The sequence below is a fragment of the Streptomyces sp. NPDC048258 genome (genome assembly GCF_043201995.1).
Classification (GTDB): Bacteria; Actinomycetota; Actinomycetes; order Streptomycetales; family Streptomycetaceae; genus Streptomyces.
In genome coordinates, this window is the sequence record NZ_JBICZH010000032.1 from 1 (window position 1) to 55,372 (window position 55,372).

A 55,372-nucleotide genomic window follows, 5' to 3' on the forward strand; every position below is an offset into this window, starting at 1 on the left:
GACTACATCTTCCGTCGCCTGGCGCTCGACTTCCTGCCCTTCGAGACCCGCTCCGCCCTCGGCATCCACACCGCCGAGGAGCGCCAGCGCCACCTGGAGACCGGCTCCTACGAGCCCCTCGAGGAGGAGCTGGACACCGAGTCCCTGGCGCAGTCGGCCCCGCTGGCCGCGGTGCCGTCGGAGCCGAAGCCGGCCGCGGCCGTCTCGCTCCCCGCCCCGAAGACGGCGCACAGCAGCGCCGAACTGGTCGAGATGCAGCTGGGCGTCTCGGCCGACGCCCCGCTCTGCTTCTCCTGCGGTACGAAGATGCAGCGCGCCGGCTCCTGCTACATCTGCGAGGGCTGCGGCTCCACCAGCGGCTGCAGCTGACATCCGGCTGATGTCGTGATCCGCCGAGGCGGGCAGGTCTCCCAGGGGACCTGCCCGCCTCCGGCGTTTTCAGGCCCGCGATCATTGTGTGGACCACGCGGACGACGCGGCGGACACGGGGATACGGGGAGGGGCGGGAGCCATGTGGAGCGGTGACGAGCTGGACCTGGACGCCTATCTGGCGCGGATCGGATTTCGGGGAGGTTCGGGGGCGACAGGGGAACTCCGGCCGGACCTCGACACGTTGTACGACGTGCACCGGGCACATACCGCCGCCATCACCTTCGAGAGTCTGGACGTCCTCCTCGGCCGCCCCGTCGCGCTGGACGTCAAGGCGATCGAGGACAAGCTCGTACACGCCCGCCGCGGCGGCTACTGCTACGAGCAGAACTCGCTGCTGGCCGCCGCCCTGGAGCGGATCGGCTTCGAGGTCTCGGGGCGCGGTGCCCGCAACCGCACCCGCGGGGACTCCCTGACACCGGTGACGCACGCCGTCCTCGTCGTCACCGTCGAGGGACAACCGTGGCTCTGCGACGCCGGGTTCGGCTACCAGGGGCCGTGCGAGCCCGTCCCGCTGGGGCGGCCCGGTGCCGAGGTGCGGCAGGGGGAGTGGACGTACCGCGTCCGCGAGGAAGAGGACGGCATCCTCGTGCTGGGGCTCCTGCGCGGGGGAACCTGGCGCGACCTGTACGCGTTCTCCCCACAGCGGTACCACCCCGTCGACTACCTCCTGCTCAACCACTACAGCTCCACCCACCCCCGCTCCGCCTTCATCGGGCGGGTGATCGTCCAGCACCCGGGCGGCGACGTCCGCCGGGCACTGGTCGGGCGGGAGCTCACCCTCCTGCACCCCGACGGGCGGGACGAGCGGCGGGCCATCGGCCCGGACGAGCTGCTGGCCCTGCTCGACCGGGAGTTCGGGCTTCGGCTGCCCGAGCGGGATGCGGCGGAACTGGTGCGGATCCACCGAGCCGGGGACTGACCCGGGCCGCGCCGGGACCGTACGATGGCGCCGTGCTGGTCAAGTGGATTCGCTGCACGGTGACGGACCGACGCGGGTTCGAGCGCGGGCAGCGAAAATGGGCGGGGCTGCCGGGCGAGCCGGGATTCCGGGGACAGGGCGGCGGTTGGAGTCGAGGCCGGCAGGGGGTCGCGCATGTCTTCGCGTTCTGGGAGAGCCGTTCCTTCTACGACTCCTTCATGGCCCGCAGCCACGACCGGCTGGCCGCCGCGCAGCACGGCACCTATACCGATTCGCGGGTCACGCTCTTCGACCACCGCTTCGACGTGAAGACCGGTTTCGAGCCGCGCTTCACTGACGCCGACGTCGTCCGGGTGGCGCACACCCGCGTCCGGGAAGGCCGGGTCGACCACTTCGCCCTCATGCAGGAGAAGGTGTGGAATCCGGCCATGGCGGGCTCGCCCGGCATGATCCGCGGGCTCTTCGGGGAGGCCCCGGGCCGGGAGTTCCTGGTGCTGTCGATGTGGCACGCGGCCGCCGAGCACGGCAAGTACCGGCAGGAACGGGTCGAGCGGCTCTCCCTGCGCGCCCAGATCCAGGCCGATGTCGAGGCCCTCACCGGTGACGTCGTCGACCTCGAGCCCTCCTGGACGGTATGACCGTACGACGACCGTCCGGCCGACCGGCGTGCCCGGTCGGTCGGCCCGCCGGTGGCCGAATAGGGTCGTGGGATGGCTCGACCACGGCGCATCGTCCTTGTCCGCCACGGGGAATCCGAGGGGAACGCCGACGACTCGGTGTACGAACGGGAACCCGACCACGCCCTACGGCTGACCAAGAACGGCCGCGAGCAGGCCGCCGAGGTCGGCGAACGGCTGCGCGAACTCTTCGGCGACGAGACGATCAGCGCGTACGTCTCCCCGTACCGCCGGACCCTGCAGACCTTCCGGGAACTGCGGCTGGACCCCGCGCGGGTCCGGATGCGCGAGGAGCCGAGGTTGCGCGAGCAGGACTGGGGAAACTGGCAGGACCGGGACGACGTACGGCTCCAGAAGGCGTACCGGGACGCGTACGGCCACTTCTTCTACCGCTTCGCGCAGGGGGAGTCGGGAGCCGACGTGTACGACCGGGTCGGGTCGTTCCTGGAGAGTCTCTACCGGAGCTTCGAAGCCCCGGACCACCCCGAGAACGTGCTGCTGGTGACGCACGGGCTGACCATGCGGCTGTTCTGCATGCGGTGGTTCCACTGGTCCGTGGCCGAGTTCGAGGCCCTGTCCAATCCCGGGAACGGCGAATTCCGGACACTCGTGCTCGGACCGGACGGCCGGTACCGGATGGACCGCCCGTTTGAGCGGTGGACCACACCCGAGCCCTACGACCTGGACGGCTAGAGTGACCCGCGATGACCCCTGACTCCACTCCCGAACGGCGCTACGCACGCGCCATGGCCAGCCTCCGCGGTCTGGCGCTGGGCGATGCCCTGGGCTCCCAGTACTTCGTCCCCGTGAACTACCCGCGCCTCAAGCGGCGCGAACTCCCCGCCGGCACCGACACGTGGCAGTGGACCGACGACACCGAGATGGCCTGCTCGGTGGTGGCCGTGCTCGCCGAGCACGGACGCGTCGACCAGGACGCGCTGGCGAGCTCCTTCGCCCACCACCACGACTTCGACCGGGGCTACGGGCCCGCCGTGAACCGGATGCTCCGCCTGATCCGGGAGGGCGAGGACTGGCGCACGCTGGCCGCCGAACTGTTCAACGGGCAGGGCTCGTGGGGCAACGGCGCCGCCATGCGGATCGCGCCGCTGGGCGCCTGGTACGCCGACGACCCCGAGCAGGCCACGCACCAGGCGGAGATCTCCGCCTACACCACCCACCAGCACCGCGAGGCCGTCTGCGGTGCCATGGCCGTCGCCGCCGCGGCCGCGCTCGCGGCGAACCCGGCCGGGCCGCCGAAGGCCGCCGACCTGCTCGACGGGGTGATCGCGCTGGTGCCGCGCAGCGCGGTCGGCGCCGGGGTGCGCCGGGCGCGCGACATGCTGGACTACGGCGACGCGACCACGGTCGCGGCCGTACTGGGCTGCGGGCGGCGGACGAGCGCCCATGACACCGTGCCGTTCGCGCTGTGGTCGGCGGCGCGGTCGCTGGACGACTACGAGCGGGCGTTCTGGACCACCGCGCAGGTGGGCGGGGACGTCGACACGACCTGCGCGATCGTCGGCGGGGTGCTGGGCGCACGCGGGGACCAGGTGCTGCCGGCCGCTTGGCTGGCGCGCACGGAGGCCCTGCCTGCCTGGCTGCCGGAGGCCGCGAGGGGTTAGCGGTTGTCGGCCGTGGCGTCCTGGCGGCGGGGTGAAAGCTCCCGTTCCGATTGTCACGGTCCTGCCACAGGACTCTTTTGATCCTGTTCAAAACTGCAGGGCATCGGCCTACTCTGTCCGCTTCGCCGCCCCACCGGAACTCCGGGGCGGCCGACGTGGGAGGGGAACCCGATGTCAGAGAACACCGACGGGGTGGGCGAGACCGCAGCCGAAGGCACGTTCAACGGGGCGGCCAAGGATGCGTCCACCGGAGTGCCCAGCGGGGTGTCCGCGGCCGGGGATCCGCCCGCGGACACGGCTCCGGCCGCGGACAGACCCGCCGGAGCGGCCGGAGCGGCCGGGCCCGCCGGACCTGCGGGGCCGGGCTCCGGGGTCCCGGCAGACGCCGCCGCCTGGCAGGCCTGGCAGGAGCAGCAGTGGCGCGAACGGGCCGCCACGGCCCGCGCCAAGGCCGCCGCGCCACCCGCGTGGGCCGTACTGGTGCGGCCCGCCCAGGCCGCCCCCATCGGGACCGCCACCCTCGCCGCGGCCGGCCTCGCGGGACTCGCCGCCGCCCTGCTCCTCGGCGACGGCATGGGCCCGGGCCTGCTGCTCGCCGTCGTGCCCGCCGTCGTCGCCGCGTACACCGCCGCCCGCACGGCCCGTCGTACGGCCCGCCCCTGGACCGTGGTCTGGGCGGTCGGCTGCCTCGCCCTCCTGGCCGTACCCGCCCTGCGCGACTCGGCGTGGCCGTCCACCCTCGCGATCCTCTCCGCCGTGCTGCTGGGCGCACTGGCCCTGCACGGCAGCCGCACCTGGCCCGGAGTCCTGCTCAGCCCGCTCGGCTTCTTCGACGCCGCCGTGTCCGGGGTCGGCTGGGCCTGGTCCGGCCTGCGTTCGCGCAGCGGTGTCAGCAAGGACCGCTGGCTGCCCGTCGTCAAGGCCGCCGCGGTGGCGGTGGCCCTCCTGCTGCTCTTCGGCGCGCTGTTCGCCTCCGCCGACGCGGCCTTCGCCGATCTGCTGGGCGGGCTGACGCCGGACATCTCCGTCGGGGACGGGCCCGTCCGGACCCTGCTCTTCCTCGTCGGCGCCCTTCTCGCTCTGGCCGCCGCCCGCGCGGCCGCGGCCCCGCTGCGCTGGGACCGGATCAAGGTCACCCCCGGCAGGCCGAGGTCGCGCGTCGAGTGGGCCCTGCCGCTCGTCGTGCTCAACCTGCTCTTCGCCGGCTTCAACGCCGTGCAGCTGGCCGTCCTGTTCGGCGGCTACGACAAGGTCCTGGCGAGCACCGGCCTCACCTACGCCGAGTACGCCCGGCAAGGTTTCTGGCAGCTGCTCTGGGCCACCCTGCTCACCCTCGCCGTGATCGCCCTCGCTCTGCGCTGGGCCCCGCGTGACGGAGCGGGCGACCGCCGCTTCGTCCGCGTCGTCCTCGGGGTGCTGTGTGCGCTGACCCTGGTCGTCGTCGCCTCCGCGCTGCGCCGGATGGACCTCTACGTGGACGCGTACGGTCTGACCAGGCTGCGTGTGTCGGTGGCCGCGATGGAGCTGTGGCTCGGGCTGGTCATCGTGCTGATCATGGCGGCAGGGGTGTTCGGCGCGCGCTGGCTGCCGCGCGCGGTCGCGGGGAGCGTGGCGGCCGGTGTCCTGGCCTTCGGGCTGCTGTCCCCGGACGGGATGGTCGCCGAGAGCAATGTGGCCCGCTTCGAGGCGGACGCCAAGATAGACCTGGCCTACTTCCAGAGCCTGTCGGCGGACGCCGTGCCGGCTCTGGACCGGCTGCCCGAGCCCCAGCGGTCCTGCGCCCTGCGCGGGATCAACGAGGAGATGTCCAGGGCGGGCGACGTCCCCTGGTACGCCATGAGCCTCGGCGAGTACCGGGCCCGCCAGATCCTGCGAGAGCGGCCGGTGACCGCCCCGTACGAGGTCTGCTCGCGCCTCGGTACGTTCGGCAGCCGCAACGAGTACTAGGGCGAGCCTGACGCGTACGAGGGCCCGGGAGCGGGAAAGGTACGCTTCCGGGCCGCCGTACGTCCGGCCCGGCCGGCTCAGGCCGCCGGACCGCTCTTCGCGGCGGCTCCGTTGAGGGCTTCCAGGTCGCTCTTGCGCACCCGGATCACCAGCAGCGCGGTGGCCAGGGCGAGGCCCGCCATCGCCACGGCGGCGCCGAACGCGGTGGAGATGCCCTGGGTGAGCACGAGGTCGCCCCAGGGGTCGGGCAGCTGCCCGGTCTCCTGGAAGGCGGCCAGTCGGTCCGGCTGCAACTGCGCCTGCGCCATGAAGGCGGCGATCTGCTGGTCGGCCTCGGTGCGGGCGGCCGTGCCGAAGACGGTGACCAGGATGGACAGGCCCAGGGAACCACCCACCTGCTGGCTGGCGTTGAGCAGCCCGGAGGCAGCACCCGCCTCCTTCGGCGCGACTCCGGAGACGGCGGTGAGGGTGAGGGTCACGAAGTTGAGGCCCATGCCGAAGCCGAACAGCAGCATCGGCCCGAGTACCCCGGCGAGGTACGAGGAGTCGGTCCGGATGAAGGTCAGCCAGGTGAGCCCGGCGCCGACGAGGGCGGTTCCGGTGACCATGAACGGCTTGGGGCCGAAGCGGGGCAGGAAGCGCTGCGAGAGCCCGGCGGCCGTGACGATGGCGACGGTCACGGGCAGGAACCCGAGTCCGGACTGGATCGGGGAGAAGCCCAGGACGTTCTGCACGAACTGGACGATGAAGAAGAACATCCCGAACATCGCCGCGGCCAGGCCGAGCATGATCACGTACGTGCCGGCGCGGTTGCGGTCGGCGAACATCCGCAGCGGGATGATCGGTTCGGGGGCCCGGGACTCGATGGCGACGAAGAGCGCGAGCAGGACGACGGCCGCGGCGAACGAGCCGAGGGTGAGCGGGTCGCGCCAGCCGTCCTCCGAGGCGCGGATGAATCCGTAGACCAGCGAGGCCATGCCGCCTGTGGACGTGAGGGCGCCGGCGACGTCGAAGCGGCCGGGGTGGCGTTCGGACTCGCTGATGTAGAGCGGGGCGAGGATCGCGATCAGCACGCCGATCGGCACGTTGACGAAGAGCACCCAGCGCCAGTCGAGCCACTCGGTCAGCATGCCGCCGGCCAGCAGGCCGATGGCGCCACCGCCGGCGGAGACGGCGGCGAACACCCCGAAGGCCCGGTTCCGTTCGGGGCCTTCGGGGAAGGTCGTGGTGATCAGGGCGAGCGAGGTCGGGGAGGCGATCGCGCCGCCGACCCCCTGGAGGGCGCGGGCAGCGAGTAGCTGCCAGGGTTCCTGGGCGAAGCCGCCGAGGAGGGAGGCCAGCGTGAAGAGCAGGATTCCGGTCATGAACACGCGCCGCCGGCCGAGGATGTCGCCGGCCCGGCCGCCCAGCAGGAGCAGGCCGCCGAAGGTGAGCGTGTAGGCGCTCAGCACCCAGGAGAGGTCGGTGGTGCTGAAGTCGAGGGCGGTCTGGATGTGCGGGAGCGCGATGTTCACGATCGTCGCGTCGAGGACGACCATGAGCTGGCATGCGGCGATGACGGCGAGCGCCAGGCCGGGGCGCCCCTCCCGGCGTGCCGCGCCCGGTATCCGGGGTTCGGCGAGTTGAGAGCTTGTCACTGAGGATCCCCCCCCAAAGTGAAAGGGTGAACGCGACCGTTCACTGCGGGACCACGGTAGGAGCGAATCCTTGGTGAACGAAAGGATTCACCCGGGCCGAAAATTCACGCGAGGCGGGCGCGAGCCGGCCGGCGGCGGCCGGGTCCGGTGATCGTTCCTTCGCGAGTGCGACCACGGGTGTGCCCACCGGTTTCGCGGAGGTGTCCGGTCCGGATGAGGGGAGGTGACGTAGCGGCTGATCAGGGGCTTGTGTGGCGCGGAACCCGGGCGGGGTGACGTGTGGTCGGACGCGCCTGGTCCGTTTGTCGCGGATGTCATTGTGGTGACGCTGGCGTACCGCGCGGAGGTGTGCGGGAGCGAATGAGAGGATCCGGCTACGGACCGGATGCGGGTCGGAACCGGGACGGAGCCGTGTCGGACCCGGGCCGGGGTGTGCAGGCGGCGCGGGGCGGCGTAACCTTGCTGGCGCCATGCCGTACGAAGCACCCACCCACACCGTCGAACGCTCCCTCCGTGCAACCACCGGCGCCAAGGTCATCGCCGGGGTCGACGAAGTCGGACGAGGGGCCTGGGCCGGTCCCGTCACCGTGTGCGCGGCGATCACCGGTCTGCGCCGGCCGCCCGCGGGGCTCACCGACTCCAAACTGCTCACCGCCAAGCGGCGCGACGCCCTCGTCGACGTCCTGGAAGCCTGGGTCACCGCGTACGCCCTCGGGCATTCCTCCCCGGAGGAGATCGACGAGCTGGGGATGACCGCCGCCCTGCGCCTCGCGGCGGAGCGCGCTCTGGAGGCGCTGCCGGTGCGGCCCGACGCGGTGATCCTCGACGGCAAGCACGACTATCTCGGCTCGCCCTGGCAGGTCCGTACAGTGATCAAGGGCGACCAGTCCTGCGTCGCCGTCGCGGCGGCCTCGGTCATCGCCAAGGTCCGTCGCGACCGCATGATGGCCGAAATAGGCGAACAGGGCGGCGGAATCGAGGACTTCGCCTTCGCCGCCAACGCCGGATACCCCTCACCTGTGCACCGGGCGGCGCTGGAGGAACTGGGGCCCACCCCCTACCACCGGCTCTCGTGGTCGTACCTCGACGCGCTTCCCCGGTGGCGCCACCTCAAGAAGGTGCGCCGCAGCGAGGAGTCGATGGAGCTGGAAAACGGAGGCCAACTCGGCTTCGATTTCTGATCGCACCCACGTGCCACTGACCGGTACGTTTCGTACCGGCGTTTGATAGACACAACGTCACGCCTCTCACCCCGCCATCGAGGAGCCTCAGATTCACGAGAGTGCCCAGGGTCCCCGCGTCACGCCGGCCGCGAGCCGCACCGCGCAGACCCCCCGCCCCGTACCTGGTCCGCGTCCCGCCGCCGTGCCCCGGCCCGGACGCCCCGGTCCCGTCCGGCCCGCACCGCCCGCGCAGCAGGCCACCGCCGGACCCGTTCCCGCAGCCACCGCAGCTCCCGCCGCGCCGTCCGTCTCGGCGGCGGTGCCGCAGATCCAGCTGATCCCGGCCTCCGCCGAGGGTGCGCTGGACGCGGCCGAAGAGGCCGTGGACCTGCTGCTCGACACCGGGCGCGCGCCCGGTGACATCCTGGTGCTCACCACCGGCGACCCGCACCCGTGGGCCGCGCACGAGCTGTCCTTCGGCGAGGCCGCGTACTGGGCCCTGCACGACGCCGGGGACGACGTCTTCTACGCGGACGCTGCGCAGGTCAAGCGTGCTTCCGGCCGTCCGGTCGTGGTCTTCGCCGTCAATGGCGGAGAGGTCGACGCGGTCGCGGGCGCTCTGCCGGTCGCGCTCGCGCGGGCCGGTGCGCTGCTGATCGTCTGCGGCGACCCGAAGCAGATCAACTCCGTGCTGGGTGCGGGCGTCTGACGCCCCGTATCCCGGCGCGGGCGAGGGGCGGGGCGGGCCATGGGCCGGCCCCGCTTGAAGCCCGGAGGCTGGTCCGCCGTACCCCCGTACCCGGGTGTACGGCCGTGGGGCGTGCCCGCCGGAGTCCGCCCGCAGGTGGTCCGCGTGTTGGTTCACGTGCCGGCGGTGCGCCGTTTCGGTGGTCCGTGAGCCGGTGATCCGCCCGTCCGGGTGCGCAGTCGTGCGGTCGGGCGGCGGTACGAGGGTCAGCGCGCGGCGGTCCGGCGCAGGGCCTCGGCCGCGCCGCCACCGCTGTGCAGGGCGAGCGGGGAGAACTCGGCCACGGTGTCACCGAGCCGCTGGGGCCGCGAGTCCGAGCTGGGCCGCCGGCCGCCCCGGCCCTCGCCGAGAACCTGCCAGCCGCCCCGGGTCAGCGTGATGTACGCGCCGCAGCGCAGCCCGTGCAGGGTGCACGCGTCCCGCAGCCCCCACATCCACGCCCCGTCCTCCTCGGTCCACCGCTCGTCGCCCTCGCGGCAGTAGAGCAGCACCGCCGTCCGCACCGGGGTCCGTCTCCGCAGGTCGTGCGGGAGGACCCGGCGCAGTGCGGAGAGCAGGGCGTTGCGGTACTCCCAGCCGTCGGCCGAGGTCGACCGCTGCATGAAGGAGGCGCTCGCCACGAGCTGCTCCTCCGGGCCGAGGACGGCTATGACCGCGGTCGACGGCACCGGTCCGTGCCGCGAGTGCAGGCCGCTGACGACCTCGCGCGGATTGCGCAGCAGCGGAATTCCCGCCGCCGTCCATTCGGCGGGTTCCAGCAGCCGGCCGTGCCGGCTGGCGCCGCCGGTGGCCGTTGTCAGGGACGTGGTCGAGGGCGGGGCGAATCCGAAGGTCACGGTCCTCCCTTCGGGTACACGCCCGCGGACGGGCACGGCTGGAGTGTGGGCGCGCCGCGGCGCGGCCCAGGAGAGTGCCGCGGAGCCGAGCGGGAGCACTCCAATTCTCGCGTGGCTCCCGAGCATGCGGCAACGAGCAATTGAGGCCGTCGACCGGAATTCGCCGGTATGCCGTTCATATCCTTGCCCCGCCACGCCGAAGATGACGCATTCGGCTACGGCTGGACCGCCAACACCAGCGGGAACACCCCCTTCGCGCCCGCCCGCCGCAGCAGCCGGGCGGCCACGGCGAGGGTCCAGCCGCTCTCCGCGCGGTCGTCCACGAGGAGCACCGGCCCCGCCGCCTCGGCCAATGTCGCCGCCAGGGCCGGGGGCACGGTCAAGGCCTGGTGGAGCCCCCGCACCCGCTGGGCGCTGTTGGAGGAGGGCAGACCGTACTCCGGGACCTGATCCGTGTAGGCGACCGTCCCGAGCAGCGGCATCCGCCCCACCTCGGCGATGCGCGCGGCCAGTGAACCGACCAGCTGCGGATGGCTTCGTGAGGGCAGCGCGACCACGCCCACCGGCCGGGTCGGGGCGTCCGGCGCCCCCGAGGCCCAGCCGCCGGGGCCGCGGGCCCAGTCGGCGAGGACGGCCACCACGGCCTGTGCGACGTCGTCGGGGATGGGCTGGTCCGGACTCTGCGGGGCGAGCATGGGGCGCAGCCGGTTGCCCCAGCCGATGTCGGACAGCCGGCCCAGCGCCCGGCCGGTGGCGGCCTGTTCCCCGGCCGGGATGCGGCCCTTGAGGTCCACGCCGACCGCGGCGAGCCCGGTCGGCCACATCTTGCGCGGCTCCAGCTCCACGCCGGGGCGGCCGAGTTCGCCGCGGGCGGTGTCCAGCGCGGTGGTGGAGACGTCGGCGGTGAACCGGGCCCCGGCGCAGTTGTCGCAGCGGCCGCAGGGGGCGGCCTCCTCGTCGTCGAGCTGGCGGCGCAGGAACTCCATCCGGCACTCGGTGGCCGCCGCGTAGTCGCGCATGGCCTGCTGCTCCGCGGCCCGCTGGCGGGCCACCCACGCGTAGCGCTCGGCGTCGTACGCCCACGGCTCGCCGGTCGAGGTCCAGCCGCCCTTGACCCGGTGCACGGCGCCGTCCACGTCCAGGACCTTGAGCATGGTCTCCAGCCGGGTGCGGCGCAGGTCGACCAGCGGCTCCAGGGCGGGCAGCGACAGCGGCCGGCCCGCCTGGGCCAGTACGTCGAGGGTGCGGCGCACCTGCTCCTCGGGCGGGAAGGCCACCGAGGCGAAGTACTGCCAGATCGCCTCGTCCTCCCGGCCGGGCAGGAGCAGGACCTCGGCGTGCTCCACGCCACGGCCCGCGCGGCCGACCTGCTGGTAGTAGGCGATGGGTGAGGAGGGGGAGCCCAGGTGCACCACGAAGCCGAGGTCGGGCTTGTCGAAGCCCATGCCCAGGGCCGAGGTGGCCACCAGTGCCTTGACGCGGTTGGCCTGGAGGTCGTCCTCGGCCTGCTGGCGGTCGGCGTTCTCCGTCTTCCCGGTGTACGAGGAGACCGTGTGCCCGCGGTGGCGCAGGTACGTGGTGACCTCCTCGGCCGCCGCGACGGTCAGCGTGTAGATGATCCCGGAGCCGGGGAGCTCGCCCAGGTGGTCGGCGAGCCAGGCCAGCCGGTGCGCCGCGTCCGGCAGGGTCAGTACGGCCAGGCTCAGGCTTTCGCGGTCCAGCGGGCCGCGCAGGACCAGCGCGTCCGTGCCGGCGCCGGTGCCGAGCTGTTCCGCGACGTCGGCCGTCACACGGGCGTTCGCCGTGGCGGTCGTGGCCAGCACCGGGACGCCCGGCGGGAGGTCGGCCAGCATGGTGCGCAGCCGCCGGTAGTCGGGACGGAAGTCGTGGCCCCAGTCGGAGATGCAGTGGGCCTCGTCCACGACGAGCAGGCCGGTGGCGGCGGAGAGTTTGGGGAGCACCTGGTCGCGGAAGTCCGGGTTGTTGAGCCGCTCGGGGCTCACCAGCAGGACGTCGACCTCACCCGCGGCGACCTCGGCCTGGATGCCTTCCCATTCCTCGGGGTTGGCGGAGTTGATGGTGCGGGCGCGGATCCCGGCGCGGGCGGCGGCTTCGACCTGGTTGCGCATCAGGGCGAGGAGCGGGGAGACGATCACGGTCGGACCGGCGCCGCTCGCCCGCAGCAGCGAGGTGGCGACGAAGTACACCGCGGACTTGCCCCAGCCCGTGCGCTGTACCACCAGCGCCCGCCGCTTGTGCGCGACGAGGGCCTCGATCGCCCGCCACTGGTCCTCGCGCAGCCGAGCAGTGCCCGTGGTGTCGCCCACGAGGCGGGCGAGTACGGAGTCGGCCGAGGACCTCAGGTCTGCGTTCATGCCCCCATGCAACCCGATGCCTCTGACATAGCGCCAATGGCGCTCCCGGCCTGTGGATGTTGAACGGTCAATTGGTTATCCACAGGGCTTTCGGGATCGGATCACGCACGGGATCTTCGGGACATGACGAACAACCACGAATCACGCACCCCGTCCGACCGGCCGTCGATCACGGCCGGATCCGCCACCGATCCCCGGATCACCCTGCGCAGCCCGGCCGAGCTGGCCGACGCGCTGCCCTACATGCTCGGCTTCCACCCCACCGACTCCCTTGTCATGGTCGCCGTGCACGGCGAGGGCGGGCGCTTCGGCGGTCGGCTGCGCGTCGGCATCCCGGCCACCCCCGCGGAATGGGAGGACACCGCGCGGCAGGTCGCCGACTGCCTGATCCGCGGCAGCGAGCGACGCGGCGCCAAGCCCGACGGCATCGTCGTCTTCCTCTGCCAGGAACCGCTCGGCGAGGAGAGCGGCCAGCGGGTGATGACCCGGCTGCGGCCGCTCGCCCAGCGGATCCGGCTGGCATGCGGCGCGCTGGACGTGCCCGTGCTGGAGGCGCTGTGCCTCTCCGCCGGCCGCTTCTGGTCCTACGTATGCCCCGACGAGCGCTGCTGCCCGGCCGAGGGCAGTCCGCTGGCCGCGGTCGGCACCTCCGTGATGGCCGCCGCGGCCACCTTCGCGGGGCTCCAGGTCCGAGGCTCCCTCAAGGACATCGAGGGGCGGCTGATGCCGCTCCGCGGGGCCGTCGCCGCGGAGATGGAGCTGGCCCTGGACCGGGCGGCCGCCGCCCTCGTACCGAAGATCCTCGACGGGGCCACCCGGGAGGAGGTCGGCGCCGAGACCCTCACGCTGGCCCAGTCACTGATGCGGCGGATGACCCTCGCGCCACCCGTCGAGGGAGGTCCCCACGCCGACGACTGGGACGACGCGCTGCTCGGCCACGACGAGGCGGCCTCACTGATCCTCGGCCTCCAGGACCGTGAGATCCGGGACATCGCGGCCGAGTGGATGGAGGACGAGGAGGCGGCCCCCGCCCTACGGCTGTGGCGGGCCCTCGCCCGGCGCTGTGTCGGAGCCTACGGAGAGCACGCGGCGGCCCCGCTCACCCTCGCGGGCTGGGTCTCCTGGTCCACCGGGGACGAGCCGACCGCCCGGATCGCCCTCGGCCTGGCCCTGCGGGCGGACGGCGAATACCGCTTCGCCCAACTCCTCCACCACGCCTGCAACGAGGGCATCGACCCCGAGGGGCTGAGGGAGTGCCTCCGGGAGGAACGGCGGCGCCGCGAGCCCCGGCCGGGGCGCCGGACGGCGAGTACCCGTCCCCCCGGCCGCCGCAGCAAGTCCGCTCCCCGCCGCGAGCCCCGCCGCACCGCGGGGAGCGGGCAGTGAGCGCCCGTCGGTCCGGGTCCGGGACTCCGGCGCGGTGGCTCCGAAGCGCCCTGGGCTCGGTCCTTGGGCGGCGGCGTCGTCCCGGGCGCGGGCGGCCGGCGCCGCGGCCCGTGACCCGGGCGGGGGTGGGGGCGTTCAGCTGGGGGGCGGTGGGGGCCCGGCCGCGCCGCCGCCCAGCCGAACCGACCGGAGCGCAGACAAGGCGACGCATGTCTCACCCCGCACCTTCCCGACCACCCGGCGTGCCTGCCGCCCGCAGGTCCGAGCCGCCGCCCGTGCACGGCGCCGTCATCTGCGTCGCCGCGCCCTGTCTGGTCATCTCGCCGGAGCACGGCCAGCTGACGGGGCGGGGGATCGACGGCATCTACCGCTCCGGTCGGCGACTGCTCTCCCGGTGCGTGCTGCGCGTCGGCGGGCGGGACCCGGTGACCGTCCAGGGGCGCAGCCTCGGCGCGGACCGGGCCGCCTTCACCGCCACGGTGCGCACCGGTGCCGAGCCCGGCCCCGACCCGGACGTCGGCGTGGAACGGGTCCGCCACGCGGACGGAACCGAACGGATCACCCTGCGCAGCTTCACGGCCCGGCCGCTGCGTCTCTCCGTGGAGGTTCTGCTCGGCACAGACCTGGCGGAGCTGGCCGCCGTGGCCGCCGGCCGGGCCGGGCCGGAGCTGCCCGCCGCGGTGCATGCCGCCGGGCTGCGCTGGACTACCGGCGACGCCGAGGCGGTCACCGTCGCCGACCCGCCGCCGGACGACGCGCTGGCCTCGTCCGGGCTGCTGCGCTGGCAGCTCGAACTCGGACCCGGTGAGTCCCGCACCATCGAGCTGCGGACCACGCAGGACCGCGCCGCCCGGGCACCCGCCGGGCAGGTGGCCAACCCGCTCGCCGACGCCCGGGCCGAAGGGGACGACCCGAGAGCCGAGGCGTGGTTCCTGGCCAGCGTCGAGGACCTCAGGGCGCTGCTCCTCAGGGATCCCGCCGAGCCGGGCGACGCCTTCGCGGCGGCGGGGGTGCCGTGGCGGCTGGGGCTGGCACCCGCGGAGTCCCTCTGGGCCGCCCGGATGGCCTTGCCGCTCGGGACCGGACTGGCCGCGTCGACCCTGCGGATCCTGGCCCGCAACCAGAGCGACGGACGCGGGCCCGACGCGGGGAAGATCCCGGGACCCCTGCGGGGGGCGGGCCCGCAGCTCCCCCCGGGGTGCACGGGCACGGAGGCGACCCTGGCCTTCCCGGCGGTGCTCGCCGAAGCCCGGCTCTGGGGGATGCCGGAGGAGGAGGTGGACCGGCTGCTCCCCGCCGCCGAGCGGTGCCTCGACTGGCTGCGGGGCGCTCTGGGCGAGGACGGCTTCCTGGCCGATCCGGAGCCGGGGCCCCGGCGTTGCGAGACCCAGGCCCACGCCCACCGGGCCGCTCTGCTCGGCGCCGATCTCCTTTCCGCATGCGGGCGGCCCGGCGCCGAGGAGTGGCGGCAGTGGGCGGCCGCGCTGCGGGAGCGGTTCCGGGCCGAGTTCTGGATCGACGGCCCGGACGGTGGCCGGCCCGCGGCGGCCCTGCATCCCGACGGTCGGCCGCTGCCCCGGCTGACGGGGGCCGCAGCCCACTTGCTCGACACAGGCCTCCTCGGCGGCGGCCGGCTCGCCCCGGGGCTCCTGGACCGGGCCCGCACCGAGCAGTTGGCCCGGCTGCTCGGAGCACCCGTCATGGACTCCGGATGGGGACTGCGGAGCATGGCGGCCAGGGAGCCGGGACACAATCCGTTCGGCCACCGCTCCGGTGCGGTGCGGGCGTACGAGAGCGCCGTGGCGGTGGCCGGACTGGCCCAGGCGGGCTTCGAGAAGGAGGCCACCGGCCTGCTCCGGGGCCTGCTGGACGCGGCGGAGAGCTTCGGGTACCGGCTGCCGGAGATGTACGCGGCCGAGCAGCGCACCTCCGGCAGCGCCCCACTCCCGCACCCGGCGGCCTGCCGCCCGGCCGCTGTGGCCGCGGCGGCCGGGGTGCACGTCCTGACCGCCCTCGCCGGGATCCGCCCCGACGCCCCTGCGGGTACGGTCGCCCTCGCCCCACTCCCCGGCGCACCTCTCGGCGCACTGCGCCTCTCAGGCCTGCGCGTGTCGGGGGAGCCCTTCGCCGTCCGGATCAGCCGGCTCGGCCTCGGCATGGTGGAGGAGGCCGCCGATGCGCTCGTACTGGGAGGCTAGCGTCCACTCCAGCCTCTTCGAGGCCACCAAAGCGCTGTTTATCGTCAGGCAGACGACTATGATCGCGGCATGTCGCCCTACGACCCGTCGGCCTTTCCGCCCTTCGCCGTCACCGTCGACCTGGTCGTGCTCACCGTGCGGCGCCACGCGCTCTGCGCGCTGGTCGTCCGCCGGGGTGAGCAGCCGTTCCAGGGGCGCTGGGCGCTGCCCGGCGGATTCGTGCGCGGAGACGAGGACCTGGCGGCGGCCGCCGCCAGGGAACTCTCCGAGGAGACCGGCCTGTGCGCGCACGACCCCGCCATGCCGGGCGTGGGCAACGGGGCCCATCTCGAACAGCTGGCCACTTACGGTGATCCGAAGCGGGATCCGCGGATGCGCGTCGTCAGCGTGGCGCATCTGGTGCTGGCTCCCGACCTGCCTGCGCCCCGGGCCGGCGGAGACGCCAACAGCGCCCGCTGGGCCCCTGTCGACGAGCTGCTGGAATCCGAGGACCAGGAGTCCGCGGGGCTCGCCTTCGACCACGCCCGGATCCTCGACGACGGTGTGGAGCGGGCTCGTTCGAAGATCGAGTACTCCTCCCTGGCCACCGCCTTCTGTCCGCCCGAATTCACCGTCGGTGAGCTGCGCCGGGTCTACGAAGCCGTCTGGGGCGTGGCCCTCGATCCGCGGAACTTCCACCGCAAGGTCACCGGGACCCCCGGGTTCCTGGTGCCGGCCGGAGGGACGACGACCCGTCAGGGCGGGCGCCCGGCCCAGCTGTTCCGCGCGGGCGGGGCCACCCTGCTCAATCCGCCGATGCTGCGTCCGGAAGTCTGACGCCGAGACGCCGGTACCGGTACCGGCACGGGTCCCGGCTCCCGCTCCGACGGCAATATCGGCATCCCATCGGACCGGTTGCGCTGTAAATCGGACATATCGCGTTATCTTGCTTGGGGTACGCACCGTGCCGCAGAGCGGTCTCACCCCCCGCGAGAGAAGCGATGCTCCAGGCCATCGGACTCACCAGCAACCCCCGCCCCGACGCCCCGCCCCGCGTGGACGACCTCACGTTCGAGGCCCGCCCGGGGAGCGTGACCGCCCTGCTCGGCGAGCCGGGATCGGGCAAGACCACCGCGCTGCGGCTCATGCTCGAACTCGAACCGGGCCGCGGCGTCACCTACTTCCGCGGCCGTCCGCTGCACCGGATCCCGCACCCGAGCCGCGAGGTCGGCGTGCTGCTCGGCGATGTCCCCGGCAACCCCGCGCGCACCGTACGCAACCAGCTGCGGATGCTCTGCGCCGCCGCAGGGGTGCCGGCCTCCCGAGCCGACACCATGCTGGACGTCGTCGGTATCGCGGGCTTGCGCGACCAGAGGCTCGGATCGCTCTCCCTGGGCATGGAGCGAAGGGTCGCGCTGGCCGCGGCGCTGCTCGCCGACCCGTGCACCCTGCTCCTGGACGAGCCCGCATCCGGACTCTCGCCCCGCGAACGCGGCTGGTTGCACGGGCTGCTGCGCGGCCACGCCTCCCTCGGCGGAGTGGTGCTGTTCACCACGGACGACGCCAAAGAAGCGGCCCGCAGCGCCGACCGGGTCGTCAGCATCGAGGCGGGCCGCCTCGTCGCCGACCAGGACGCCGCCGAGTTCGCCCGGACCAGGCTGCGGCCGCGGGTCGCCGTGCGCACCCCGCACGCGGCCCGGCTGGCCGACGTACTGGGCCGGGAGGCCCGGGCCGCCCAGCGCGCCGTGGAGATCGTGGCGGAGAGCGGCAGCCGCCTGTCGGTGTACGGCAGCAACTGCGCCGAGGTCGGCGAGGCGGCGTTCCGGCACGGGGTGCTCGTCCACCAGCTCGCCGACGAGACCGGAGACGCCGGCGCTCCCGCGCCACCGGTTCCGCACGCGCGCGCCGAGGCAGCCGGACCCCTGCCCGCTCCCGGCGATGCCCCGAGCGAGGCGTCGGGCGAGGTCTCCGGCGGGCGGCCCCGGCGCGCTCGCTCCGGGCGACCCGCGTCTGCCGTGCGCCGCGTCGGCGGACCACTGCGGCCGCTGCGCTACGAACTGCTCCGGGCCTTCGGGACCGCCACCCCCGTCCTCACCACCGCGCTCGTCGTCGCCGTCTCCGTCCTGACCGCCCTGGTGCTGGCCCGCGCCGGGCACACTCCGCAGAACCGGCTGCTCGCCGCCTGGCCCGAGCTGTTGCCCCTGCCGCCCGCGGCCCTCGGCGCCGGTCTGCTCGGCGCCCTGGCCTTCGGTGAGGAGTACCGCTATCCCGCCCTCGCCGCCGATCGCGGCACCGTGCCCCGCCGGATGGGACTGCTCGCGGCCAAGCTCGGCGTCTGCGCCCTGCTCGCCCTGCTGCTGGGCGCCCTGGTGGTGGTGGCCGATGCCGGCGCCCTGGCGCTCGTCTTCGACAGCGGCCCGCTGCGCACCCCCGCGCGGTGGCTCTCCCCTGCCGCGAGCTGGGCCGGGCTGCTCGTCGGCTGCGCGTGGGCCGGCGTCCTGGCCTCGGGTGTCTTCCGGTCCGCCACCGCGGGCCTGGCCGCGGTGCTCGCGGTGCCGGTGATGGTGGTGCCCCTGGTGCGCAAGGTGCTGGAAGGCCCCTCCGCGTACCCGGTCACCGGCCTCGGGCCCCGGCTGCGCGGCCTGACCTGGGTGCAGTGGCCCCCCGAAGCGGACCGCCTGGTGATGGGGGCCTTGCGGGTGATGGCCCAACCCGTCGGCACCGCACTGGTGTTGTCGCTGATGGTCCTGTTGTGCGCCTATGGGTTCACCGGACTGCGCAGCAGGGTCCGTTGGTGATCGTTTCGGTACGCAGTGGGTCCGGACGGGACCGTTGGAGTCCGCGTCGCGTGACGCGGACCGCAACTCCCTGCAAAAGGCCCGGTTCTTTACGATAAGTCGTCAATTGCGTAGGTGGCACCGATCACCCTTTCGTGTGCTTTTCACCAAAGACCTCAAGGGTGATGGAGGCACGGCCGACAAAGGATTCGTGAGTACCCTTGCGCACACCATGATGACCGCCGCCCGCCATGCCGACTCCGGCCTCGCCGGCCCGGGCGAACTCGACCGCTACCCCTACGCGGAGGCCCCCGGGCCCGACCGCGTCGGAGCGCCCCACTGGGACGGCGCCGACGTCGAGTTGAGCCGGGTCGGCCGCCGCGCGGCCGGCAGCCGCGGCCGCGGACTGCACGGCCAACTCGTCCAGCAGCTCGGCCAGATGATCGTCTCCGGCGACCTCGGAGCGGACCGCCCGCTGGTCCCCGAGGAGATCGGCCAGCGCTTCGAGGTCTCCCGCACCGTCGTTCGCGAATCGCTGCGGGTCCTCGAGGCCAAGGGCCTCGTCAGCGCCCGCCCGAACGTCGGCACCCGGGTCCGTCCGGTCGCCGACTGGAACCTGCTCGACCCCGACATCATCGAATGGCGGGCCTTCGGCCCCCAGCGCGACGACCAGCGCCGCGAGCTCGGCGAGCTCCGCTGGACCATCGAGCCGCTCGCCGCCCGCCTCGCCGCCGGCCACGGCCGCCCGGACATCCAGCAGCGCCTCGCCGACATGGTCGAGATCATGGGCCACGCCCTCGGTCAGGGAGACTCGATCACCTTCGCGCGCGCCGACAACGAGTTCCACGCGCTCCTCATCCAGGTCGCCGGCAACCGGATGCTGGAACACCTCTCCGGCATCGTCTCCGCCGCGCTCCAGGTCTCCGGCAGCCCGGTCACCGCCTGTGACCGGCCCAGCGAGGCCTCCGTCGCGCACCACGCGCGGATGGTCGAGGCCCTCGCCGCCGGTGACGCGACGGGCGCCGAGAACGCCATGCGCCAGCTGCTGACGGTGCATCCGGAGGTCGAGCGCGTGGTCCCCGCCCCGCGCGAGCACTGACGGGCGGACGCGCGGGGGCGCGGGGGTGCACGACGTGTCGCCGGGCCCGGTCGGGTCCGGCGACACCGGCGTGCGGCGCTCTGTTCCGGCCCCGCCGGAACCACGCGTATGACCCTATGACCGGCATTGGCGCATACGGGGTGTGACTCGGGCCACGAAGATTGGGCGTAACGCTCCGCGAGGTCACGCGATGACCTAAGAGGTGATGGCCGACGGAGGGAAGACAGCAGCCCTTGGGGGTGCTGTGCAGCTCCCCGGCCCCTGCCCGCGCCGCCGGCCCATCCCCAGTCGGTGGTCGTCGGCTCCGGTCCAGCACCACCAGGCCCGGGGTCGGAAGCCGTTTCCATCGTTCCGAGAGGTTGTTCGTGTCGGCCAGCACATCCCGTACGCTCCCGCCGGAGATCGCCGATTCCGAGTCTGTGATGGCGCTCATCGAGCGGGGCAAGGCCGAGGGGCAGATCGCCGGCGATGACGTGCGTCGGGCCTTCGAGGCTGACCAGATTCCTGCGACCCAGTGGAAGAATGTTCTGCGCAGCCTCAACCAGATCCTCGAGGAAGAGGGTGTGACGCTGATGGTCAGTGCCGCGGAGTCGCCCAAGCGCACCACCCGCAAGAGCGTCGCAGCGAAGAGCCCGGCCAAGCGGACGGCCACTGAGCCCGTAGCCAAGAAGACGGCGGCGAAGACGACGGCAGCGCAGCCCGCAGCCACCGCGGAGACCGCGGCCCCGGCGGCCGGGACGGCGGACCAGGAGACCGCGGACGCCCTCGCGCAGGAGCCCGGAACGGAGCCCGCCGCGAAGAAGACGGCGGCGAAGAAGACGGCGGCCAAGAAGGCCGCGCCCGCCAAGAAGGCCGCCGCCAAGAAGACGGCGGCGAAGAAGACAGCCTCCAAGAAGGACGCCGACGCGGCCGGTGACGAAGAGACCCCGGACGAGGGTCCCGACGCCGCCAAGGCCGAGGCCGACGAAGAGGAGGAGGGCGGCGAGAACAAGGGCTTCGTCATCTCCGACGACGAGGACGACGCTCCCGCCCAGCAGGTGGTGGTCGCCGGCGCCACCGCCGACCCGGTCAAGGACTACCTCAAGCAGATCGGCAAGGTCCCGCTCCTCAACGCCGAGCAGGAGGTCGAGCTCGCGAAGCGCATCGAGGCGGGCCTGTTCGCCGAGGACAAGCTGGCGAACTCCGACAAGCTGGCGCCCAAGCTCAAGCGTGAGCTGGAGATCATCGCCGAGGACGGCCGCCGCGCGAAGAACCACCTGCTGGAGGCCAACCTCCGCCTCGTGGTCTCCCTCGCCAAGCGCTACACCGGCCGCGGCATGCTCTTCCTGGACCTGATCCAGGAAGGCAACCTGGGCCTGATCCGCGCCGTCGAGAAGTTCGACTACACCAAGGGCTACAAGTTCTCCACGTACGCGACGTGGTGGATCCGGCAGGCGATCACCCGCGCCATGGCCGACCAGGCCCGCACCATCCGCATCCCGGTGCACATGGTCGAGGTCATCAACAAGCTGGCCCGCGTCCAGCGCCAGATGCTCCAGGACCTGGGCCGCGAGCCCACCCCGGAGGAGCTGGCCAAGGAACTCGACATGACCCCCGAGAAGGTCATCGAGGTCCAGAAGTACGGCCGCGAGCCGATCTCCCTGCACACCCCGCTCGGCGAGGACGGCGACAGCGAGTTCGGCGACCTGATCGAGGACTCCGAGGCCGTCGTCCCGGCCGACGCCGTGAGCTTCACGCTCCTGCAGGAGCAGCTGCACTCGGTGCTCGACACCCTGAGCGAGCGCGAGGCCGGCGTGGTCTCGATGCGCTTCGGCCTCACGGACGGCCAGCCCAAGACCCTCGACGAGATCGGCAAGGTCTACGGGGTCACGCGTGAGCGCATCCGCCAGATCGAGTCGAAGACGATGTCGAAGCTGCGCCACCCGTCCCGCTCCCAGGTGCTGCGCGACTACCTCGACTGACGGGCGGCGGGACCGGCCGCGATGCCGACGGCGGGTGGCCGCGCGGGTGCGCACGGCCACCAGGCATCCCACTCTGGGTGGAGTCATGCACACTCGGAGTCAGGAGGCCTCATGCGTCGTCCCTTTGCCCGTGCTCTGGCGGGAGCGCTGACCCTGGCGGCGGGAGCGGCCGCGGCCCCGCTGGCCCAGGCGCCGCAGGCGGCCGCGGACAGCGTGGTGATCGGCGGGAAGCCGGTGAAGGTGGCCGACCACCCCTGGGTCGTCGCCCTCGCCAGCCGTGACCGGTTCGGGGGTACGCGGGGCGGGCAGTTCTGCGGGGGCGTCATCGTGGCACCGGCGAAGGTGCTGACCGCGGCCCACTGCCTGGGGCACGAGGTGCTGGGCGGCCCGGTCGAGTCGGTCGAGGACTTCCGGGTGATCGCCGGGCGTACGGAGCTGCGGGCGACTGACGGCCGGGAGATCGCGGTCCGCTCGGCCCGGGTCAACCCGGACTACGACCCGGGCAGCAATGCCGGGGACCTCGCCGTCCTGGAACTCGCCGAGGCCGTGCCGGCCCACCACGTGCTCCCCCTGGCCGGAGCGGGGCATCCCGCTTACGCGGTCGGGACCGAGGCGGCCGTGTACGGCTGGGGCGACACCAGCGGATTCGGTGACTACGCGTACGCACTGCGCGCCGCGCCGGTGACCGTGCTGCCGGACGAGGTCTGCGGGCGGGCCTACCCCGGGGACGCGGACGGGCAGTACCGGGCGGATTCCATGGTGTGCGCGGGCGACGACGGGGGCGGCAAGGACGCCTGCCAGGGCGACAGCGGGGGACCGCTGGTCGCGCAGGGGCGGCTCATCGGCCTGGTGTCGTGGGGGCGCGGCTGCGGGCGCGCTGACAGCCCGGGTGTGTACACGCGGATCGCACCGCTCGCCGACTTCGTGACGGGCCCGGAGAAGGCCGCGCAGCCCGCGGGGGTCCAGGACATCGCCCCGGGCACCCGGAGGGCGTACGGGGCGAGTGCAGGGCCCGTACAGGGGCATCGCACGGAGTAGTGCCCTGTGTGGCAGTCCGGCCCCGGACATGAGGACGGGCGGCATCCCTGGGTCACAAGGGTGCCGCCCGTCGACCGGCCTGGCCGGTCCTGGCTCGTCGGATGCGAGGTATAGGCCTTGTGTCAGCGGTCCTCGGGTTCGGCGGCATTGGCAGCCGGAGCGGACGTGAGCCGCTCGGTCTCATCCTGTATTTCCGCGGCGATCTTCTTGAGTTCCGGCTCGAACTTGCGACCGTGGTGGGCGCAGAAGAGCAGTTCACCGCCGCTCAGCAGGACGACGCGCAGATATGCCTGGGCGCCGCAACGGTCGCATCGGTCAGCGGCCGTCAGCGGGGTCGCGGGTGTCAGAACAGTAGTCACGTCGCCTCTTCTCTAGCTCGACGAGCTGTCGTACCAGGGTCAACATCCAACCAGGCCGAAAACGTTCCCGCTCGCGGCTTTTCCTCGAAACTTCCTTCCGAAGCTGGCCGGCTGTTGCCGGTTGGCGGCGAAGGAGCCGTATTGCGTTGCTTTACGGTTTCGCGTTGTCAGTCGTTCGCTTGTGCAGTTCCATCCTCCCCCGGCGGGAGTGCCAGGTTGTTCATGAGGACGTGCCCGAACCCTAAATGGTTCATGCCTGGAAGGGAACGTGATGTTTCCTTCACCCCCACGGGGGATCGAACATCCGTGCGGATCTGGACTAGGCTGAGGAACGCGCGAGGGTGGCGTTGCATCGGCTCTACCTGGCCTCGGTACCCTTCGACCGGCAACCGAGCCACCCCTGCGCCCGACCGGGCCAGAAAAGAAATTCAGCGAGGAGCGAACTGCGTGACCGCCGACACGTCCGTGCCTTCCAGCGCGCTGCTGTCCGGAGCAGACCGGGACGGTTCCAACTACACCGCGCGGCACCTGCTCGTCCTCGAAGGGCTGGAGGCCGTCCGCAAGCGCCCCGGCATGTATATCGGCTCGACCGACAGCCGAGGCCTCATGCACTGCCTCTGGGAGATCATCGACAATTCCGTCGACGAGGCCCTGGGCGGCTACTGCGACCACATCGAGGTGATCCTCCACGAGGACTCCTCCGTGGAGGTCCGCGACAACGGCCGCGGCATCCCCGTGGACGTCGAGCCCAAGACCGGCCTGTCCGGCATCGAGGTCGTCATGACCAAGCTGCACGCCGGCGGCAAGTTCGGCGGTGGCTCGTACGCGGCCTCCGGCGGCCTGCACGGCGTCGGCGCCTCCGTGGTCAACGCCCTCTCCGCCCGCCTGGACGTCGAGGTCGACCGCAACAGCGCCACCCACGCCATCAGCTTCCGCCGCGGCGTCCCCGGGATGTTCACCGAGCAGGGCCCCGACAGCCCCTTCGACCCCGCCAACGGCCTGCGCAAGATCAAGCGGATCACCAAGGGCAAGACCGGCACCCGGGTCCGCTACTGGGCGGACCGCCAGATCTTCCTCAAGGACGCCCGGCTCAATCTGGAGACGCTCTACCAGCGAGCCCGCCAGACGGCCTTCCTCGTCCCCGGCCTGACCCTGGTCGTCCGCGACGAGCGGGGCGTCGACGGGGCCGGCAAGACCGAGGAGACCTTCCGCTTCGACGGCGGCATCAGCGAGTTCTGCGAGTACCTCGCCCAGGACAAGGCCGTCTGCGACGTGCTGCGCCTGACCGGCACGGGCACCTTCAAGGAGACCGTCCCGGTCCTCGACGACCGCGGCCACATGACCCCCACCGAGGTCACCCGCGAGCTGGGCGTGGACATCGCCCTGCGCTGGGGCACGGGGTACGAGACCAACGTCAAGTCCTTCGTGAACATCATCGCCACCCCCAAGGGCGGCACCCACGTCTCCGGCTTCGAGCGCTCGGTCGCCAAGACCGTGAACGAGGTGCTGCGCTCGGCCAAGCTGCTGCGGGTCGCCGAGGACGACGTGGTCAAGGACGACGCGATGGAGGGCATGACGGCCGTCGTCACCGTCCGCCTCGCCGAGCCGCAGTTCGAGGGCCAGACCAAGGAGGTGCTCGGCACCTCGGCGGCCACCAGGATCGTCGCCGCCGTGGTCGCGAAGGAGCTCAAGGCCTTCCTGACCTCCACCAAGCGGGACGACAAGCAGCAGGCCCGCTCCGTGATGGAGAAGATCGTCGCGGCCGCCCGGACCCGGATCGCGGCCCGTCAGCACAAGGAGGCGCAGCGCCGCAAGACCGCGCTGGAGACCTCCTCGCTCCCCGCCAAGCTGGCCGACTGCCGTAGCGACGACGTGGAGCGCAGCGAGCTCTTCATCGTCGAGGGCGACTCCGCCCTCGGTACCGCCAAGCTCGCCCGGAATTCGGAATTCCAGGCGCTCCTGCCGATCCGCGGCAAGATTCTCAATGTCCAGAAGTCGTCGGTCTCGGACATGCTCAAGAACGCCGAGTGCGGGGCGATCATCCAGGTCATAGGAGCCGGCTCGGGCCGGACCTTCGACATCGACGCGGCCCGGTACGGCAAGATCGTCCTGCTCGTCGACGCCGATGTGGACGGCGCGCACATCCGCTGCCTGCTGCTGACGCTCTTCCAGCGGTACATGCGCCCGATGGTCGAGGCGGGCCGGGTCTTCGCGGCCGTGCCGCCGCTGCACCGGATCGAGCTGGTCCAGCCGAAGAAGGGCCAGGACAAGTACGTCTACACGTACTCGGACAACGAACTGCGCCAGACCCTGCTGGAGTACCAGCGCAAGAACATCCGGTACAAGGACTCGATCCAGCGGTACAAGGGCCTCGGCGAGATGGACGCGGACCAGCTGGCGGAGACCACCATGGATCCCCGCTTCCGCACCCTGCGCAGGATCAACATCGGCGACCTGGACTCGGCCGAGCAGGTCTTCGACCTGCTCATGGGCAATGAGGTGGCCCCGCGCAAGGAGTTCATCACGAGCTCCGCGGCCACCCTGGACCGCTCGCGCATCGACGCCTGAGCGGTCAGGCCGCCCGTCCGGTTCCACGGCACACCGGTGCTCTTCGTTCCATCACCTGAAGGAGTGAAGAGCACCGGGACACCAGTCCGGAAAGCGACCATTGAGCCCATCCTTGTGGGCACGCGGCCAATGCGGCGGCGGACAAGGAGAGTTCGGTGGACAAGCACGAAGGTCGTGATGCCGGAACGATCCGGCTGGACGACCCCTGGTACGACGCGCTGGCCGTCGGCTGGGGCGAGGGCGAGGGCGAGGGAACGTCCCCGCCGGGGCCGGCCTCCGGCGGTCGCCCCGCGCCCGGCGCGTCCGACATCTACCTCGAAGTGCAGCGCAGCGCCGCCTTCCAGGAGGTCCGCAGCCGCTACCGCAGGTTCGTCGTCCCCGCGACCGCCGGCTTCTTCCTCTGGTACGTCGCCTACGTGGTCGCCGCCACCGCGGCGCCCGGCCTCATGGCCCGGCCCGTGGCGGGCGCGGTCAACGTGGCCATGCTGGCGGGGTTCGCCCAGTTCCTCAGCACCTTCCTGCTGACCTGGGCCTACGCCCGGCACGCGCGGCTGCGCCGGGACCGGGCCGCGCTCGACCTGCGCTGGACCGTCTTCGAGCAGGAGCGCGACCAGGTACGGAACCGGGCGAGGGAGGCCGGCCGGTGACCACCGAGCACCAGACCCTCGCGCTGATCCTGTTCAGCGTCTTCATCGCGGTGACCCTGGGCATCACCACCTGGGTCAGCCGGAACCGGCACGGGTCGGCGGAGGAGTTCTACGCGGGCGGACGGTTGTTCTCCCCACTGGAGAACGGTTTCGCCATCGCGGGCGACTACATGTCCGCCGCCTCCTTCCTGGGCATCTCCGGGCTGATCGCCCTCTTCGGCTACGACGGCCTGCTGTACTCGGTCGGATTCCTCGTCGCCTGGCTGGTCGTGCTGTTCCTGGTCGCCGAACTGGTCCGCAACTGCGGGCGCTTCACCCTCGCCGACGTGGTCGCCGCCCGGATGAGCGAGCGGCCGGTGCGTATCGCGGCGGGCACCTCCTCGGTGGTCGTCTCCGTGCTCTACCTCGTCGCGCAGATGGTCGGGGCGGGCAGTCTGGTCGCCCTGCTGCTCGGCAGTTCGAGCGCCACGGCCCGGACGCTCACCGTGGTCGGCGTCGGCGCCCTGATGGTGGTCTACGTGTCCTTCGGCGGGATGCGGGCCACGACCTGGATCCAGATCGTGAAGGCCGTGCTGCTGATGGGCGGGGCGATCACCCTGACCGTGCTCGTGCTGCTGCGCTTCCACGGGAACTTCGACCAGCTGCTCACGACCGCCGCCGACCGCAGCGGGCACGGCCTGCGGTTCCTGAGCCCCGGCCTCAAGTACGGCGGGGACTGGACCGCCCGCGTGGACTTCATGAGCCTCGGACTCGCGCTGGTCCTGGGCACCGCCGGGCTGCCGCACATCCTGTCGCGCTTCTACACCGTGCCCACCGCGCGGGCGGCGCGCCGGTCGGTGGTGTGGGCGATCGCGCTGATCGGCGGTTTCTACCTGATGACCATCGTGCTCGGCTTCGGGGCGGCCGCGCTGGTGGGCCCGGACGAGGTGCGGGCCTCCAACGCCTCCGGGAACACGGCCGTTCCGCTGCTCGCGGCCTTCCTCGGCGGCGGCGCCGACTCCACCGGGGGTGCGGTGCTGTTCGCCTTCGTGGCGGCCATCGCCTTCGCCACGATCCTCGCGGTGGTCGCCGGGATCACCCTGGCCTCGTCGGCGTCCGTCGCGCACGACCTGTATGCCTCCCTCAAGCGGCGCCACGCCAGGCAGCGCAGCGAGGTAGCCGTGGCCCGGGTCGCGGCCGTCGGCATCGGGGCGGTGGCGATCGCCCTCGGGCTGCTCGCCCAGAACCTCAACGTGGCCTTCCTGGTGGGCCTGGCCTTCGCGGTGGCCGCCTCGGCCAATCTGCCGGTGCTGCTGTACTCACTGTTCTGGCGGGGCTTCACCACGCGGGGAGCCGTCTGGGCGGTGTACGGCGGCCTGATCCCGGCGGTGCTGCTGGTCGCGCTCTCGCCGGTGGTCTCCGGGAGCCCCGAATCGCTCTTCCCGGGCGTGGACTTCCAGTACTTCCCGCTGCAGAACCCGGGCATCATCTCGATTCCCCTGGGCTTCCTGGCGGGCTGGCTGGGCACCGTCACCTCCGGTGAGGAGGCCGACGAGCGCAAGCACGCCCAGACGGAGGTGCGCTCGCTGACCGGGGCCGGAGCGGTCTGAGCGGTTCAGGACCGGCTTGCTCAGGACCGGCTTGCTCGGACCAGCCTGCTCAGAACCGGCCTGCTCAGGACCCGTCCGACGGGAGCCACGTGTAGCGGTGCTCGGGGCGGCCGGTCTCGCCGTAGCGCAGGGCCAGGCTGACGCGGGCGGAGCGTTCGAGGAGCTTGAGGTATCGCTGGGCGGTCTGGCGGCTGATGCCCGCGCGGTCGGCGATCTGCTGGGTGGACAGCGGGCCGTCGGCGGACCGCAGGACCTGGCGGACCAGTTCCGCGGTGGTGGGGGAGTGGCCTTTGGGGAGGTCGTTCGGGGATCCGGCGGCGGCGAGGGCGCCGAAGATCCGGTCCACTTCTGCCTGTTCGGCCTCACCGCCGGTCTCCAGGGCGCGGCGCAGCGTCCCGTACGCCTCCAGCTTCGCGCGCAGGCCGGCGAAGGTGAAGGGTTTGACCAGGTACTGGAGGGCGCCGAGGCGCATCGCGGCTTGCACGGTGGCCAGGTCGCGCGCGGCCGTGACCATGATCACGTCGGTGCGGTGGCCGAGCTGGCGCAGGCGGCGCACCAGGTCGAGGCCGTTCTCGTCCGGGAGGTAGTGGTCGAGGAGGATCAGGTCCACCCGGTGGGCGGTGAGGAAGTCGAGGGCCTCGGCCGCCGAATGGGCCTGCGCGACCACCCGGAAACCGGGAACCTTCGCCACGTACGCCGCGTTGATCCGGGCAACACGCATGTCGTCGTCGACGACCAATACGTGGATCGGGGTCTCGTTCATCGCAGGGCCTCCGGGAGTACGACGGAGAACTCCGCCCCTCCGTCCGCTGTCTCGCCGGCCCGGGCGCTGCCGCCCTGCCGCTCCGCGAGGCGGCGTACGAGGGCGAGGCCCAGCCCGCGCTCGCGGTGGGCCCTGGGCTGCTTGGTCGACCAGCCCTCCGTGAAGATCTCCTCGCGGCGCGCGGCAGGGACCCCGGGGCCGCTGTCGCGCACGAGGAGCACGGCCGTGCGGCCTTCGGCGCGCAGCTCCACCTCGACCAGGGGCGCCGTCGAACCGGCCGCGGCGTCCAGAGCGTTGTCCACCAGGTTGCCGAGGATCGTGACGAGGCCGCCCGGGTCCACGACGCGGTCGGGCAGGAGGGTGGCCGCGGAAAGCCGCAGGGGGACGCCACGCTCGGCGGCCACCGTCGCCTTGCCCACGAGGAGGGCTGCCAGCAGGGGGTCGTGGACCTTCTCGGTGACCTGTTCGGCGGTGGCGCGGTGGACTCCGACGACCTCGGTCACGAACTCCACTGCCTCCTCGTGCAGGCCCAGCTCCAGCAGGCCGAGGAGGGTGTGGAGGCGGTTGGCGTGCTCGTGGTCCTGGGCGCGCAGGGCGTCGATCAGGCCCCGGGTGGAGTCGAGCTCGCGGCCCAGGTGCTCCAGTTCGGTGCGGTCGCGCAGGGTGGCGACGGCGCCGCCGTCCTCGGTGGGCATGCGGTTGGCGACCAGGACACGTGGGCCCTGGACGGTGACCAGGTCCCGGCCGGTGACGCGGCCCGACAGGACGTCGGTGGTGCGGCCCGCGCCGAGTACGTCGTCCAGCGGGCGTCCGGTGAGGGAGTCGGCGTTGTCCGGCGTGAGGCCGAGCAGCCGGGCGGCCTCGTCGTTGACGAGCCGGACCCGGCCCTCCCGGTCGAGGGCGATCACGCCTTCGCGGATGGAGTGCAGCATCGCCTCGCGTTCGGCGAGCAGTCCGGCGATGTCGGAGAAGGCCAGGTCGCGGGTCTGGCGGTGGATCCTGCGGGACAGCAGGTAGGCGGCGAGCGCGCCGACGGCCAGGGCTCCGCCCGCGTAGGCGAGGAGGCCGGGGATGGCGCCGAGCAGCCGGTCCCGGACGCTGTCGTAGGCGATGCCCACCGAGACCGCGCCGACGATCTCGCCGTCGGCGGCCAGGAGCGGGACCTTGCCGCGGGCCGAGCGGCCCAGGGTGCCCTCGTCGATCTCCATGACCTCGCGGCCGGCCAGGGCGTCGCCGGGGTCGGTGGAGACGGGCAGCCCGATCCGTCCGGGGCTGGGGTGGGAGCGCCGGATGCCGTTCAGGTCGATGACGACCACGTACTCGGCTCCGGTGGCCCGGCGGATCCGCTCGGCCGAGGACTGTACGGGGCTGTCCGCCGAGGCGCGGGAGTCCAGGAGGTCGGCGGCCAATGAGGGGTCGGCCGCGGCGCTCTGCGCGATGGCCAGGGCGCGCCGCATGGCCTGGTCGTCCAGCTGCGCGCTCAGCGGGGCCAGGAACAGGCCGGTCGCCAGCGCGACGACCCCGCCGGCGATGGCCAGCTGGGTCAGCAGGATCTGGGAGACGGCCCGTCTGGGCAGCCCGAGGCGCCGAGCGCTCATGAGGAGGAACCGCATGAGTAGCAACGGTAGGTCGGCTCGGGCATAAGCGGAATCTCCACGGTGCACGCAAATCGCTCGTGTGATGTGCCCAGCTGCCGTGGACGGCGGAGCCTGGAACGACCCCTGGCTGCCGCAGCCCGCTCGCACTGGGCGACGTACGCCGCCGACCGGCAGGACGGCGATCCGGATTCCATGCTCACCCTCTACCGGACTCCGCTCGGGCTGCGCCGCGCGGCGCTGGCTTCGGCGGAGACTCGCTGGAGTGGCTGCCCGGGCCGCCCGGGGTGCTGGCCCTCGCCCGTCCCGACGGTCTGGTCTGCGTGGTCAGCCTGTCCGGGGAGGCGGCTGCGCTGTCGGCCCACTCGACGCTCTGCTGGCCGGCTCCGCCCTGGACGACACGGGGCTGCTCCCGCAGGACAAGGCGGTCTCGCTGCGGACCTGACGCCGCGCTCGGACCGCCCTCTGCAGGGCCCCGGTGCAGGGCCCCGGTGCAGAGCCTCAGTACAGGACCCCACTCGGACAGGGTCCCGCCCGTCACGGCATCGGCTGTGGCGGGCGCGGCCCGTGGTATTCGCCGCTCGGCCGCATCCGCAGCGGGCGCTCCTGGTACTCCTCCAGCGCGTGCGCGATCCAGCCCGCCGTTCGCGCCACCGCGAAGACCGTCTCACCGGCCTCCGCCTCCATCCCGCACGACACGGTCAGCACCGCCAGCGCCAGGTCCACGTTGGCGTGCAGCCCGCCCTGCCGGGCCATCACCGCGGACACCTCGCGCGCCGCGGCCAGCGCGGGCCCGGCCTGCGCCAGGCCCTCCAACCGGCCGAACAGCGCGCCTGCCCGCGGGTCCTCGCCCCGGTAGAGCCGGTGGCCGAGCCCCGGCACCCGGCGCCCAGCCCGCAGGTACTCCGCCACCACGGGGGCGGCTCCGCCCCGCTCCAGGACCTCCACCAGCATCCGGTGCGCGAGCCGCCCGGCCGCGCCGTGCAGCGGCCCCTCCAGGGCGCCGAGTCCGGCCGACACGGCGGCGTACGGATGGGCCCGCGCCGACGCGGCCACCCGTACCGCCAGGGTGGAGGCGGCCAGATCGTGGTCGACCAGGAGCCCCAGCGCCAGGTCCAGCACGGCCAGCGCGTCCGGGTCCGGCTCCCGCTCCGTCAGCCGCGCCCACAGCTGCCGGGCCGTCCGGCCGTCGCCGGCCCACGGGGCGGGTCCCACCACGGGCAGGGCACCGACCAGAGTGGGGATCAGGCAGCGCGCGGAGCCGAGCACCGCCTCCTCGGACAGGTCGAAGCGCAGCGGATCCGCCACCGCGGCGGCGGCGACCGCCACTCGCAGCCGGTCGACGGGACCGCTGTGTTCCGGCAGGGCGGCCACCGCCCGCCGGGCCGCGGCGAGCGGCTCCGGGGGCGCGGTGAACCGGGTCCCGCGCGGGAGCGTTCCCGTCCAGAGCCACTCCGCGACCTCCTCGAAGGCGTACCGCGAGGCCAGCTCCACGGCGTCCACGCCGCGGAAGAAGTAGCGGTCCGGCTCGATGAGCGTGAGGGCGGTCCGTACGGCGAGCTCCCCGGCCGGGGCCGCCGCCTCGCGCCGGCTGCGCCGGGCCAGTTCCTCCACCTCGCGCGCGTCGAAACTGCTGCCGCGTCCGACCGGGTCGCGCCGACTCGTGAGCTGGCCCCGGCTGACGTAGGCGTATACGGTCGCGGGCTTCACCCCGAGCAGCTCGGCGGCCTGCCGGGTTGTGAGCCGTCGCTCTTCGTTCATGCACGCCAGCCTACATATGTTGATTCAATCAATATTGACAAGGATTCCATCAATCATCGATGGTCGATGCATGAACACCATCGACAGCACCGTTGAAGTACCCCGCGGTCTCGCGGGAGTCGTGGTCACCGACACCGAACTCGGTGACGTCCGGGGCCGGGAGGGCTTCTACCACTACCGCCAGTACTCGGCCGTCGAGCTCGCCGGGAGCCGCGGCTTCGAGGACGTGTGGCACCTGATGTTCCGCGGCACCCTGCCGGCGGACGCCGCCGAGCGCGCCGCCTTCATCGCAGAGACCGCCCCGCTGCGCCGGCTGCCCGCCGAGGTACGGGACGCCCTGCCCGCCCTCGCCCGGGCCACCGCGCTCTCCGGACCCCTCGCCGGCCTGCGTACCGCGCTCTCGCTGCTCGGCGCCTCCGCGGGCTTCCGCCCGGTCTACGACCTCGCCCCCGCCCGGCGGGCCGCCGACGCGCTGGCCGCCTGCGCCGCCGTACCGACCCTGCTCACCGCGCTGCACCGGCTGGGACAGGGCCTGGAGCCGGTCGAACCGCGCGACGACCTCCGGTACGCCGCCAACTACCTCTACATGCTGACCGGGCAGGAGCCCGACCCGGTCAGGGCCCGCGCGGTCGAGCGGTATCTGATCTCCACCATCGACCACGGATTCAACGCCTCGACCTTCACCGCCCGTGTCATCGCCTCCACCGGCGCCGACGTCGCGGCCTGCCTGACCGGGGCGATCGGCGCGCTCTCCGGCCCGCTGCACGGCGGCGCCCCGAGCCGGGCCCTGGACACCCTCGACGCCATCGGCACCGCGGACCGGATCGGGCCGTGGATCCGTGAGCGGGTCCTGGCGGGAGATCGGATCATGGGCTTCGGCCACCCCGTCTACCGCACCGAGGACCCCCGCTCACGCATGCTGCGCGACATCGCCCGCGGGTTCGGCGGCCCCCTGGTGGACCTCGCCGTCGAGGTCGAGCGCCAGGTCGAGGCGATACTCGCCGAACTCAAGCCGGGCCGCGAACTGCACACCAACGTGGAGTTCTACGCGGGCGTGGTCATGGAACTGTGCGGGCTCCCGCGCGAGATGTTCACCCCGACCTTCTGCGCGGCCCGCGTGGTCGGCTGGAGCGCGAACATCCTCGAACAGGCGGCCGACTCGAAGATCATCCGCCCGGCCGCCCGGTACACCGGCCCCACCGCGCCGCAGCCGGTGCCGCCGCTCGGCTGACGGAGCCTGGCTACGATCGGCCGGGTGAACAGCAGGCAGCCCATCCCCGTCGTCGTCCTCGCCGGATTCCTCGGATCCGGCAAGACCACCGTGCTCAACCACCTCCTCGCCCACCGCGGAGGCACCCGGATCGGAGTCGTCGTCAACGACTTCGGTTCGATCGAGATCGACGCCATGTCGGTGGCCGGCCAACTCGGTGACTCGATGGTCTCCCTCGGCGGCGGCTGCCTGTGCTGCGCCGTCGACGGCAGCGAGCTCGACGCGTACCTGGAGAAGCTCGCCGCGCCCGTCCACCGCATCGACGTGATCGTCATCGAGGCGAGCGGGCTGGCCGAGCCCCAGGAGATGATCCGGATGCTCATGGCCAGCGAGAACCCGGACATCCGCTACGGAGGCATGGTCGAGGTCGTGGACGCGGCGGAGTTCGACGCGACCCGGGCCCGGCACCCGGAGACCGGCCGCCACCTCGCCGTCGCGGACCTGGTCGTGCTCAACAAGACCGACCGGGTGGACGCCGCCGAGCGGGCCCGGATCGAGAAGGAACTCGCCGCCCTCTGCGCCCCCGGCATCCCGGTCGTGGGCGCCGACCACGGGCGGATCGACCCGGAGCTGCTCTTCGACCGGCGGCCCTGGACCGAGACCCGCGGCCAGCTCTCCTTCGAGGACCTGCTCGCGGAGGCCGACGACCAGGACCACGGCCAAGACCAGGACCAGGACCAGGACCACGGCCACAGCGGTCACGCGCACGCGGCCTACGAAAGCGTCGAGTTCGTCTCCGAGCAGGCCCTGTCACCGCGCAGGTTCATCGACTTCCTCGACCGCCGCCCGGCCGGGCTCTACCGGATCAAGGGCTTCGTCTACTTCGGCGTCCCCGGGCACGAGGAGCGGTACGAGGTCCACGCGGTCGGCCGGTTCCTCCGCTTCGCCCCGCAGCCCTGGGGGCGTGGCGAAGCGCGCCTGACGCAGCTCGTCCTGATCGGCTCGGGTACCGACGGGCCGGAGCTGCTGCGCGAGCTGGATGCCTGCCGCGAACCGGCCCCGCACCAAGTGCATCCCGAGAGCATGTGGGGCGTACTGCGGTACGTGGCCCGGCCCGCGGAGCAGGAGCCGGAGCCGGAGCCGGAGTGGGAGTCGGAGCCGGCCGAAGCCTCACCGGAGGCCGGGGAGGTCTAGGCGACGTCGACGCCGTACTCCCGCAGCAGGTCCTCCAGCCCGCCCTGGTAGCCCTTGCCGCCGATCACGAAGTCCCAGTCGCCGTTCGCCCGGCGCCGGAAGGACCCGAGCACCAGCGCGGTCTCACCGGCCCGGCCGTCGGAGACCTCCAGCTGCCCGACCTCCGCGCCGGCCGCGTCCAGGAGCCGGATCCGGGCGTCCGTGAAACCGGCCAGGTCGGCGTGCGGATCGGCCTCCGGGTCGATCGCGGCCACCAGGACCAGGCGGTCGGCCTCGCGGGGCAGGGCCTCGAAGGTCACCTCGAGCGCGGCCTTGTCGGGCGCCGCGTGCGCGCGGGTCCGCACCGAACCGTCCGGCGTCCCCGGGTTGTTGAAGAAGACGAAGTGGTCCTCGCTCAGCACCCGGTTGCCCGTGCAGACCAGCGCGCACACGTCGAGCGCGACCGCGCCCGACCAGAACATGCCGAGCACATTGTGGTCCGCGGAAGGGGCGGGCTCGGGTGCCCGCTGCGTCGGGATGCCCGCCGCGGCGCCGCCCAGACGGCCCCGCAGCCCGTACTGGTGCAGGAGCTCCACGAGCTTGTCGCCGGGAACCAACTCCAGCGGCTTGCCGTTGGCAAAGGTGTACGACCCTGGCCCGAAGGACGCGGTGGTGACCAGCACCCCCTTGTTCGCCCCCTTGTCCTGGACCGTGCCGTACAGATCCCGTACCGCCGTGGGCGACACCGTGTTCCGGTAGCGCTTGACCTGCACCACGATCCGCCCGCCCGTGATCGGGGACGGGTCGTTCGCCTCGATGTCCACCCCGCCGTCGCCCGACCGCTGGGTGGTCAGCGCCTCCATGCCCATCGCCCGGAAGAGCTCCGCCACCAGGTTCTCGAAGGCGATCGGGTCCATCTCGAACAGGTCGGGCTCGTCCTGGCCGCCGCCCGCGTGCCCGCCGTGGCTGACGACCCCGCCGCCGATCTCGTCGGGCCTGCGCCCGGGGCGTACCGCGGTCAGCTGGTCGGGCCGCGCCGAGAGCTGCCCGCGCAACCCCTCGACCAGACAGTCCACCGCGCTGACCTGCTCCAGCCGCAGCACCTCGAAGGCGGACCGGGCCGCCGACACCGTGGCGAGCACGAGCTGCGCCTCCAGGCCCGTCACCGGATCGTGGGCGTCCACGAAACCGTTGACCACCACCGAGTCCAGCACGCCGAACTCGTCCGCCGCGTACAGCTCGCGCACCACCAGCAGCACACACTGCGCCAACAGGTCCCGGTGCAGCGCCCGCCGCTGCGTGGCCGGGCGGGCCGTCTCCTTGTCCTGGTCCGTACTCGGCATGTACCGCACCGACTTGGCCTCCGGTACCACCTCGTACCCCGGCAGCTCCCAGTCCAGCACGAGCTGGCGCGCCCCCGGATCGTAGGCGGCCGCCACCTGCCTCGGCAGCGCCTCGGGCCAGGCCGTGGAGGCGTACAGGGCGGCCGAGAAGTACTCCACCACGGCCTCGGCGTCGCCCCCGCGCAGGGCTCCGGCCAGCTCGGTGAGCCCACCGTTGTGCCCGCGGATCGCGGCGAGCTGCTCAGCGGCCCAGCGGTCGTACTGCTGCCGGTACGCCGCCAGTTGCTGCTGCCGCTGCGCCTCCGCGGCGTGCGCGGCCTGCCAGGCCTGGGTGTACCGGGCGTGCGCCTCGCGTTCCGCCTGCGCCCGCCGGTTCGAGCCGAGGGTCCAGCCGGTGCTCTGCTGCTGGAACTGCTCAAGGCGAGGCATCGGCACGGGGTGCCCCAGCGTGCCGGGGTTGAAGGGTTCGAGCTGCTCGGACCGGACCAGCGCGGCCATCCGGAACGCCGGCGCCCGGCAACCCGCCGCCAGCAGGCCCTGCAGGCGGGCCACTTCCGCCTCGATGGACTCGGTCCGCCGTCGCGCCTCGGCTTCTCGGCGCTGCCGGTGGGCCGCCTGCTGCTCCCGCTCCCCCCGGGCCACGTCCCGTTCGTACGCCCGCTGCCGGCGCTCCGCCTCGCGCTGCTGGATCAACTGCGTCTGCTGCATCCGACGCTGGGCCTCTGCCCAGTCCCCGATCACGCCCGAGCGACGACTCATCAGCTCTGTTCTCCCGCCCCACCCGCCAGTGCCAAGAGGGAAAACACTAGTCGCCATTCAGGTGGTACGTCCCCCGTTGGGCGTACCACCTGAATGCCGTCGTACGTCCTACAGCGCGGCCCCCGCCAGCGCCGCCACGGCCGCGGGCAGCGCGGTCCCGGAGCCGTCCCGGCGCGGGTCCACGGCCGGCAGCTCGGCCGGAGTGCCGTTCGCGGACGCCGCCCGGACCGGGGAATTGCCGGTCCAGGCCAGCGTCAGCACGTCCTCGCCCTTCAGGAACCGCTGGCAGCGCACACCACCGGTGGCCCGGCCCTTGCGCGGGTACTGGTCGAACGGGGTCAGCTTCCCGGACAGCACCGAGTCGTCCAGCGTCCCGTGCGAGCCCGCCACCGTGAACACCATCGCGTCCCGGGCCGGGTCGACGGCCGAGAAGTGGATCACCTTGGCGTTCTCGGAGAGCTTGATGCCCGCCATACCGCCCGCCGGGCGGCCCTGCGGGCGCACCTGGCCCGCCGGGTAGCGCAGCAGCTGGGCGTCGTCGGTGATGAAGACCAGGTCCTCCTCGCCCGTGCGCAGCTCGACCGCGCCGACGATCCGGTCGCCGTCCTTGAGGGTGATGACCTCCAGCTCGTCCTTGTTGGCCGGGTAGTCCGGCACGACGCGCTTGACCACGCCCTGCTCGGTGCCCAGTGCCAGGCCCTGCGAGGACTCGTCCAGCGAGGTCAGGCAGATCACCTTCTCGTCCGGCTCCAGGCCGGCCAGGAACTCCGTGATCGGGGCTCCGCCCGCCAGGGCCGGTGCGGCCGCCGTGTCCGGCAGCTGCGGCAGGTCGATCACGGACAGCCGCAGCAGGCGCCCCTTGGAGGTCACCACGCCCACCTCGGCGCGCGCCGTCGCCAGGACCTGCGAGACGATCAGGTCGTGCTTGGCCCGCTTGCCGTCGGCCTCCGCCAGCGGCTCACCGGTCACGGTGCGCGCCAGCAGACCCGTCGAGGACAGCAGCACGCGGCAGGGATCGTCAGCGACCTCCAGCGGCACCGCCGCGACCGCCGTGCCCGCCGACTCCAGCAGGACCGTACGCCGCTCGGTGCCGAACTTCTTCGCGACCGCCGCCAGTTCCGTGGAGACCAGCTTGCGCAGCTCGGTGTCGGACTCCAGGATCCCGGTCAGCTCGTCGATCTCGCCGGTCAGCCGGTCGCGCTCGGACTCCAGCTCGATGCGGTCGAACCGGGTGAGCCGGCGCAGCGGGGTGTCCAGGATGTACTGGGTCTGGATCTCGCTCAGCGAGAACCGCTCCATGAGCCGGGCCTTGGCCTGCGCGGAGTTGTCGCTGTCCCGGATGAGCCGGATGACCTCGTCGATGTCGATGAGCGCCACCAGCAGGCCCTCGACCAGGTGCAGGCGGTCGCGGCGCTTGGTGCGGCGGAACTCGCTGCGCCGCCGGACGACCTCGAAGCGGTGGTCCAGGTAGACCTCCAGCAGCTCCTTGAGGCCGAGCGTCAGCGGCTGCCCGTCCACAAGGGCCACGTTGTTGATGCCGAAGGACTCCTCCATCGGCGTCAGCTTGTACAGCTGCTCCAGCACGGCCTCGGGGTGGAAGCCGTTCTTGATCTCGATGACCAGGCGCAGGCCGTGCGAGCGGTCGGTGAGGTCCTTCACGTCCGCGATGCCCTGGAGCTTCTTCGAGCCGACCAGGTCCTTGATCTTCGCGATGACCTTCTCGGGGCCGACCGTGAAGGGCAGTTCCGTGACGACCAGGCCCTTGCGGCGCGCCGTCACGTTCTCCACCGCCACCGTCGCGCGGATCTTGAAGGTGCCGCGGCCGTTCTCGTAGGCGTCCTTGATCCCCGAGAGCCCGACGATCCGGCCGCCCGTGGGCAGGTCGGGACCCGGTACGAAGCGCATCAGCGCCTCCAGGTCCGCGTGCGGGTAGCGGATCAGGTGGCGGGCGGCGGCGATGACCTCGCCGAGGTTGTGCGGGGGCATGTTGGTGGCCATGCCGACCGCGATCCCGGACGCGCCGTTGACCAGCAGGTTCGGGTAAGCGGCGGGCAACGCGACCGGCTCCCGCTCCTGGCCGTCGTAGTTGGCGGTGAAGTCGACGGTGTCCTCGTCGATCGACTCCGTCATCAGTGACGTGGCGTCGGCCATCTTGCACTCGGTGTAACGCATCGCGGCCGGCGGGTCGTCGTTGCCGAGCGAACCGAAGTTGCCGTGGCCGTCCACCAGCGGCAGCCGCATCGAGAAGGGCTGGGCCATGCGCACGAGGGCGTCGTAGATCGACGCGTCGCCGTGCGGGTGGAGCTTGCCCATGACCTCGCCGACGACGCGGGCGCACTTCACGTACCCGCGGTCGGGACGCAGACCCATCTCGTTCATCTGGTACACGATGCGGCGGTGCACCGGCTTCATGCCGTCCCGGGCGTCGGGCAGGGCACGGGAGTAGATCACCGAGTACGCGTACTCGAGGAAGGAGCCCTGCATTTCGTCGACGACGTCGATGTCGAGGATCTTCTCCTCGAAATCCTCCGGCGGCGGGGTCTTCGTGCTGCGGCGGGCCATCGCTGCGCGGCTCCTTAACCAAGAATGAGTGTGCTGGGGGTCTGACGCGGACCATTGTGGCCCGAGGCACCGACAACGCCGACTCCGACCCAGGGTGTGACCCGGGAACTTATCCGGCGGCCGACGCGCTTGCATACAGTGGCAGGTCTGACAGAAATCTCTGCATCGCGATCGAAGGGACCACATGCCCATGGGTCACACGGCCACAGCCCAGGCCGGCTCCGGCGGCCTGACAGCGACCGAACACCGGCTGGCCAACGGCTTGCGCGTGGTGCTTTCCGAGGACCACCTGACCCCGGTCGCCGCGGTTTGCCTCTGGTACGACGTGGGCTCGCGCCACGAAGTCAAGGGGCGAACCGGCCTGGCTCACCTCTTCGAGCACCTGATGTTCCAGGGCTCGGCGAGCGTACCGGGCAACGGGCACTTCGAGCTGGTCCAGGGTGCCGGCGGCTCCCTGAACGGCACGACCAGCTTCGAGCGCACCAACTACTTCGAGACGATGCCGACCCACCAGCTGGAGCTCGCGCTGTGGCTGGAGGCGGACCGCATGGGCTCGCTGCTGGCCGCCCTGGACGACGAGTCCATGGAGAACCAGCGCGACGTCGTCAAGAACGAGCGCCGCCAGCGGTACGACAACGTCCCGTACGGCACGGCCTTCGAGAAGCTGACCGCCCTCGCGTACCCCGAGGGCCACCCGTACCACCACACCCCGATCGGCTCGATGGCCGATCTGGACGCCGCGTCCCTGGAGGACGCCCGCGCCTTCTTCCGTACGTACTACGCGCCCAACAACGCGGTGCTGTCGGTGGTCGGCGACATCGACCCGGAGCGCACGCTCGCGTGGATCGAGAAGTACTTCGGCACCATCCCCGCGCACGACGGCAAGCAGCCGCCCCGTGACGGCTCGCTGCCCGACGTCATCGGCCGGGAGCTGCGCGAGGAGATCGTCGAGGAGGTCCCGGCGCGTGCGCTGATGGCCGCCTACCGGCTCCCGCACGACGGCACCCGCGAGTGCGACGCCGCCGACGTGGCGCTGACCGTCCTGGGCGGCGGCGAGTCCTCGCGGCTCCACAACCGCCTGGTACGCCGCGACCAGACGGCCGTCGCGGCCGGCTTCGGCATGCTGCGCCTGGCCGGAGCGCCCTCGCTGGGCTGGCTGGACGTCAAGACCTCCGGCGGGGTCGAGGTGCCCGACATCGAGGCGGCCGTGGACGAGGAGCTCGCGCGGTTCGCCGCCGAGGGCCCGACGGCCGAGGAGATGGAGCGCGCGCAGGCACAGCTGGAGCGCGAGTGGCTGGACCGGCTGAGCACGGTCGCCGGCCGCGCCGACGAACTGTGCCGCTTCGCGGTGCTCTTCGGCGACCCGCAGCTGGCCCTGACCGCCGTCCGGCGCGTCCTCGACGTCACCGCCGAGGAAGTGCAGGCCGTGGCCGCGGCCCGGCTGCGTCCCGACAACCGCGCGGTGCTGGTCTACGAACCGCTCGCCGCGGACGCGGACGCCGACGACGCCGGCGAGAACGACGAGAACCACGCGAACGAGAACGAAGGGGTGGAGCAGTGAGCGACACCGCAGCCGTCACGATGACCTTCCACCCGCGCCCGCAGGCCGGGGAGCCCCAGCCGTGGGCCTTCCCGGCCCCCGACCGCTCGGTCCTCGCCAACGGCCTGACCCTGCTGCGCTGCCACCGCCCGGGCCAGCAGGTGATCGCGGTCGAGGTCAACCTCGCCGCCCCGCTGGACGCCGAGCCCGAGGGCCTGGACGGCGTGGCCACGATCATGGCCCGCGCGCTGTCCGAGGGCACGGACAAGCACTCCGCCGAGGAGTTCGCGGCCGAGCTGGAGCGCTGCGGCGCCACCCTCGACGCGCACGCCGACCACCCGGGCCTGCGGGTCTCCCTGGAGGTCCCGGCCTCCCGGCTGCCCAAGGCGCTCGGCCTGCTCGCCGAGGCCCTGCGCGCGCCGGCCTTCGCCGACGCCGAGGTCGACCGCCTCGTGCGCAACCGGCTCGACGAGATCCCGCACGAGCTGGCCAACCCGCAGCGCCGCGCCGCCAAGCAGCTCTCCAAGGAGCTGTTCCCGGCCTCCCTGCGGATGTCCCGCCCGCGCCAGGGCACCGAGGAGACGGTCGCCCGGATCGACTCCGCGGCCGTACGCGCCTTCTACGAGGCCCACGTACGCCCCGCCACGGCCACCGCGGTGGTCGTCGGCGACCTGACCGGCATCGACCTGGACGCCGTGCTCGCGGACACCCTGGGCGCCTGGACGGGCGACACCGCCGCGCCCCTCCCGGTGCCGCCGGTGACCGCCGACGACGCGGGCCGCGTGGTCATCGTGGACCGGCCCGGCGCGGTCCAGACGCAGCTGCTGATCGGCCGGATCGGACCGGACCGGCACGACCGGGTCTGGGCTGCCCAGGTGCTCGGCACGTACTGCCTGGGCGGCACCCTGACCTCCCGCCTGGACAAGGTGCTGCGCGAGGAGAAGGGGTACACCTACGGCGTGCGCGCCTTCGGCCAGGTGCTCCGCTCGACCGCCGACGGCAAGGGCGCCTCGATGCTCGCCATCAGCGGCTCGGTGGACACCCCGAACACCGGCCCGGCGCTGGAGGACCTCTGGAAGGTGCTGCGCACCCTCGCGGAGGGCGGCCTGACCGATGCCGAACGGGACGTGGCGGTGCAGAACTTGGTGGGCGTGGCCCCGCTGAAGTTCGAGACGGCAGCCTCGGTCGCCGGAACCCTCGCCGACCAGGTCGAGCAGGAGCTGCCGGACGACTTCCAGGCGCAGTTGTACGCGCGGCTCGCCGAAACCGGGACGGTGGAGGCGACTTCGGCGGTCGTGAAGGCCTTCCCGGCGGACCGGCTGGTCACCGTCCTGGTGGGCGACGCGGCGCAGATCGAGGCGCCGGTGCGCGCCCTCGGGATCGGCGACGTGAGCGTCGTCACCAACTGACGGAATCCTCGGTCAACTGACCGACACGAAGAGGGGCTTCGGCGGGCTTGTCCGCCGGAGCCCCTTTTGTCCGTTAGGTGGGGAGGTTGCTTTTATGTGGTGTGGCGTACGCAACAAAAAGGCGTGTCTGTTTGGCGATTGACTGATGATCCGCCTAGCGTCACCCGTGCTGTCCGTCAGTTGTACCCGCCGCATCCGCGGCACCGGGCAGCGATCGCCGAGTCCCCGTCAGGCGCGAGCCTGGGGAGCCGGGGACCCACATGTGTCCCTGGGGTGAATCGGGCCGCCTCGCAAGAGGAGGTCCGTAGGAGACCTTCCTGCTCCGAACCCGTCAGCTAACCCGGTAGGCGAGAAGGAAGGAAAGGATCAGCCCCTTCATGGCGTTTGGCAGTCGTCCCGCCGGCTCCGGTAAGCACCGTGGTTCCAGCCGTCTGAGCCGCAAGACCGCCGGTTACGCCGGCATCGCCGCCCTCGCCACCACTGGTGTCGTCGGCTCCCTCGCCGCCCCGGCCTTCGCCGCCGACAACGGCGATCACCACTCCGCCCAGGACAACGCGCTCGGCGCCGTCGTCGTCGCGGAGGAGCTCCAGGGCGACATCCAGGACCAGGCTGCGTCCCAGCAGCGCGCCGCCGAGCACGCCGCCGCCCAGGCGCAGGCCGAGGCCGACGCCAAGCAGCGGGCCTCCGAGGCCAAGCGCCTCGCCGAGGCCAAGGCGAAGGCCGAGCGTGAAGCCGCCGAGCGTGCGGCCCGCGAGGAGGAGCGCAAGCGCCTCAACACCTTCGTCGCGCCGATCGAGGGCTCGTACGTCAGCACGCAGTACAAGGCGGGCGGCGGCATGTGGTCCTCCGGCAGCCACACCGGCATCGACTTCCACGCCGCCTCCGGCACCTCCGTCCACGCGGTGGGCGTCGGCGTCGTCGTCGAGGCCGGCTGGGGCGGCGCGTACGGCAACAACGTCGTCATCAAGCACAACGACGGCACGTACACCCAGTACGGCCACATGTCCTCGCTGAGCGTCTCCGTCGGCCAGCAGGTCACCCCCGGCCAGCAGATCGGCCTGTCGGGCTCCACGGGCAACTCCAGCGGCCCGCACCTGCACTTCGAGGCCCGCACCGGTGCCGACTACGGCTCGGACATCGACCCGATCGCGTACCTGCGCTCGCACGACGTCAGCCTCTGACCCGCATCGCACCGCGCGACACCGCTTCACCGAAGGCCCCGGCTCCCCGAGCCGGGGCCTTCGTGCTGCTCCGCCGGTAAATGTTTCGCATTTCCGACCGCTCTCGGAAATTATCGTGTGTTGCAATAGAGTCGCAGCACGCGCATGCGTGTCCATTGAGCGTGTCAGTCGGAAATAGGCGGAGGTCCGGTCTTGCGTATTCCTGCGCACGCGGTATGCACAGCAATCCGCGACGACATCGTCTCCGGGGTCTTCGAACCGGGCGGCAGGCTGACCGAGGAGGTGCTGGCCCGCCGGTACGGAGTCTCGCGCGTCCCGGTCCGCGAGGCGCTGCGGACCCTGGAGTCCGAGGGGTTCGTGACCACGCGGCGCCACGCGGGCGCCTGTGTGGCCGAGCCGACCGAGCAGGAGGCCGCCGACCTCCTGGAGCTGCGGATGCTGCTGGAGCCCCTGGCGGCCGCCAGGGCCGCCCGGCGGCGCACGGAGGCACACCTCAAGGTGTTGCGCGGGCTGGTCAGACTGGGCCAGGAGCGGGCCAGGCGGGGCCAGGGCGAGGATCTGCGGTCCCTGGGCGGCTGGTTCCACGAGACGCTCGCGCAGGCCTCCGGGAGCCCGGGCCTGATCGCGCTGCTCACGCAGATGCGGCACAAGGTGGCGTGGATGTACGTGGTGGAGGCGCCGGCCCGGCCGGTGGAGTCATGGGCGGAGCACGGGGCGATCGTGGACGCGGTGGCGCGGGGGGACGCGGAGCGGGCCCGGACGCTGACGGTGCTCCACGCCGACCGGGCGGCGGCCGCGCACCGGCCGCGGCTCCGGCCGACGGTGAGCACTTCGCAACCTGCCGTAAACATGGCGAGCGGCCGGCATTAACAGGGCCCGTATACAAAGGACGTATCCCGGCGGCGCTGCCTGAATTTCCGGGTCGTATGCACGAGCTGCACGCGCCGAATTCCTGCGGAGCCGAATTCTCGCGCTGCGGTGCTGCGGTGCTGCCGTGTTTTCGTGCTTTTGTGTTTTCGTGCCGCCGTCGGTATTCCGTGAACCCGAATCGATCCGGAAACGACGGAGCCGCGGCCCCCGGGGTGGTGGGGCCGCGGCTGCCGCGGGTGTACTGCGTGGGTCGAACCCGAAGGGTCAGACGGTCTCGGGGAGCTCCTCGAGACCCTCGGCGACCAGCTTCGCGAGGCGGTCCAGCGCGACCTCGGCGCCGTCGGCCTCGGAGGCGAGGACGATCTCCTCGCCGCCCTGGGCGCCCAGGCCCAGAACAGCCAGCATGGAAGCGGCGTTGACGGGGTCGCCGCCGGCCTTGGCGATGGTCACCGGGACGCCGGAGGCGGTCGTCGCACGGACGAAGATCGAGGCGGGACGAGCGTGCAGGCCCTCGGCCCAGCCGACGTTGACGCGGCGCTCTGCCATGGTGATGCCCTTCAGGTTCTTACGGTTGTCTAGACCAGTCTCTCACGACGCCCGGAATGCTCCGACCGACCTTCGGCCCGGATGTCCCGCCGTTCGACCTTCCCCAGCTTGCACCGTTTTGCCCCAGCTTGCCTAATGCGCCGCGCGAGCGCTGCCCGGCCGTTCCCGGCCGTAAGGTAGGCCCATGACCACCGAGTCGGACCCCTCGTACCCGGCCCACTGGGAAGCGGACGTCGTCCTGCGCGACGGCGGCACCGCCCGGATCAGGCCCATCACCACCGCGGACGCGGGCCGGCTGGTCAGCTTCTACGAGCAGGTCTCCGACGAGTCGAAGTACTACCGCTTCTTCGCTCCCTACCCCCGGCTCTCCGATCGCGACGTGCACCGGTTCACGCACCACGACTACGTGGACCGGGTCGGCCTCGCGGCGACCATCGGCGGGGAGTTCATCGGCACCGTCCGCTACGACCGCATCGGCGCCGACGGCCGGCCCGCCACCGGCCCCGCCGACGAGGCCGAGGTCGCCTTCCTCGTCCAGGACGCCCACCAGGGCCGCGGCGTGGCCTCCGCCCTCCTCGAACACATCGGCGCGGTGGCCCGCGAGCGCGGCATCCGCCGGTTCGCCGCCGAAGTGCTCCCCGCCAACACCAAGATGATCAAAGTGTTCACGGACGTCGGCTACCAGCAGAAGCGCAGCTTCGAGGACGGCTCCGTCCATCTGACCCTCGACCTCGAACCCACCGCCGAGTCCCTCGCCGTGCAGCGCGCCCGCGAACAGCGCGCCGAGGCGCGCTCGGTGCAGCGGCTGCTCGCCCCCGGGTCGGTCGCGGTGATCGGAGTCAGCCGCTCCGGCGCGGGCGTGGGCGCCGCCGCGCTGCGCAACCTGCGCGACAGCGGCTTCCACGGCCACCTCTACGCCGTCAACCAGCAGGTCACGCGCGACCTCCTCGACGGCGTACGGGCCTACCGCACGATCGAAGCCATCGGCGCCCCCGTCGACCTCGCGGTGATCGCGGTTCCGGCGGACCGGGTCCCCGAGGTGGTGGCGGCCTGCGGCGAACACGGGGTGCAGGGGCTCGTGGTGCTGTCTGCCGGATACGGGGAGAGCGGCCCGGCCGGACTCGCCCGCCAGCGCGAACTCGTGCGCCAGGTGCGCTCGTACGGGATGCGGCTGATCGGGCCGAACGCCTACGGGGTGATCAACACCGCGCCCGAGGTGGAGCTCAACGCCTCGCTGACGCCCGCGCCGATGCCGATGCGGGGCCGTATCGGCCTGTTCACGCAGTCCGGGGCGATCGGGATCGCGCTGCTCTCCGCCCTGCTCCGGCGCGGCGAGGGCCTGTCCTCCTTCGTCTCCGCGGGCAACCGGGCCGACGTCTCCGGCAACGACATCCTCCAGTACTGGTACGACGACGAGGCGACCGACGTCGCCCTGATGTACCTCGAAACCCTGGGCAACCCGCGTAAGTTCACGCGCCTCGCCCGCCGGACGGCGGCCGAGAAGCCGGTGGTCGTCGCCAGGGGCGGCCGCCACACCCCGGCCGGGCACGTGGTCCCGGACACCCGGCTCCCCGACGCCACCGTCTCCGACCTGCTGCGGCAGGCGGGCGTCATCCGGGTCGACACGGTGACGGAGCTGGTCGATGTCGGCCTCCTGCTGGCCGCCCAGCCGCTGCCCGCCGGACCCCGGATCGCGATCCTCGGCAACTCCGAGTCCCTCGGCGTGCTCACGTACGACGCCTGCCTGGCCCAGGGGCTGCGGCCGCTGCCGCCGCTCGACCTGACGACGGCGGCCTCGCCGGAGGACTTCCGCGCGGCACTGGTCTCGGCGCTGGCCTCCGACGACTGCGACGCGGTGGTGGTCACGGCCATTCCCTGGGTGAGCGAGCACGCACCGGCGGACGAGCTGGCCGATGCGCTGCGCGAAGCCGTGGCCGAGGTGCCCGGCAAGCCGGTGGCGGTGGTCCACGTCGAGCTCGGCGAGCTCGTCGAAGCCCTCTCCGCCGTGCAGGGCCCTCCCCCCACCCCGCCCCTTCCCGAAACGGGGGAAGCGCCCCGGCCCCCGTACGTGCGCTCCGCTCCCTCGCCCTCTCCCGTCGGGCGGGCCGAGGCGCAGGTCCGGATCCCGAGCTACCCCGCCGCCGAGCGGGCCGTACGGGCCATCGCCGAAGCCGTCCGGTACGGACAGTGGCGGCGGTCCAACGCCGAGGCCGGGTACGTCCCCGAGTTCGAGGACATCGACGAGCCCGGCGCCGCCGCCCAGCTGACCCGGCTGCTGGCCGACGTCGACGGCGGAGCCGTGCTCACCCTGGCCGAGTGGGACGCCCGCGAGCTCCTCGGGCGGTACGGGATCCACGCCCTGCCCGCCCTGCCCGCGCCCAGCGCCGACGCGGCCGTCCGCGCCGCCGGGATCCTCGGCTACCCGGTCGCCCTCAAGACCACCGCCCCGCACCTGCGCCACCGCGCAGACCTGGGCGGCGTACGCCTCGACCTCAGGGACGAGACCGAGCTGAGGCGCTCGTACGAGGACCTCACCGGCCTGCTGGGCAAGCCCTCGGAGCTCCAGCCGGTGGTCCAGGCGATGGTGCCCCGAGGGGTCGACACGGTCGTCCGCTCCGTCATCGACCCGGCCGCGGGCGCCGTCCTCTCCTTCGGGCTCGCCGGCGTCGCCTCCGAACTGCTCGGGGACACCGCCCACCGCCTGGTCCCCGCCACCGACCGGGACGCCGCCGGACTGATCCGGTCCATCCGGACCGCACCCCTCCTGTTCGGCTGGCGCGGCAGCGACCCCGTCGACACCCCCGTCCTGGAGGAGCTGCTCCTGCGCCTGTCCCGCCTCGTGGACGACCACCCCGAGGTGATCGGTGTCTCCCTGGAGCCCGTGGTCGTCGCCACCGAGGGACTCTCCGTGCTGAGCGCCACCGTCCGCGTCGCGCACCCGCCCGCCCGCGGCGACCTCGGACCGCGGACCCTCCCCAGTTACTGAGCGGGTACGGAGAGGCCGGGGCGCCCCGTGCGGGCCTTAGGATGGACCTCATGGCGAAATCCGGTACGACGACCCAGGGGCTGCGCACGGCGATCGAGCGCAGCGGCTACTACCCGGCCCTCGTGGCCGAGGCCGTGGAGGCCGCGGTGGGCGGCGAGCCGATTTCGTCGTACCTGGTCCACCAGGAGACGACCTTCGACTCCAACGAGGTGCGCCGCCACGTCACCGTTCTGGTCCTGACCGGAAACCGCTTCATCGTCAGCCACACCGACGAGCAGGCCGCCGACGCCGGGTCCCCGTCCCCGTACGCGACCACCTCCACCGAGTCGGTCAAGCTCTCCAGCATCTCCTCGGTGGTGCTGAGCCGCGTCGTCGCCAACCCGGAGTCCTACACCCCCGGCACCCTGCCCCGTGAGGTCGTCCTGACCATCGGCTGGGGCGCGGTCTCCCGGATCGACCTGGAGCCGGCCGCCTGCGGCGACCCGAACTGCGACTCCGACCACGGCTACACCGGCAATTCCACCGCCGACGACCTCAGCCTGCGGGTCAGCGAGGCGGGCGACGGCCCGGAGGCGGTGCGCCAGACCCTGGTCTTCGCGCAGGCACTCTCCGAAGCCACCGCGGCCACGTCCACCCCCGCCCGCTGATGGCCTACCCCGCCGCGCAGAACTGGGCGGATGAGCCGGAGCTGCTGGATCTCACCGCCGCGCCCGTCCCCGAGTACGGCGTCGGCTCGCTCGCCGACCTGCTGCCCACCCTCGTGGCCGGCCAGGGCGTCCCCGGCTTCACCGCCTCCATCGCGGAGCTGACCCCGGCCGACCGGAACTGCGTGTTCCTGGTCGACGGCATGGGCTGGGAGCAGATCAAGGCCCACCCGGACGAGGCCCCGTACCTCACCTCCCTGCTCGCGGGCTCGCGCGGCGGCACCGGCCGCCCGATCACCGCGGGCTTCCCGGCTACCACCGCCACCTCGCTGGCCTCGGTCGGCACCGGTCTGCCGCCCGCCCGCCACGGCCTGCCCGGCTACGCCGTCCGCAACCCGGCCACCGGCGAGCTGATGAACCAGCTCCGCTGGCAGCCGTGGACCGCGCCCAAGCCCTGGCAGCCGTACCCGACCGTCTTCCAGCTGGCCGACAAGGCCGGCGTGGCGACCGCCCAGGTGTCCGCGCCCGCCTTCCAGACCACCCCGCTCACCAAGGTCGCGCTGAGCGGCGGCACCTTCCTCGGCCGGATGACCGGCGAGGAGCGGATGGACCTGGCCGCCGAGCGCCTCGCGGCCGGCGACCGCTCGCTCGTGTACACGTACTACAGCGAGCTCGACGGCGCCGGGCACCGGCACGGCGTGAACTCCGACGCCTGGCGCGGCCAGCTGATGTACGTCGACCGCCTGGTGCAGCGCCTCGCCGAGCAACTGCCGCCGCGCACCGCCCTGTACGTGACCGCGGACCACGGCATGGTCGACGTCCCCTTCGACGAGGACTCCCGGATCGACTTCGACGAGGACTGGGAGCTGGGCGCGGGCGTGGCCCTGCTCGGCGGCGAGGGCCGGGCCCGGCACGTGTACGCGGTGCCGGGGGCCGAGGTCGACGTACTGACCGTGTGGCGCGAGGTGCTCGGCGACCGGTTCTGGGTCGCGAGCCGTGAAGAGGCCCTGGAACTGGGCTGGTTCGGGCCGCCGGGGGAGTGCGACGAGCGCGTGCTCGGCCGGATCGGCGACGTGGTGGCGGCCGCCCAGGCGGATGTCGCGATCACCGCCTCGCGCAACGAGCCCAACGAGTCCGCCCTCGTCGGGATGCACGGCTCCATGACGGCGGCCGAGCAGCTCGTCCCGCTGCTCGAAATCCGCACCTGACGGTCCGCTCTTTCTCCCCCTCGTCCCCCTCCCCGCCCCGCCCACGACCCGAAAGGTCCCGTACTTCCCATGCCCGAGCTGGTGTTCTTCTCCGGAACGATGGACTGCGGAAAGAGCACGCTGGCGCTCCAGATCGCGCACAACCGCGACGCGCGCGGGCTCCAGGGCGTGATCTTCACGCGGGACGACCGGGCGGGCGAGGGCAAACTGTCCTCCCGCCTCGGCCTGGTGACGGAGGCGATCGAGGCGCCGGAGGGCATGGACCTGTACGCGTACCTGGTCGGGCAGCTGTCCAAGGGCGGCAAGGCGGACTACGTGATCGTGGACGAGGCCCAGTTCCTCGCCCCGGAGCAGATCGACCAGCTCGCCCGGATCGTCGACGACCTCGACATGGACGTCTTCGCCTTCGGCATCACCACGGACTTCCGCACCAAGCTGTTCCCCGGCTCGCAGCGCCTGATCGAGCTGGCGGACCGCCTGGAGCAGCTCCAGGTCGAGGCCCTGTGCTGGTGCGGCGCCCGCGCCACCCACAACGCCCGCACCATAGGGGGCGAGATGGTGGTCGAAGGCGCCCAGGTCGTCGTCGGCGACGTGAACCGCCCGGCCGGGGAGATCGGCTACGAGGTCCTCTGCCGCCGCCACCATCGCAAGCGGATGACCTCGGCCGCGGCCCACGCGGGCGCCCTCTCCCCGGACGTCCTCCCGGTCAACCACGTCTGACCATTCCCCCTCGGCGCAGGCGCACCTCTGACGCTGCTCGGACCTGTGGCCGAATGCTGGGAAGGCTTCGGGTGTTGGCCGGGCTGGAGCGGTTTCGCTGTGGAGACCGCCCCCACCCCGTCAGTGTGTTGTCCAAGTGTGACGCCGGTGCGTTACTTGACGGTCTCGAAGCCGATGCCGCCGGAGGCGCCCATCATGACCCGCAGGGTCTCGTAGCCGCCCTTGCCGTCGTTGGCGTGCTTGCCCCAGTACTGGCACTTGTAGCCGGTGTCGGACTTCAAATCGACCGCCTTCGCAGCGGGGATCTCCTCGCAGGCGAGCTTGCTGGCGTCGGTACTCCCCGACTCGGAGCCGTAGCGCTCGTTCAGCGCGTTGTAGACGACCTTCCCCACCAGCAGGCCCGTCTTGGGCGTGGTGGTGTAGGAGGTGATGCTGCTGCCCTCGGTGTAGCTGTCGCTGATCTTGACCTCGTAGGGGATCTCGGCCCCTCCGTACGTCACGAGGCACTGACTGACCGCGCCGGCCTTCTGGGTCACGCCATTGGGGCACTTGGCGCTGGTCTCACCGGCCACCTTGGCATCGAGGAGGATGGCCTCGCGCAGGCGGTGTTCCACCTGCTGGATGAGGGGCGCGCCGCGCTCGGGGGCCGGGGTGACCTTGAGGTTGTCTTCGCCGCGCTTGCGCACGTCCTTCTGGGGGCCGTCGATGGCGACCACTGGAGTCGGAGGAGCTGCCGTTGGAGCCGCAGCCGGCGGTGAGCAGGCCGGCTGTCTTCAAGGATTTCAATTTCAAGCTGCTGGTCATCGAGAAGCTCATGTACCAGGACCAGGTGCTCACGCCGGTGTTCAGCATCGACGAACTGATGGAGGCCAGGGGCATCGGTGACGTGCAGTCCCACGTCTTCGACAACGACCTGGCGTTCACGGTGCTCGACGAGTCCCGCACCTTCTTCGAAGAGCTGGCGATCAGCGAGGAGTTGCTGGCGGGCGTGGACGAGCTGCTCGTCGACGGCGGGAATCAGATCTACTACGAGTGCTCTCCGGTCTGGGACGGAGAGGACGATCTGTTCGACGTCCAGTCGCTCGACGACCTCGCCCTGCTGCCGAACCTGAAGCGCCTCATCGGCGCCGATTCCTGCGCGATCGTGGCTCCTGACAAGCTGGAGCGCCTCGCCGCGCAGGGCGTCGCCACGACTTGATGAACCGGCAGCAGACCGCTGCGCCCCGGGGCTGAGCGGCCTGGCGGCTGCCGACGTCCATGGTGACCCTCGCGTGAGTTGGTGGATGGTCAAGAGAGAAGACTTTGGCGCTAGGTTGCGCACAACCGCGACGCGCGGGGGCTTCAGGGCGTGATCTTCACGCGGGACGACCGGGCGGGCGAGGGCAAGCTGTCGTCCCGGCTGGGTCTGGTGACGGAGGCGATCGAGGCGCCGGAGGGCATGGACTTGTACGCGTACCTGGTCGCTCAGCTCTCGAAGGGCGGCAAGGCGGACTACGGGATCGTGGACGAGGCCCAGTTCTGGCCCCGGAGCAGATCGACCAGCTTGCGCGCATCGTGGACGACCTGGACATGGACGTCTTCGCGTTCGGTATCACCACGGACTTCCGCACGAAGCTGTTCCCGGGCTCGCAGCGGCTGATCGAGCTGGCGGACCGGCTTGAGCAGCTCCAGGTCGAGGCCCTGTGCTGGTGCGGCGCCCGTGCCACGCACAACGCCCGTACCGTGGGCGGCGAGATGGTCGTCGAGGGCGCGCAGGTCGTGGTCGGTGACGTGAACCGCCCGGCGGAGGAGATCGGCTACGAGGTCCTGTGCCGCCGCCGCCACTGCCGCCGCATGACCTCGGCCTCGGCCCACGCGGGCGCCCTCTCCCCGGACGTCCTCCCGGTCAACCACGCCTGACCGTCTTCTTCCATGCCGGCGGCCGAGTTACCGGAGACCGTGACTGTCGAGACGGTGGATGAGGCCGGGCCGGCTCCGGTAGGTGTCGCGCAGGAGCCCCAGACGCTGCTGGAAATCGACACCGTGTCCGGCGTGAGCGCAGGCATCGCGCAGGTCACGAAGGAGGGCGACAGCCGCGTCGTAGGCACTGGTCTTCTTGGAGGCGATGTGTGCTTCGGCCTGGTTCCAGATGACGTCCGCCTCGGCGGCGAGTGCGGTCAAGCGCGTGGCGCGGGCTCGCAACCGGGCGCGTTCGGCGTGCCCGTGGCGTTCGGCGCGGCGGGTGTGCGCCGCATCCAGCAGCCGGGCGGCGGTCCGGCGACCGGGTGCGGTCGCTGGGGCGGAAGTTTCCCGCAGGCGGTACAGGAGTTCGCTGTGCAAGTGGGGTTCCGGGCCGAGGGCGAGGCGCACCAGTAGGGCGTCCTTCTCCTCGGCCGGGAGGGCGGAGACGAGTCGCGCGAGCTCCTTCCGTGTCAGACTGGCCGCGGGTTCCGGCGCCGCGGTGCTGCTCTGTGCGGCGACAGCGAGCAGGTCGGTGTCGACGCGCAGGAAGTCCGCGAGCGCGCTTTGCGGAGCCGTGAGTTCGCCCAGGCCGGCGGGGACGGGAGGCTCCAGGGCGGACTGGTACTCCTCTTCGTCGTCGTCCTCGGCTTCCCAGGCAGAGAGGGCGGAGAGCCACGCCAGATAGAGGGGCCGCATATCGCCGGTGGCGAGTTCCTCGCGTACGCCGATGACGGCGGCCAGGGAATCGTCGGCTCCCTCGACCCAGTCGCCGCCCTCGTCCTCGCTGGTCAGGTCGAGGAGAAGGTGGGTCCGGGTGGCCCAGGTTTCGACGTGGTGGCCGAGATCGTACGGTTGGACGCTGCGCAGGGCCAGGCGCTGTAGGGGCAGGCGGAGCATCAGCCGGCGTGTGCCCCAGCTGGCGACGTACAGATGGGCGTCGAAGTACCGCTCCACCAGGTTTCGCGGATTCCCCCGCAGGTCGCCCCAGTGGTATTCGTTGGTGAAGCTGGTGGCGGTGATCCTGGCACGGCTGGAGACGCGCCGCAGTGCTTCCCGCTGGTCGCCGCTCAGCGGCCGGTCGAGGGCCTGAAACCCGTAGTACTGGTACTCGCTCACCGGAAGCACCCTACGGCTGACGGCGGTGCGGGAGGGTAGGTTCGGCGAGGCGGCGAGGGCACGGAACGGAGCGGTTGTGGACGAGTCTCATGGCAAGACAGTGGGCCAGGTGCGGGAGTTGGTCGGGTGGATCGGCGCGGGACGGAAATTGACGCAGACCGGCCGCATCACTCTCGCGGACGCCCGGACCTTGGTGGAGCTGCTGGGCACCGGCGACCAGATGGACCCGGTGATCGGTGACCGGATGTTCAAGACGAAGTCCAGCGAGGAGCTGTACCACCTCAACCTGCTGGCGGAATGGGCTAAGGCCGCCCGACTGCTGAGGGTCGCCGGTGGCCGTCTGCTCCCGGTGAAGAAGAACGCCCGGCTGCTCGACCGGCCCGACGGCCTGTGGAACGCCCTCTTCGAAGCGGTACCGCGCATCGGGAGTGCCGTACTGGTCTCGGGGTGGTTTGAGTCGGTCTTCTCGCAGGAGTATGCCGCCGGCCTGCGGACGCTGCTGCATCGGCTGTACGCGGCTCGCGGCCCGGTCGCCGGCGATGCGCTGCGCAGAGCGGTGTGGCAGGCGGTGACCGCTCCCTACATCCTCGACGATGTGCCGCCCGAGCGGCTGCGGGGCTGGCGCGGTAGCAACGACCGTGACGTGCGGCTGTTGCTCGACGCCCTCGCGGCCCTCGGGGCCGTCCGAAGCGACGATGACACCGTGGAGCTGACCGGTCAGGGCAGGCGGGCCGTGGCCGTGATGCGCGGTGAACCGCTCCCCGGGGAGCCGGTGTTCCAGCTGCGCATCGATCTGGAGGACATTGCCGCACCGGCGGTCTGGCGACGTGTGCTGGTGCCTGCCGCGGCCCGGCTCGACCAAGTGCATGCTGTGATCCAGGCTGTCATGGGCTGGGAGAACAGCCATATGCACGCCTTCACCGTGGACGGTGTCCAGTACGGCCGGGCCAACACCGAGCTCGACTTCGGGGACGAGCGGGGCGTCACTCTCGGCGCCCTGCTCAAGGAGGGAGGGAGCCTTGCGTACACGTACGACTTCGGTGACTCCTGGGACCACCGCGTCACGGTGGAGCACCAGATCGCAGCCGAGGCGGACCGGAGCTATCCCGTCTGCGTAGCTGGTTCCGGCGCCTGCCCTCCTGAGGACTGCGGAGGCGCCGGGGCCTATGAAGACCTCAAGCGGACTCTCGCCGATCCGACGCGGACGGAGTACGACGACCTCGTGCGGTGGCTTGGCCTTGACTCCGGGGTGGGGTTCGACCCGGCCCGGTTCACCCCCGGCGAAGCCAATGACAGACTCCGGCAGATGTAACCCACCCGTCCCGGGCGCCACCCCTGGGCGGGCTCGGTGTGGGCGCGCGGCCCTCGTACTCTCGCGCCCGAGAGTCGGACGGTGCCGAGGGGCTGCGGGGAGCGGTCCCGGCTCAGCTGACATGGCGGATGCCCCAGTAAGAAGACTTTGGCGCTCCAGATCGGACACAACCGTTCGGCCCGCGGGCTCCAGGGCGTGGCTCTGTTCACGGAGAACCGACAGCAGATGTTCACCACTTCGGGAGGCACCTGGGTGAGCCCTCGGAATCGAACTGCTTGAGCCTCGTGACATCGTTGTGACGCCTTCGCGGCAGGCGTCACAACACGTCGGGTGCACTCTCCTGGGCGGGTTCCTTGGATGCCGGGTGATCCGGACCGCCGGCCGGGTCGGCGGCACGCAGCGCCGCTTCGACCCGGCGGTTGCTGGTCATGGACGCCGTGACGGCCGTCATCGCCAGGAGGAGGCCGGCGGCGGCGTAGAGCGGGGTGCGGATGTCGTACGTGGTGGCCAGCCAGCCGCCGAGGAAGGCCCCGAACGGGGCGGCGCACATGGCGAGCATGCGGGAGGTGGAGGCGACCCTGCCCATCAGGTGGGCGGGGACGATCGCCTGTCGGAGGGAGGGGGCGAGCACCATCGTGGCGCCCATGCCCGCTCCGCAGACGGCGAGTGCGAGGCCGGCGGCGTACGGGTTCGGGGCGACGGCCAGGCTCAGGATGGCGAGTCCCTCGACTGCGGCCGTGCAAGTCAGTGCGGTGCCGGTGCCGAGTCGTCGGCCG

At 72.3% G+C, this 55,372-nt stretch carries 42 protein-coding genes, 3 pseudogenes and 1 riboswitch; of the genes and pseudogenes, 32 read left to right on the plus strand and 13 right to left on the minus strand.

The genetic code is table 11. The features are described 5' to 3' along the window. From ACGFYQ_RS38455 to ACGFYQ_RS38480, 6 genes and pseudogenes are all read left to right on the plus strand, one after another. A pseudogene (locus ACGFYQ_RS38455) lies at positions 1-369 on the plus strand (vitamin B12-dependent ribonucleotide reductase); the annotation flags it as partial. 88 nt (positions 370-457) lie between these two features. Then, positions 458-1,351, plus strand: a complete 894-nt coding sequence (locus ACGFYQ_RS38460; protein WP_393751446.1) for an arylamine N-acetyltransferase — start codon at positions 458-460, stop codon at positions 1,349-1,351. A gap of 32 nt (positions 1,352-1,383) precedes the next feature. Then, positions 1,384-1,989: a YdbC family protein gene (locus ACGFYQ_RS38465; RefSeq protein WP_362390981.1), complete on the plus strand. Its 606-nt coding sequence runs from the start codon at positions 1,384-1,386 to the stop codon at positions 1,987-1,989. 72 nt (positions 1,990-2,061) lie between these two features. After that, complete coding sequence (locus ACGFYQ_RS38470) at positions 2,062-2,721, plus strand: histidine phosphatase family protein (protein WP_393751449.1); 660 nt, start codon at positions 2,062-2,064, stop codon at positions 2,719-2,721. An 11-nt stretch (positions 2,722-2,732) separates the two neighbouring features. Then, positions 2,733-3,650 (plus strand): ADP-ribosylglycohydrolase family protein, encoded by a 918-nt coding sequence (locus tag ACGFYQ_RS38475; protein ID WP_393751451.1) that lies wholly within the window; start codon positions 2,733-2,735, stop codon positions 3,648-3,650. A 171-nt stretch (positions 3,651-3,821) separates the two neighbouring features. After that, positions 3,822-5,597, plus strand: coding sequence for a DUF4173 domain-containing protein (locus tag ACGFYQ_RS38480; RefSeq protein ID WP_393751453.1), 1,776 nt, complete (start codon positions 3,822-3,824; stop codon positions 5,595-5,597). 77 nt (positions 5,598-5,674) lie between these two features. On the opposite strand, the gene ACGFYQ_RS38485 is transcribed toward ACGFYQ_RS38480, so the two are convergent. Further along, a complete protein-coding gene (locus tag ACGFYQ_RS38485; RefSeq protein WP_393751455.1) occupies positions 5,675-7,234 on the minus strand; it encodes an MFS transporter in 1,560 nt (519 codons plus the stop codon). A 470-nt stretch (positions 7,235-7,704) separates the two neighbouring features. Here ACGFYQ_RS38485 and ACGFYQ_RS38490 point away from each other — a divergent pair, with 470 nt between their 5' ends. Together ACGFYQ_RS38490 and ACGFYQ_RS38495 are read left to right on the plus strand one after the other, a co-directional pair. After that, on the plus strand, positions 7,705-8,415 hold the full coding sequence (locus tag ACGFYQ_RS38490; RefSeq protein ID WP_393751457.1) for a ribonuclease HII: 711 nt from the start codon (positions 7,705-7,707) through the stop codon (positions 8,413-8,415). 76 nt (positions 8,416-8,491) lie between these two features. Continuing rightward, positions 8,492-9,106 carry a hypothetical protein gene (locus ACGFYQ_RS38495; RefSeq protein ID WP_393751522.1) on the plus strand — a complete coding sequence of 205 codons (615 nt, stop codon included), beginning with the start codon at positions 8,492-8,494 and terminating at the stop codon, positions 9,104-9,106. 245 nt (positions 9,107-9,351) lie between these two features. On the opposite strand, the gene ACGFYQ_RS38500 is transcribed toward ACGFYQ_RS38495, so the two are convergent. Next, positions 9,352-9,981 carry a hypothetical protein gene (locus tag ACGFYQ_RS38500; RefSeq protein ID WP_393751459.1) on the minus strand — a complete coding sequence of 210 codons (630 nt, stop codon included), beginning with the start codon at positions 9,979-9,981 and terminating at the stop codon, positions 9,352-9,354. 215 nt (positions 9,982-10,196) lie between these two features. Next, positions 10,197-12,356 carry a RecQ family ATP-dependent DNA helicase gene (locus ACGFYQ_RS38505; RefSeq protein WP_393751461.1) on the minus strand — a complete coding sequence of 720 codons (2,160 nt, stop codon included), beginning with the start codon at positions 12,354-12,356 and terminating at the stop codon, positions 10,197-10,199. 123 nt (positions 12,357-12,479) lie between these two features. Here ACGFYQ_RS38505 and ACGFYQ_RS38510 point away from each other — a divergent pair, with 123 nt between their 5' ends. From ACGFYQ_RS38510 to ACGFYQ_RS38540, 7 genes are all read left to right on the plus strand, one after another. Beyond that, the gene (locus tag ACGFYQ_RS38510; RefSeq protein WP_393751463.1) at positions 12,480-13,742 is read left to right on the plus strand and encodes a DUF4192 domain-containing protein; all 1,263 of its coding nucleotides are present in this window, start codon (positions 12,480-12,482) and stop codon (positions 13,740-13,742) included. Between the two features lie 209 nt (positions 13,743-13,951). Beyond that, positions 13,952-15,940, plus strand: a complete 1,989-nt coding sequence (locus ACGFYQ_RS38515; RefSeq protein ID WP_393751466.1) for a glycogen debranching N-terminal domain-containing protein — start codon at positions 13,952-13,954, stop codon at positions 15,938-15,940. A gap of 69 nt (positions 15,941-16,009) precedes the next feature. Next, entirely contained in the window at positions 16,010-16,756 is a 747-nt protein-coding gene (locus tag ACGFYQ_RS38520; RefSeq protein ID WP_393751468.1) for an NUDIX domain-containing protein, read from the plus strand. 164 nt (positions 16,757-16,920) lie between these two features. Continuing rightward, positions 16,921-18,717 (plus strand): ATP-binding cassette domain-containing protein, encoded by a 1,797-nt coding sequence (locus ACGFYQ_RS38525; protein WP_393751470.1) that lies wholly within the window; start codon positions 16,921-16,923, stop codon positions 18,715-18,717. A 190-nt stretch (positions 18,718-18,907) separates the two neighbouring features. Next, on the plus strand, positions 18,908-19,795 hold the full coding sequence (locus ACGFYQ_RS38530) for a FadR/GntR family transcriptional regulator (RefSeq protein ID WP_393751472.1): 888 nt from the start codon (positions 18,908-18,910) through the stop codon (positions 19,793-19,795). A gap of 359 nt (positions 19,796-20,154) precedes the next feature. After that, on the plus strand, positions 20,155-21,756 hold the full coding sequence (locus tag ACGFYQ_RS38535) for an RNA polymerase sigma factor (protein WP_393751474.1): 1,602 nt from the start codon (positions 20,155-20,157) through the stop codon (positions 21,754-21,756). A gap of 111 nt (positions 21,757-21,867) precedes the next feature. Further along, on the plus strand, positions 21,868-22,794 hold the full coding sequence (locus tag ACGFYQ_RS38540; protein ID WP_393751476.1) for a serine protease: 927 nt from the start codon (positions 21,868-21,870) through the stop codon (positions 22,792-22,794). A 122-nt stretch (positions 22,795-22,916) separates the two neighbouring features. Here the strand turns inward: ACGFYQ_RS38540 and ACGFYQ_RS38545 are convergent, their stop codons facing one another. After that, positions 22,917-23,153 (minus strand): hypothetical protein, encoded by a 237-nt coding sequence (locus tag ACGFYQ_RS38545; RefSeq protein WP_215019552.1) that lies wholly within the window; start codon positions 23,151-23,153, stop codon positions 22,917-22,919. 447 nt (positions 23,154-23,600) lie between these two features. Between ACGFYQ_RS38545 and ACGFYQ_RS38550 the strand changes: the two genes are divergently transcribed. The 3 genes from ACGFYQ_RS38550 (at position 23,601) to ACGFYQ_RS38560 (ending at position 27,957) form a co-directional block, all read left to right on the plus strand. Next, positions 23,601-25,721 carry a type IIA DNA topoisomerase subunit B gene (locus tag ACGFYQ_RS38550; protein WP_393751478.1) on the plus strand — a complete coding sequence of 707 codons (2,121 nt, stop codon included), beginning with the start codon at positions 23,601-23,603 and terminating at the stop codon, positions 25,719-25,721. Positions 25,722-25,876: 155 nt separating this feature from the next. Beyond that, positions 25,877-26,368 carry a DUF485 domain-containing protein gene (locus tag ACGFYQ_RS38555; RefSeq protein ID WP_393751480.1) on the plus strand — a complete coding sequence of 164 codons (492 nt, stop codon included), beginning with the start codon at positions 25,877-25,879 and terminating at the stop codon, positions 26,366-26,368. Then, on the plus strand, positions 26,365-27,957 hold the full coding sequence (locus tag ACGFYQ_RS38560; protein ID WP_393751482.1) for a cation acetate symporter: 1,593 nt from the start codon (positions 26,365-26,367) through the stop codon (positions 27,955-27,957). The genes ACGFYQ_RS38555 and ACGFYQ_RS38560 overlap by 4 nt, the downstream gene beginning before the upstream one ends. A 64-nt stretch (positions 27,958-28,021) precedes the next feature. On the opposite strand, the gene ACGFYQ_RS38565 is transcribed toward ACGFYQ_RS38560, so the two are convergent. The 3 genes from ACGFYQ_RS38565 to ACGFYQ_RS38575 all read right to left on the minus strand — a co-directional run bounded on the left by ACGFYQ_RS38565 (position 28,022) and on the right by ACGFYQ_RS38575 (position 32,076). Further along, entirely contained in the window at positions 28,022-28,720 is a 699-nt protein-coding gene (locus ACGFYQ_RS38565) for a response regulator (RefSeq protein ID WP_393751484.1), read from the minus strand. After that, positions 28,717-30,318 carry an ATP-binding protein gene (locus tag ACGFYQ_RS38570; protein ID WP_393751487.1) on the minus strand — a complete coding sequence of 534 codons (1,602 nt, stop codon included), beginning with the start codon at positions 30,316-30,318 and terminating at the stop codon, positions 28,717-28,719. The genes ACGFYQ_RS38565 and ACGFYQ_RS38570 overlap by 4 nt, the downstream gene beginning before the upstream one ends. A gap of 534 nt (positions 30,319-30,852) precedes the next feature. Next, on the minus strand, positions 30,853-32,076 hold the full coding sequence (locus tag ACGFYQ_RS38575; RefSeq protein WP_393751489.1) for a citrate synthase: 1,224 nt from the start codon (positions 32,074-32,076) through the stop codon (positions 30,853-30,855). Between the two features lie 70 nt (positions 32,077-32,146). Here ACGFYQ_RS38575 and ACGFYQ_RS38580 point away from each other — a divergent pair, with 70 nt between their 5' ends. Together ACGFYQ_RS38580 and ACGFYQ_RS38585 are read left to right on the plus strand one after the other, a co-directional pair. Continuing rightward, the gene (locus tag ACGFYQ_RS38580; RefSeq protein ID WP_393751491.1) at positions 32,147-33,307 is read left to right on the plus strand and encodes a citrate synthase/methylcitrate synthase; all 1,161 of its coding nucleotides are present in this window, start codon (positions 32,147-32,149) and stop codon (positions 33,305-33,307) included. A 24-nt stretch (positions 33,308-33,331) separates the two neighbouring features. Then, positions 33,332-34,480 carry a CobW family GTP-binding protein gene (locus tag ACGFYQ_RS38585; RefSeq protein ID WP_393751493.1) on the plus strand — a complete coding sequence of 383 codons (1,149 nt, stop codon included), beginning with the start codon at positions 33,332-33,334 and terminating at the stop codon, positions 34,478-34,480. On the opposite strand, the gene ACGFYQ_RS38590 is transcribed toward ACGFYQ_RS38585, so the two are convergent. Together ACGFYQ_RS38590 and ACGFYQ_RS38595 are read right to left on the minus strand one after the other, a co-directional pair. Next, complete coding sequence (locus tag ACGFYQ_RS38590) at positions 34,477-36,561, minus strand: restriction endonuclease (protein ID WP_393751495.1); 2,085 nt, start codon at positions 36,559-36,561, stop codon at positions 34,477-34,479. The two genes, ACGFYQ_RS38585 and ACGFYQ_RS38590, sit on opposite strands and share 4 nt — an antisense overlap. Before the next feature lie 108 nt (positions 36,562-36,669). After that, on the minus strand, positions 36,670-39,123 hold the full coding sequence (locus ACGFYQ_RS38595; RefSeq protein WP_393751497.1) for a DNA topoisomerase (ATP-hydrolyzing) subunit A: 2,454 nt from the start codon (positions 39,121-39,123) through the stop codon (positions 36,670-36,672). A 190-nt stretch (positions 39,124-39,313) separates the two neighbouring features. Between ACGFYQ_RS38595 and ACGFYQ_RS38600 the strand changes: the two genes are divergently transcribed. The 4 genes from ACGFYQ_RS38600 (at position 39,314) to ACGFYQ_RS38615 (ending at position 44,123) form a co-directional block, all read left to right on the plus strand. Further along, on the plus strand, positions 39,314-40,684 hold the full coding sequence (locus tag ACGFYQ_RS38600) for a M16 family metallopeptidase (RefSeq protein WP_393751499.1): 1,371 nt from the start codon (positions 39,314-39,316) through the stop codon (positions 40,682-40,684). A gap of 20 nt (positions 40,685-40,704) precedes the next feature. Beyond that, the gene (locus ACGFYQ_RS38605) at positions 40,705-42,072 is read left to right on the plus strand and encodes a M16 family metallopeptidase (RefSeq protein WP_393751524.1); all 1,368 of its coding nucleotides are present in this window, start codon (positions 40,705-40,707) and stop codon (positions 42,070-42,072) included. 205 nt (positions 42,073-42,277) lie between these two features. Continuing rightward, positions 42,278-42,437: riboswitch (cyclic di-AMP (ydaO/yuaA leader) on the plus strand. A gap of 12 nt (positions 42,438-42,449) precedes the next feature. Further along, positions 42,450-43,253 (plus strand): M23 family metallopeptidase, encoded by an 804-nt coding sequence (locus tag ACGFYQ_RS38610; protein WP_393751501.1) that lies wholly within the window; start codon positions 42,450-42,452, stop codon positions 43,251-43,253. Positions 43,254-43,445: 192 nt separating this feature from the next. After that, positions 43,446-44,123, plus strand: coding sequence for a GntR family transcriptional regulator (locus tag ACGFYQ_RS38615; RefSeq protein WP_393751503.1), 678 nt, complete (start codon positions 43,446-43,448; stop codon positions 44,121-44,123). Between the two features lie 264 nt (positions 44,124-44,387). On the opposite strand, the gene ACGFYQ_RS38620 is transcribed toward ACGFYQ_RS38615, so the two are convergent. Continuing rightward, complete coding sequence (locus tag ACGFYQ_RS38620) at positions 44,388-44,669, minus strand: HPr family phosphocarrier protein (RefSeq protein ID WP_328928048.1); 282 nt, start codon at positions 44,667-44,669, stop codon at positions 44,388-44,390. Between the two features lie 184 nt (positions 44,670-44,853). On the opposite strand from ACGFYQ_RS38620, the gene ACGFYQ_RS38625 reads away from it, so the two are divergent. From ACGFYQ_RS38625 to ACGFYQ_RS38640, 4 genes are all read left to right on the plus strand, one after another. Next, the gene (locus ACGFYQ_RS38625) at positions 44,854-47,655 is read left to right on the plus strand and encodes a GNAT family N-acetyltransferase (protein ID WP_393751505.1); all 2,802 of its coding nucleotides are present in this window, start codon (positions 44,854-44,856) and stop codon (positions 47,653-47,655) included. A gap of 50 nt (positions 47,656-47,705) precedes the next feature. Continuing rightward, positions 47,706-48,302: a DUF5998 family protein gene (locus tag ACGFYQ_RS38630; protein ID WP_073909804.1), complete on the plus strand. Its 597-nt coding sequence runs from the start codon at positions 47,706-47,708 to the stop codon at positions 48,300-48,302. Next, positions 48,302-49,507 (plus strand): alkaline phosphatase family protein, encoded by a 1,206-nt coding sequence (locus tag ACGFYQ_RS38635; RefSeq protein ID WP_393751508.1) that lies wholly within the window; start codon positions 48,302-48,304, stop codon positions 49,505-49,507. Before ACGFYQ_RS38630 ends, ACGFYQ_RS38635 begins: the two co-directional genes overlap by 1 nt. Positions 49,508-49,576: 69 nt before the next feature. Next, a complete protein-coding gene (locus ACGFYQ_RS38640; RefSeq protein WP_393751510.1) occupies positions 49,577-50,227 on the plus strand; it encodes a thymidine kinase in 651 nt (216 codons plus the stop codon). A 152-nt stretch (positions 50,228-50,379) separates the two neighbouring features. Here the strand turns inward: ACGFYQ_RS38640 and ACGFYQ_RS38645 are convergent, their stop codons facing one another. Beyond that, complete coding sequence (locus tag ACGFYQ_RS38645; RefSeq protein ID WP_393751512.1) at positions 50,380-50,943, minus strand: hypothetical protein; 564 nt, start codon at positions 50,941-50,943, stop codon at positions 50,380-50,382. A 20-nt stretch (positions 50,944-50,963) separates the two neighbouring features. Between ACGFYQ_RS38645 and ACGFYQ_RS38650 the strand changes: the two genes are divergently transcribed. Together ACGFYQ_RS38650 and ACGFYQ_RS38655 are read left to right on the plus strand one after the other, a co-directional pair. Then, the gene (locus tag ACGFYQ_RS38650; RefSeq protein WP_393751514.1) at positions 50,964-51,425 is read left to right on the plus strand and encodes a DUF6892 domain-containing protein; all 462 of its coding nucleotides are present in this window, start codon (positions 50,964-50,966) and stop codon (positions 51,423-51,425) included. A 114-nt stretch (positions 51,426-51,539) separates the two neighbouring features. Beyond that, positions 51,540-52,126: pseudogene (locus tag ACGFYQ_RS38655) on the plus strand (thymidine kinase); the annotation flags it as partial. 27 nt (positions 52,127-52,153) lie between these two features. On the opposite strand, the gene ACGFYQ_RS38660 reads toward ACGFYQ_RS38655, so the two are convergent. After that, on the minus strand, positions 52,154-53,284 hold the full coding sequence (locus ACGFYQ_RS38660; protein ID WP_393751516.1) for a hypothetical protein: 1,131 nt from the start codon (positions 53,282-53,284) through the stop codon (positions 52,154-52,156). A 76-nt stretch (positions 53,285-53,360) separates the two neighbouring features. Here ACGFYQ_RS38660 and ACGFYQ_RS38665 point away from each other — a divergent pair, with 76 nt between their 5' ends. Both ACGFYQ_RS38665 and ACGFYQ_RS38670 read left to right on the plus strand, forming a co-directional pair. Then, positions 53,361-54,596, plus strand: coding sequence for a plasmid pRiA4b ORF-3 family protein (locus ACGFYQ_RS38665; RefSeq protein WP_393751518.1), 1,236 nt, complete (start codon positions 53,361-53,363; stop codon positions 54,594-54,596). Between the two features lie 147 nt (positions 54,597-54,743). Continuing rightward, a pseudogene (locus ACGFYQ_RS38670) lies at positions 54,744-54,815 on the plus strand (thymidine kinase); the annotation flags it as partial. A gap of 97 nt (positions 54,816-54,912) precedes the next feature. Here the strand turns inward: ACGFYQ_RS38670 and ACGFYQ_RS38675 are convergent. Further along, the coding region (locus tag ACGFYQ_RS38675; protein ID WP_393751520.1) for an MFS transporter at positions 54,913-55,372 on the minus strand (460 nt) is incomplete at its 5' end.

Coding starts and splice junctions, on each gene's coding strand:
- ACGFYQ_RS38470 (WP_393751449.1), top strand. CDS start 2,062: ATGGCTCGACCACGGCGCATCGTCCTTGTCCGCCACGGGGAATCCGAG.
- ACGFYQ_RS38475 (WP_393751451.1), top strand. CDS start 2,733: ATGACCCCTGACTCCACTCCCGAACGGCGCTACGCACGCGCCATGGCC.
- ACGFYQ_RS38480 (WP_393751453.1), top strand. CDS start 3,822: ATGTCAGAGAACACCGACGGGGTGGGCGAGACCGCAGCCGAAGGCACG.
- ACGFYQ_RS38490 (WP_393751457.1), top strand. CDS start 7,705: ATGCCGTACGAAGCACCCACCCACACCGTCGAACGCTCCCTCCGTGCA.
- ACGFYQ_RS38505 (WP_393751461.1), bottom strand. CDS start 12,356: ATGAACGCAGACCTGAGGTCCTCGGCCGACTCCGTACTCGCCCGCCTC.
- ACGFYQ_RS38510 (WP_393751463.1), top strand. CDS start 12,480: ATGACGAACAACCACGAATCACGCACCCCGTCCGACCGGCCGTCGATC.
- ACGFYQ_RS38515 (WP_393751466.1), top strand. CDS start 13,952: ATGTCTCACCCCGCACCTTCCCGACCACCCGGCGTGCCTGCCGCCCGC.
- ACGFYQ_RS38520 (WP_393751468.1), top strand. CDS start 16,010: ATGTCGCCCTACGACCCGTCGGCCTTTCCGCCCTTCGCCGTCACCGTC.
- ACGFYQ_RS38525 (WP_393751470.1), top strand. CDS start 16,921: ATGCTCCAGGCCATCGGACTCACCAGCAACCCCCGCCCCGACGCCCCG.
- ACGFYQ_RS38540 (WP_393751476.1), top strand. CDS start 21,868: ATGCGTCGTCCCTTTGCCCGTGCTCTGGCGGGAGCGCTGACCCTGGCG.
- ACGFYQ_RS38565 (WP_393751484.1), bottom strand. CDS start 28,720: ATGAACGAGACCCCGATCCACGTATTGGTCGTCGACGACGACATGCGT.
- ACGFYQ_RS38570 (WP_393751487.1), bottom strand. CDS start 30,318: ATGAGCGCTCGGCGCCTCGGGCTGCCCAGACGGGCCGTCTCCCAGATC.
- ACGFYQ_RS38575 (WP_393751489.1), bottom strand. CDS start 32,076: ATGAACGAAGAGCGACGGCTCACAACCCGGCAGGCCGCCGAGCTGCTC.
- ACGFYQ_RS38580 (WP_393751491.1), top strand. CDS start 32,147: ATGAACACCATCGACAGCACCGTTGAAGTACCCCGCGGTCTCGCGGGA.
- ACGFYQ_RS38590 (WP_393751495.1), bottom strand. CDS start 36,561: ATGAGTCGTCGCTCGGGCGTGATCGGGGACTGGGCAGAGGCCCAGCGT.
- ACGFYQ_RS38595 (WP_393751497.1), bottom strand. CDS start 39,123: ATGGCCCGCCGCAGCACGAAGACCCCGCCGCCGGAGGATTTCGAGGAG.
- ACGFYQ_RS38600 (WP_393751499.1), top strand. CDS start 39,314: ATGGGTCACACGGCCACAGCCCAGGCCGGCTCCGGCGGCCTGACAGCG.
- ACGFYQ_RS38605 (WP_393751524.1), top strand. CDS start 40,705: ATGACCTTCCACCCGCGCCCGCAGGCCGGGGAGCCCCAGCCGTGGGCC.
- ACGFYQ_RS38610 (WP_393751501.1), top strand. CDS start 42,450: ATGGCGTTTGGCAGTCGTCCCGCCGGCTCCGGTAAGCACCGTGGTTCC.
- ACGFYQ_RS38620 (WP_328928048.1), bottom strand. CDS start 44,669: ATGGCAGAGCGCCGCGTCAACGTCGGCTGGGCCGAGGGCCTGCACGCT.
- ACGFYQ_RS38625 (WP_393751505.1), top strand. CDS start 44,854: ATGACCACCGAGTCGGACCCCTCGTACCCGGCCCACTGGGAAGCGGAC.
- ACGFYQ_RS38630 (WP_073909804.1), top strand. CDS start 47,706: ATGGCGAAATCCGGTACGACGACCCAGGGGCTGCGCACGGCGATCGAG.
- ACGFYQ_RS38635 (WP_393751508.1), top strand. CDS start 48,302: ATGGCCTACCCCGCCGCGCAGAACTGGGCGGATGAGCCGGAGCTGCTG.
- ACGFYQ_RS38640 (WP_393751510.1), top strand. CDS start 49,577: ATGCCCGAGCTGGTGTTCTTCTCCGGAACGATGGACTGCGGAAAGAGC.